Below are 57,671 nucleotides of genomic sequence, written 5' to 3'. Positions count from 1 at the left end.
CTCTTCCTCATATGTGGTCTGCGGTGCGTCAAGATTGTTGAACCCGCCCGGAGAGTTGCCTTCTGCATACTGTCCGTAAATCATCGCGTCATTGTCGATGCGGTAATCGACCGTCAAGCGCGGTGCCGTGAATTCGAAGGAAGCCTCACGCACATCCGTGCTGCCCACCACCTGGTTCGGATTCTTGATGAAGGCCGGAAGACCCGCAACGACGGATGGATCGACATATTGCGACAGGACGTATTGCTGCCCCATCGACTTGATGTCGTCCTCCGCCTGACGGATTTCGAGCCCGACCGTGAGTTGGTCATTCACGTCATACTCAACTCCGCCGAAGAAGGCGACGTTGTCGATTTCGGTAATGTCGCTGAGGGAGTCAGGACCGAACTCCGTGAACTCGATGAATTCGGCCAGCGGCTTGCGTTGCTCGCGCGACGTATAGGCCCCGATACGCCAGCGGAACGCGTCCGTACTGGGCGACGACAGGCGGACCTCATTGGTAAAGGCCGTGCGCTGTGAGGCGCCCGTATCATTGAACGGAGAAACCGTGTCGCAATTGGTGATGAAGAAGACGCAGGCCGGCCCGATGAAGAAGGCCTCATCGCCATTATAGGTCTGGTCCGTACCGGTCCGTTCGTAGATTTCGGTGACACCCGCCTGATAGGTCAGGGAGTATCCGGACCCCATGATGTCCCAATCGGCAGACAGGAACCCGCGATCCGATTCGCGATAGAGCCCCGGATGCAGCAGATTGTCCGTATTCAGCTCGATCTCGCTCGGCATGGAAACGGTGCCGCAATAATACCCGCGGGTGTCCAGATAACAATTGTTGTCGGCCGAATCCGTCAGGGCGATGGCGAAGTGCGTGTCTTCGTCTTCCGCCGTGATATACCGCGCGCTGATGCTCAGATCTTCGAACGGATCGAAGAAGACCGCGCCGCCAAAGGTGCTGGTTTCACGGCCGTTGAGGTCACCGCCAAGAGCGTTCTCATAGTCACCGTCAAACGTCGAGATCTTTGCGTTCGCGCTGAATGCCAGCATGTCGTTGACGCGGACATTCACAAAGCCCGCCCCCTGCGCATAGCCGTGTTCTCCGAACTCTCCGGAAATCTGGCCGGAGACCGGCTCGTCTCCCGGCTTGCGGGTGACATAGTTGATCGCGCCCGACAGCGTGCCCCGTCCGAACACGGCGCTTTGCGGGCCCTTGATGATCTCGACCCGCTCAAAACTGGTCAGGTCCAGTGAGCTGGAATCCCCGAAGAACGGAACACCATCCACGAAGATGCCGACCTTGCCTTCGGAGATCAGGATGTTCGATGTGCCCCGAATGACCGGGCGATCCCCATCACGCCCGAACGCCTGCTGTTGCTGAAAGCCAGGCACGAAGTCGGACAGTTCCGCAATATTGGTAATGGCCTGTTCGCTGATCGCGTCGGCACCGATCGCGGAAACGGAAATCGGGATGTCCTGAATGGACTCCTCGGTTTTTCTGGCCGTGACCGTAATCACGTTCTGGCGCGACTCCGCTTCCACCTCGCCATCATCCTGTGCGCTTGCCGGCGCGGACATGAATGTGAAAGCCATGGCTGCCGTACCAGCCAGGAGAAATGTTTTGGACATGGATGGTTCCCCCATTTTCGTCTCCGAGACCATACCTTTTATTTGGTATATCAATATATCTTGCTAATCATTGTGGGCATGGCAAGCGCTTTTTCGGGGATTGTCGAAAGTTTACACCACGAATCGTGTCTTTCCAGGCACACCTTGCACGGTTTGGAGGCACCCGAACACAAGAGGCCGGACCCATTGGCCCGGCCTCGCGTCATTGAAAGGTGCCGAGAGCGACTATCTCGCCGGAAGGTCGATTTCGCCTTCACGAACACCCTTGTAATACCCCCAGCTCGTCATGTTCGAACGCGGATCGCCAGAAGGCGGAGGGCTCGCATATTCCGGATAATGTGCTGCAATCTCTGACTTCATTGTGTCGGACAGCTCATCATAACTGCCAAGCTTGCGACCAGCGGTGTGCATGTACATCACACCTTCCCGGCCATTCATCTCCATCCATGGCAGCCAGTCCGACACGCGTGACCAGCCGACCGTGATCTTGGCGGTGGTCGTCGCAGGATCCAGCAGATCCTCCGTACGGCCGAAGAAATTGAACATTTCGGTAGCGTGATAGGTGCCTCCGATTTCCGGCTGGTAATCGCCGCCGAGCGGGTTCGGGTACCAGAGCGGGAACGTGTTGCGCATCCACCAACTGCCGCCGCCGATCTCGCCGGACCAGGTGGCCGGCTTCCCGTCGCGCCCCGTCTCGAACATCTTGAAGTTCACCGGGTCATTCGCAACATGCATCACGTTTACGGTCTGCCCGGTCCATGGATTGTCCCAGGTTTTCAGCACTTCACCTGTTGTCTTGTCCTTGTAGAGCAGGATCTCGCGCGACACGAGATGAAAGCCTTCCCCAGCCGATTCGTCCGAAATGGTCGAACAGGCACGGATGTTCATGCCCTCGACATCGAACAGATGCACATCCTTCTCTCCCTGCTTCCGGGAATAGGCCTTGCCGTGCCACCAATAGACAGCTGGCGCGTCGTCCACTGTGGAACACTGCACCTTCCGCATGAGGGTGATCGTGTCGGATGCATCGGACGGGTCGAGTTGCGCCACCTGGGCCTGACTTACGGTCGCGCAGGCAGCGGACACCCCCAATGCGGCGAACAAGGCGGAAAAGCGGAACAGTGATTTCATGAGACTCCCCATTTGATATACCATATCAGAATACACAGCTGCGCCCTGCCGCCAAGCCTGAAATTTTCCCGCACACACATTCGTGCCCGGTGATGGCGCTCACACGATCCACGTTCTTGCTTAATCTGCTTACGGACTTGATTGCAGTTACCCCACCCCTCGGGTCAGGACATTGCCTCGAATATGGCGTAGGCTGCCTGTTCGGCGGATTCCATCGCCCCCTCCATGCCGGTGTGCAGGCGTGAGACATGTTCGCCTGCGAAATGCAGTCGGCCTGCCGGGCGGCCCATGGCTTGTGCCCAGGCTCCGATTTGCCCGGGTGCCCAATGCATGTAGGCGCCGCCCGACAAGGGCTGGGCTTCATCCCATCGCACCACCTTGCGGGCGGTCGCCTTCACACCGCGCAGGGTCTTGAGCGTTTGCTCGGCCAGCGCCATCCATTCTGCATCGCTCGCTTCCGGCCGACACCCAGCCCCATTGATCCAGCAGGACAGCCCGATCGTTTCACCCGCCGCGCTGCGCACGGGAAACACCCGCTCGATCGGTGAATCGGTCCACATCATTTCGGGAAGCCCGTCTGAAAACGGCGCATCCAGCGTCAGATGAACCTGATGGATGCGGGTATAGGGAAGCGTTCCGATGGCTGCGTTCTGAACGGAATTCAGCGGCGCTTTCAGGTCCAGCCTGGCCAGGACCGGAAAGGGCAAGGCGCAGATCACATAGGGCGCACTCAGAGTGTGAGTACCCGAGCGAATGTGGACACGATTGGCCTGCACATCGATGCCGGTCACCGGCATCCCCAGCTTCACTGTCCCGTCCGGCAGGCTGGCCGTCATTGCCTCCGGCAAGCGCTGCGCCCCGCCCTCGATCTCCCCCGGCGGGCCGGTCATTCCATCCTGATTGAACAGGACCAGGGTCCTGTAAAGATTGAGCATCGAATAGGATTGTAGGTCATTGGCATTCAGCGCGATCTCACACAATCTCCGTGAGGACGGATCGAATCCGGCCTGTGCAAGAAAGGCATCGGCAGAGATGTCGTGCTCCGGTCCCGCTTCGCGCCATGCATACTGGTCTTCCAACGGGTTTGCGCGCGCCGCCGCCATGAACAGGGCCATGTCCGGTGTGAAAGCCCTGAATGCCTCCGGAAATGGATTGTCCGCATGCGCGGCCCATTCGCGGGCATCAAATACGGCCCCGTTCAGAGCGATCGTCTTGTCGCGGGACATGGGTGTGGTCGGCGGATTGATGGCAATGCCCAGATCCCGCGCTGTGCTTCGGATACGTGCATAGGACTGGCCAACCTGTTGCCCGCCGGCTTCGGGCGCGCCCGGAAGCTCGTCCAGCGTCCACATCCGCCCGCCGACGCGCCGCGAGGCTTCGAGCACCCTCACCTTGATCCCGTCTGCGGCAAGCATGCGCGCGGCATGCAGACCTGCCAGACCTGCGCCCAATATGATCACATCCGCATCTGCAGGCTCCTGAATGGCCGGTGCGCAGGCTGCCGCCGTCGCTGACGCGCCCAGCGCCAGCACCCGGCGCCTGTTCCACAGCAGTGTCATGATCTTCTCCTCACCCGCCAAACGATATATCTTTTAGGCGAGTGAAAGGCGGCCTGCCAAGTGCGCAAAACGACCACAGGCCGTTGGATGGCAAGGCCACGGTCTATTCTGAATGTATACGGAACTCAGACACGACGACGCCGTCGGACAGCAACAGACGGCTCGCCTCCCCTCACCTGAACCGGGGAGGCACAAGACAAGCCTTACCGGCATTCTTGCAGCACCCCCGGTGACTGGAGATCCTTATGTTGAGAAATGCAATCCTGTTCGGCCTGGCGTTTGCCGCGGCCTCATACGCCTGGAGCCAACAGGCCCCTTCCGAAGCCGCCTGTCAGGCTGGCGACGCAGAAGCCTGCTTCTACACCGGCGCAGAATACGCCCAGGGGCAAGGCGTGACGGCCGATCAAAGGCGCGCTGTCGACTTCTTTCTAAGATCCTGCGATCTCGGCGTGCCCGATGGATGCTCCACAAGTGGCATCCTGATCAGTACAGGCGAAGGAAATCTCGAACAGGACATCCTGCGCGGCGTCGGATACATGGAGCGCGCTTGCGGGATGGGCCATGTGGACGGGTGCAGTCGCGCCATCGGTCACCGTATCAGTGAGGCCTCCCCGGCCTTCAATCTGACCCAGGCCGTGGAGATTGCGAAAGTCGGCTGCAAAGCCGGAGTGGAAAACCCCTGCTACTGGGGACTCGACTGGTCGTGGGACGGCAAGAAAGGGCAATACAAGGACCTGATCGACATGCCGACCGCCGGCTGGTTTGCGGAACAGGCCTGCAACCAGTTTCATGACGAAATGGGATGTGACATCGCTGCGCGCATCTATGCCAACCCCGACGCAGATACATTCGATGCGGAAAAGGGCCTGACCTATTCCATGATCAGGTGCGATGAACAGAAAAGTGGTGCGGACTGCCGCAATGTTGGCGGTGTCTATCTCAATATCGGAGAACACGAACTTGGCACAATGTACATGCGTCGGGCGTGCGACTTCGGGCATGCGGGCGGATGCGAAGCCGCCACCGAATGGGAAACCTATTTCCGGGAAAAGGCCGAACATGACGCGCGGATGGCGGCATTGCGGGAACAGGTAGAAGTGCCCCTGTCCCAGGGACGCTACCAGGAGGCTGTGAGTGCGGCAATCAACTCCACCGGATCGCTCGACCTCGCCGAAAGGGCCATTCTGGCCACGCGTGCAGCTGGCCGGATGGGCGATCTGTCGACCAATGACCTCTACGCCGCGGCACTCTGGTTCCCGTCCGGACCAGTCCGGTCAGCCGCCAATGCGGAACTTGCTGCACGGGGCACAGGCCTTGAAGGCACGTTCGGAACCGGCACGAATGCTCCCGGAATGGCAAATGCACGCTGGCAGCAAATGTACGGTACAAGTGCGCCGAGCTACAGCAGCTCTTCAACCACCTTCACCCCATCCAGGACTCCGAGCGCCTCCGAGATTTCAGCGGCAACGCGGGAAAAGTACCGTTGGGCGCACTGCACGATGAGCGGCAGCAACCGGAGCGCGACCGTTTGCCAGTAGCCGGGGCAGATTTCCAGCGCTACAGCGTTGAAGGTCAATCATTGGGGGACCGGACGACGATGACAGGGCGCGCGCCACGCATGGCACTGGGCGGCGGACGGCTGAAGATGCCGCCGCTCATGCGCATCATTGTCCTGTCAGTCCTGGGTGTCGCGCTGTTTCTCGGCATGGTGGCCGTGTCCCTGCAGCCGGCGACCGGCTGGACAGCCGATCTGTCCGCGTGGCGGCATCCGCTTCGGATCGATCCCGGAATCTGGACCTCTCTCCTCACAGGCATTCTGGCCTATCTGATGTCGGTCTGGGTCTGGGCGCTGAAACCGTCCAGTCTGGCCGGCACCCTGTTTGCCGTCAGCGGGCTAATGACGCTTCTGTTCTGCTTCTCCTCCTTTCCTGGATCCATCGCCCTGCCGATGAACGATGCGGCAGTCTCCCGGTTCTGGATCGTCAACATGCTCGGCGCATCGGGATTTGGCATTGTGATGACCTGCCTGTTCCTCATCTATCCGCGAGGCTTGCCGCACTGGAAACTGTTGGCCGCCGTCACGATCATTGGATTCGGAACCTGGACACTGCTGCGCACCTTCGGTCCGTTCCGGGATTTTGCAGAAGTCCAGCGGATCACAACAGTGGAAATGTTTTCCATCATTGCCTCTGTCGCCTGGCAGGTACACGCGTCCCGGTCCGACCCCAGACAATCCGCGATAGCCCGTTGGCTCGGTGCCTCCGTCCTGATCGGGGCTGGCGCCTTCATTGGTTCCGTAGCCCTGCCGCTCACCTTCGGCTTCCCGCCCCTCATCCGCGAAAACTATGCCTTCTCCTTCTTTCTGATCATCTATGCGGGACTGGCTGCGGGCCTGTTGCGCTATCGCCTGTTCGACCTTGGAGCATGGGCCTATCGGCTGGTTTTCTATGCCCTGGCGATCGTGCTGCTGATCGGCATTGATCTCGCGCTGATATCCCTGCTCTCCTTTGGCCGGTCCGAAGCCTTCGGGCTTTCCTTGCTGCTCGTCGGCTTTGCCTACCTGCCTTTGCGCGAAAGCCTCTGGCAACGCTTCACTCGTGGGTCGCATCAGCCGGCACAGGCGCTCTTTCAAGGCGTGGCCGACGCGGCATTCCAGCCGACTGCCGTCGAACGACGCCAAGCGTGGACGGAGCTCCTCAAACGCTATTTCCAGCCGCTCGACATGGCGCCCGGTTCTGCTGGCATCAGCGCCCCTCGCATCGCCAATGAAGGCCTGACCCTGTACATTCCGTCCATTCCGGATTCCCCCAGCCTCAAACTGGAATATGGACGTCAGGGTCGTGCCCTGTTCAGTTCCAATGATGTTGAAACGGTCCGCCATCTGGTCAGCCTTTCGATACAATTGACGGAAAGCCGGGCTGCTTATGATCGGGGGGTGTCGGAAGAACGCCTGCGCATCGCTCGTGACCTGCATGACAATATCGGGGCACAGCTGTTGCGCGCCCTGCATTCGACAGCGCCGGACAAGAAGGATTCCGTCATTCGCGACACGGTGGCCGATCTGCGCGACGTCATCAATCACTCGCATGACGGCGCGCTCGATCTGGACGAGATGCTGGCTGATCTTCGCGCTGAAACCGCCGAGCGTCTGGAACCACACCGGATCGGACTATCCTGGAGCCTACAGGCGGACGCGGGGCTGACCCTGACACCGGCCAGCATCCATGCGCTCCGGTCCGTCGTGCGCGAAGCGGCGAGCAACACGATCAAGCATGCCAACGCGTCCGTGTTCATCGTTTCCATCATGGTCTCGGAGGGAGACCTTCAGGTCCAGATCACCGATGACGGCGAAGGGTTCGCTACCGCGGAAGTTCACCGCGGAAAGGGGCTGGCCAACATGAAGGCCCGTATCGAGAGCGTCGGCGGAACATTCCTGATCAGCACGGAAGGCGCCGGCCCCAAATTGGCCGCGACCCTGGCGCTCGACGGGGTCCGCACATGAAGTCCGTCCTTGTTCTGGAAGACATTGCCGAAACACGCGCCTGGCTTGCGGATGCCGCGCAGGCCGCGTTTCCAGGCTGCGCGATTTCCGAAGCCTCCCGGATTTCCGAAGCGGCGAGAATGATATCCCGGCACAGCTTTGATCTGGCCATTATCGATCTGGGACTGCCGGATGGAAACGGAACCGACATTATTGCGGCCTTGTCCTCAAAGCGTCCGGACACGGTCATTATCGTCGCCACCGTGATGGGAGATGATTCCTCGGTTGTCGGCGCACTTGCATGCGGAGCCCACGGGTATCTCCTGAAGGATTCACCCCGTGACTCCTTTGTCCGGCAGCTGGCCTTGATCCAGCAAGGCTTCCCGGCGCTCTCGCCGGCCATAGCCAGGCGCATCGTTGAACATTTCAGGAAGACTGCCATTGCCGAAAATGAAGGCGAGGATCTGACCCCACGTGAGCGCGACGTACTCGGCTTGATCGGCCGAGGCCTGAGAAATTCCGAGGCCGCCCGCGCCCTGGGACTCAGTGAGAACACCATCGCCAGCCACATCAAGTCCGTCTACGCAAAGCTCGGTATATCAACACGCGCCGAAGCCGCACTGATTGCTTCCCGGCTGGGGCTCACCTGAACCGGGGAGGCACGCACCGCCGAGACGCGGTACATGATCGCCACGGCTCATGCAGGCTTCCAGGGGGACGCACGGCAAGCCTTGGGCGCAGGAGCGAGTGTCGTATTCCTGCGCCCTCATTTCGCCCCTGGATGTCATGCCAAGAGTTCAAGCAAGCATCCATGGAACAAGGGGCCGCCATCTTCGGCCTCCCGACAGGCCATATCGGATTCTCCCGCCAAGCCGGGCCACCCTGAAACCGGGTCCCGTCCGCAAGAACATCAGCTGATCCCGGACACCCCTTTCAGGGCATCAGGATGCGCGTCAAAGGCGACCGCATTTACAGAAAGCGCTTTACAGTTGCAAATGGAGACGCAATATTCGCACGATCTTTTTGATGCGTGCCGGGGGGCCGACGCATGTGGACTACACCGTCTTTCAAGGAAAACATTGGAGGGCTGACGGTCATTCAGGCTGTCTATGCGTTTGCCATGGCCCTGGGGCTTCGGGAGGTATTCCTGGGCTCGCGGACATTCATGACCAATGTCGCTTTCAGTCCGGATGGATTTTCCCTTGAACGGGTGCTTCTTCTGTCCGCATTGTTGCTGAACATGATGCTGCTCGGCTTGCGCTTTTTCTGGGTCCCGCGGAATCTGAGAGGCCTGATCTTTGCCGCAGTCAAGGCGCGGGGACATCAGGGCGGCAGGCTCAGCGCCGATGAAAAAGGCAAACAACGCAAGATTCCCCTGAAGGACATTACGGTCGCGCTTCATCTCATCGTGATATTCCTGCATGGATCGGTCTTCTATTTCCTCTGTGTCGAGTTCGAATTCATTGCCTTCGCGGCGTCATCAACAGCCCCTTTCGATGCCGGTGCCCTGTCGGGGTATGTCGTCATCCATGTTGCCTTGCTCCTGCTGAATTCCGGATGGATCGCCTCCATTCAGAGGCAGGAAGCCAGAATGCGGAACGAGGCGTCGCCCGCCAAGAACGCGTCGGCGGCGGCCGGCAGTGTCTGGTGGCGCAATAATCTCCTGTGCGGCCTGCTCGCCATCGCGCCACTTGCGCTTTTGTCGACCTGCGGCAATTCCGGCGTTGCCTGCCTTGTCGGAACCGGACCCGGCGAAGTGGAGATTTCCGGGCTCACGCCATTTGCGCCGGACCATGTGTATGCGAGTGTCGTGTCCGTGTTTCACCTGTTTGGCGTGGACGACGCCTTCCTGGCCACGGGCCTGATCTCCGTGTCATTGGCGTTTCTGCTGGCAAACAGCCTGTTCGACCTGTTCAAGACGGGCAGCACCTATCTCCTTCTCGAAGAGATAGAGTGGGCCGAGCCGAAGGATGGTGGGGGACCCGGACCCACCGGACCTGTCACCGGCGAGGGCCCTCAGTGAAAGTCCTGTACGATGTTTCGACCTTTCTGATCGGGTCTGTCTGGGCATTATGCGCGGCCGCGCTCATGGTGCTCGGTTTTTTCAGAAGCATCAGTCTGGAAGGCGGCGAGGGTTCCAGGCAGCTTCATATCGTGGGCGGGCTCGTCCCTCTGCATCTCGATGGGACGGGAGGTGGACGCGAGGCCGAAATCGTCGCCGCCGCGTTTGAAGCGGCGGATATGGACCTGGAACTAGTCTTCCATACCGTGCCGTTTGGACGTCATTGGGCCCAGTTCGAACGAGACAGCCGGTTCGGAGCCGTGCTTATGGTGCCCGGCGATCTTGATCTGGGAGGGTATCGCTCACCGGAGTACACCCTCTACCAGAACGGGATCATTTTCCGGTCAGACAGTTTTCCAGATGGACTCGGCGCTGATCCCTTGTCCGGATTGACGGACAAGCGGGTCGTCAGCTTTCCCGGCGCCAGAGATATCATCCCTGGCCTCGACAAGGATCATTCCAGGTTCGAATTATACGCCGAACGCCCCTATCAATTCAGTCATGCCGCCATGCTGGAATCCGGGTTCGTCGATGCGGTCATCGCTGACGAGCTTGTCACGGCTCATTATCTGAAGCGGGTTGCCGGTCATGGCGCACTGTCGGACGCCTCTGACTATGTATTCGCGCCGGCATTCTGCCCAACAGCTTACCGGATCGTCTTTCGCGACGAGGCGCTCCGGCGAGCCTTTGCCAGAGGCCTCGCCATGATCCGGGAGAATGGTGAGCATGAGCGCATTACGGGCCGATATCAGGAAAATGGAGTCAGGCGCGACTCAGCCAGCGGCACCATGCAGGAGGAATGTCAGACATGGGACGATTGAGGATAAATTACGGACTCATCCTGTTGTCGCTCATCGCATCTGCAAGCGTGCTCCTCCTCAAGGGTCAGTTTGTTGCCGCCAACGGCCTTGTCCGGATTGCCGCCCTGCTTTTCGGAATCCTGGCAACGGCGTTTGTATGGAGCGTCAATCTCGACCCCGACGAAGCGGATTTTGATCGTCAGCTTGGGCACCTGAAGGCCCAGAGACTCATCATCCTGCTATTCCTGGTCGCAGGCGTGGTGCTTTCCTGCCAGTGGCTGCTCTATTTTGACCGGTTTGAAAACCCACGCCTGCTGAACCCGGTCTTCAACATTCTGAACACCGCCCTGTGCGGGGCGGCCGTCCTCGTTTTTCTGATCAGCGGCATCAAATCCCTCTTTTCGGGACGGGGCGGGAAGATGTCTTCGGAAAGCCCGCCAGCCGAGCCTGCTGACGAACAGGATCAGCCGGAAAACTCGCAAACCGCGACGAGCTGAGGCTGGGCGACGGAGAGGCACCCTCGGCGCAGCCCCCGGGTTTCCAGAGTGAGATCGATGGAGTCGGCCTGCTCTGTCAGGGCGTCTGCCACATGATCGATTTTATCGCCCATCTCCCCTTCCAGACCGATCAGTGTGGTAACAAATGCCGCAGCAATCAGGTCTCCGAAATCATCGGCGTAAATACGTGTGGGCTGTTGCTCAAGGGACAATAGCGTCAACCCGGTCGATTGCGCTGTGGCGTGGTTTTCAAGGCTCTTCACATAGTCTGCGACCGGGTCCTGCAGGCTCTTGCCTCCCCCGGAGGACGCTTTCAGATAGCTATCCACCATCGCGCCCGTGAAACAGGCACGTTCATCGGCCACCACAATCAGGACCAATGCCCCGGGAGCGAGCCATCCGGCGAGTTTGGCGCGGAGTGTCCCGGGATCGCTCAGGAAATACAGGGAATGAAGAATCAGGCAGACCGTATGCTGGCGCCCGGCCGCCACGGAATCGAGTCGGTCGAAGGGCATTTTGAGCCGGTCCGACGAGGCGATCGCGTAGCGTGACACAACGGCCTCCTCATAGGAATCCAGATAGGGGTCGCTGACATCTGAATAGGTGATGTGGGTGATGCGGTCTGCCAGGCCCGGGCAAGCCTCCAGCAGGAAGCCGGTCGATGTGCCGTCTCCACATCCAATGTCCAGAACACTCATCATGTCCTGGGTGGCAAGAACCCTGGCAAGATGCGGAACAAACTGATCCCTCTGATCGGTGCCCTTCAGAAAGGGGGCGCGCAAGGCCGCGTGCCGGTTCCCGCCAAGCTGGCGGAAGAGATTGGGTTTGGTCAGGCGAGAGAACGCAAGCTGATACAGCTGGGTTGGGTCATTTCCGGCAAATTCAAGCTTCAGCAGGTCTGCGCAGGCCGCAATATCGTCCCGGATCCTCTCATCCGGAATCAATCTGTTGCTCATGGCTTGCTCCTGATCAGGCTTGCGAGACCTGGTGACATCCTGCCGGGGTCCTTTTTGAGGGTATAGGGGCACAGTCTTGCGTTTCTGAACAGGGTGCGTCTGCCCGCACCTGGCCGTATGGCGAAAGGGTCGGGAATGCCCGGTTGCCAAGGCGGTTGCCTCCCCTCACAACGAGGCCGGACAGCGCTACGGATGGGACGGTCAGAGTCCGTTGCCTGATCTGACGGCACCTCTGGAAGCTTTCGAAACGCAACGAGGGAAATGAAATCATTCCCACTCAATGATGAAAAAGCATAAATAACTATTTAAAAACAGTCTCTTGCAGAAATCTGTGAATAAACATACCGTCATTTCACAGATTTTTTCCGTGGCTGGATTTTCAATAGTGAACACCGGGTCAGCAAATGAAGTTGACAAGATTCTGATGCACGCTGCAATCAATTCACTATCGAAAACGCCGAGGGTCGCGATTCAGCATGTTTCATTCAAGCCTCCGGCGTGACGAGCGCAGAGGCTCAGTGTCAAATCATCTAGTTTAGCGTTCCGTTCATTCCGACTATGAAGTTCACGCCTACGAAGCCAGCAAGTTGCAAACTGAAAAGTTAACCGCTCAGAGGATTCTCCGGGTTATGATCGAACAGCCTTTACATCAGCCGCAGTTACAAGATGTGATCGAACTAGCTGAAGTATTGGGACGGAATCGAGCGAGACAGGAAACGAGGGAAGTAGCGAAATCGCGAGAGCCGCTTCCCACCCCGCCGACCATTCCCCTTGGTCAGGGGCGCGACAGGGATGCGGGCTTCCGTGCCCTCGCTGATACCAAGGTACACAAGCTGCTTCTGGACTGGCGCATAGATCATGAGCTGCTGACGCTCGCCAATCGGTCGTCACTGGAAGACCATATCGTGAAGCGGATTTTGACCTGACAGGGTGGTTTGCTTACCGGCCGGTGCGCGGCTTGCAACGACGACTGATGCGCGGCGTTGGTCACGCGTACGGCATCTATTGCTAGCCCATCGGTCGGGTCTTTTCGTGACGTTCCACGAAGTCCAGGATGGTGGAAAAGCGCAGCCGGTCATATGGCATCATGATCAATCGATCGCGGTCCTTATCCAATTGGGAGACCCTTTTCAGCATGGCTGAAAGGCCCGGCAGGGCTTCGTTAAGCTCGCCAACCAGCGAAGCGCCATAGGAGAACAGATAGGTGTCAATGACAGAAAGGCGCAAACGGCCCTGGCCTGCCGGGTAGACACGCTGAAAGTCCTTAACTTGAGTTGCAATCATCCTCGGCACAGGCCTGAGATCCGCCTGCGGTAGCGGACCCGTCAGTTCCAGGAGCATGAGAACTGTAAAATAATTGCCGCGCAACGCTATGCGTGTTGCAGCTCTGACAAACTCGTCTTGGCACGCCTCGCTCTCATCAAGGGCCTTGCTGATCGCGACGAGCAATCGCCTGCAGCTGCTGACGAAGCTGATCTCCTTTTTCTTGTTCTTCTTGCCATAATGACGCGCTGTCGCCAGATGCGTGTACAGCATCTCGGACACTTCAATGGCGACGCTCTCGGAGGCGAAACGCAATCCTGTCAGCGGCACATGGGCCGAATTCGGATCGCCGTCCCCATCCTGCATTTCAAGTGTCTGCGCCTCGACCGCCCTTTGCAGGTTCCTTCGCGCAGCCTCGAGATCGGCGGCATTGTTAGAAGTCAGACGCGATCCAACGGCTGCAAGATAATATGCCTCCCGCCCGGTCACGCGCCCGAAGGTCGGATCGAAGAAACCTGTCCCGCTGGAGCGGCGTTCCAGATTGCGCGCAATCTTCGCGGCGCGCAGCGCCACGAGGGTAGCGACAGGCCAACGGTCGGCATGTGCGAAGAGAAGCGCATAGCACATGGCCCGAATATACACGGTGGGATCGTTTCCCTCCGTCGAGCGCGAGAGCTCCGCCAGAAATTCCAGGATTTTCTCGCGGTTGCGAACAATCCCCTGCTCTTCGGACAGAAGCTCTATATAGGCTGGCGCATTTCCCATGCCGCGAAACACGATCGGAGGAACCGCCCGGCGGGGCGCGGAGGCTGTATCCGCAGCCAGATCGACCAGCTGAAATCCGGACTGGACCGCAAGGAGGAAAAAATTATTCCAGCTTTCTTCTGTCCGCAGATGGATGTGTTCATCCAGCTCATCGAGCAGTTCCTCCTGAGAAGCCTCAAGATCGCCAAACCGTTCGATCATGCGATCGACGGCAAGCCGGCTCGAGGTTCCGTGCGAGAGATTGACCTGCTCGAGAAAGGCAATCCATGCAGCCATGAGTTCAGTGTGAAGACGCGGCTTTCCTGAAACCAGTTTCAGGGCGAGCGCCCCAAATCCTCCATCCTCCCCGGAATGCCGGTCGATTGCACGGCGGAAGGACACGACGTCAGTATGACCATTGCCTGTGGAGTGGGCGAGAAATGTATCGAGCCAGTCCGTGGGCGCCGCGCCTGACCCTGTCAGATCCGACTTGCCATCTGCATCCGAGTCCAGGATGAGATCCGGTTCCGAGAGCAGGTATTTGGGATTCCGAAGATAGAGGTCGGAAAATGTCAGTTCGCGCACGTCGCTGCGCGCATATTTATATGGCCGGTAACGCCGTCCGGCATCGATGATTTGCGTATTCTTGGTCAGCAGAACGATCTTGGTATCATGTGGCCGAAGCAGCCTGTTGATCCGGTCAAGCGCCGAAAGGGCCCGCTTGTCCTGGTCGAGATATCTCCTGGGAAGAAAGGAATTCAGTTTTCCTTCCCACCAGTCCGCCGATCCTTCCCAGTCCGTTTCAATGACGTCGTTGCACAAGAAAATGTGTTCTCCGGAGCTCGCCCGGGTAAATTCGGAGAATTCAGGCAGGGCGGCAGCAACGGTCAGCCCCAGAAGACGCTTGTGAGCCAGAAGCCGACTGAACTCCAAAAACTTGTCATGCGGATCATTCAGACTGTAGAGCACACCTCTGATCCGGTCGCGCCACTTGCTCGCTACAGCGAGGCGTTCCTCAGGCCCGGAGGCCTTTGACAGCGCGGCCAGATAGGACTCGATCACTTTCCGGGCTGTCCGGCTGCGGTTTCCCTGGGCATCAAAGCCGCGCGAGACATTGTCGAATACGCCTTTTGCTTCCTCGGCATGACCAGGCAACAGAAGAAGGGGCCGGTCCGGTGACAGCTTGGACAGGACATATTGCTTCACAACCGCGCCGAACTCGGCCTCCGTATCGCTGTCATGCGCTGTATCTTTCGGGCCAGTGAAAATCCGGAAGGATGGTCGGTCCTGCACGGACTGCCGGCGGGACCGCAGGACGCTGAAATATTCGTAAAGCAAATTGGAATCGAGCGCGTAGATGATCCGGCCCCGCCTTGTTTCCTCAGGCGCCTGCTTGGTCCCGGTGCCCATGCCCCCGGTGAACACCCGGTCATGTTGGCGCAGGTAGAGCATGTAACGCAGGTCGACGGCTTCCTGAATATCCATTTCAAGTCGCTGGGCGGCTTCGAGGCGGTCATCAGGTCGGGCCGGTTCATCCATGCGTCAGACCCCGAAATACGCCGTGGATATTTCTGAGGCGCGCTCCCGGATTGCGTCCGTATCACCTGACCGGACCAGCTTCTCCATCTTCTCCAGGTCCTGCTTCAAACCAGCCGCGGGCCTTCCGGAGGAGATCGCCTCGGGCACGATTCGTTCTTCCTCCGCGCGCTGATTAAATACATCGATCCGCCCCGACCCTAGCAGCTCCCATTCCGGTAACCGGTCCCGCAGCACGGGCCAGAGCGGCGCAGCAAAACTGAGGGACCCGATCCCGCAGACCACGATGCCGATCGGAACACCGTTTCGCGTGGTGACCAATGCGCCGGATTCACCTTTACGGGTGACCGCCTCCCCGTCGATCGCGGTGAGTTCCAGCGCGTCAACAAAGAGCGTCATCTCTCCGGTGTACGGACATGGCATTCTGAACCTGGCATGGGTCGAGGACAGGGTTGCCTGCCGCGCCTCATCGATCCCGACATGCACCTCGACGTGGTCGCCCAGATACCGGGCTGGCAGAAACGCACCGGAGTCTCCCATATGGGTCGCCGGGCGCCATGGTTGGTGGCCGGCGAGCTTGATACCACTCCTGACCGGAAGGATTGCAAGCATCTCCGTTGCGGCTCGCACCTCGCCGTGCATCTCTTCCGGAAACCGGTTGGGCGATCTGGCGGCAATGATCCTGCCCCCGGCGCGCAGTTCGCCCTGCGTATGGCCGATCTGCGCCGCTGTCACGAGCACCAGATCGTGAACACTGACGTCAAACACAAGCAGACCGGCCCGGCCTTCGAAATCCCCTTCGCTGGAGCCCTTTACGATCCCTGCTGGGTGGAGAAATACATCATCGACTTCGGTATCATTCATCGAACTAACGGCCAGAATGGCCCTCCCGGCTTGTTTGCGAGGGAACCTTTAGAGGCTCGCCGCGCACAGCAGTTCCGACAAAACTTTTAGGCAGATTCTTGCGTGTGCGCCGGAATTTTTCTCCGTCATAATTCTCGCCATCGATCATCAACTGGTAAATCGCCACTTTTCTCACACTCTCTTCGCCATATTCGGTTGTGATCCGGTCTTCATGGAAGCCGTTCGATACATCCACGCCATGTTCCTGGCTAAAATAGGTCCGTGCCATGTCGATATGCCAGTCGGACCAGAGCGTCGGCTTCGCCGGCGAGGGATACCCGCATGCCTCTGCATAGAAATTGGCCTGCGCGAAGGAGAGATAATCATAGTCTGCGTAAAGCGCCTGCCGCCTGAGGATCAGATCGCGCCAGGTGGACCGGTCCGCAAACAGCTCGCCAATCGGAGAGTCATAACCGTGCCGGCTGACATAGAGGCAATCTCTGAGTTTCAGCGAGTTTTTGGCAGGCGGCGCGGGGTCGAGCGGAGCCTTCGCTGAAATCGAGTGAATGACATTCAGGCTCAGATGCTTCGCCTGGACGATGGACGGGTCCTCACCCTCGAACTCAAAGGTCCGAACCGGTCCATTCCGGATCGTCGGCTCACCGTCATACTTGTGGTACTCGACAAAACCATTCACCACGGCAATGGCCAGCAACAGCTTGTGATAGGGTGAGACATGGTACTCGATGGGCGTGTCTTTCAGGCCCAGCAAGGTGACCTTCCCGACTTCGGTCCGCGTCTTCAGGATCTTGTTGATACTGATTTTACCGAGCCGGTCGCTCTGTGCCAGAGCGACATATTCCCCCCAGATCTTTTTTGAAATCTGGTTCGCACAGTCATTGGTATCGTGTGGAAAATTCTCATGCAGAATGGCGTCCGCCACCTGCTTTCGGGCGGTACTCTCAATCCTCAGTATTTCAGCCTCGACATCCTTGCTGTTGAGAATGGGACCGGTGTTCGCCTCGACGCTGCCCGCCCTGAAGTTCCGGAACAGAAGCCTCAGAACCTCGATGATGCCGCCATCCCCGGTACCCCCGACAACATAGTTCTTGAATGGCGGCGAATCGAGCTTGCGGATCGGCGCAATCACATCATCCTTCAAATTCCAGTAGCTCTTGGTTCCGGAACCCTCCGCGCTCAACTCCTTGCCAAATCCGGTTGCAACAAAAACACAATCAAACAGGCGCTGTTGCGGCGGCGACTTGCTGTCCGGCACCAGCTCCGTTTCCCACTTGTCTCCGCGATCATGAATCCGGGCGACTTCGCATTGGGTGAAGACGCCCTTTATTTCGCTTGCGAAATGTTCGCTCAGTTTGTGCCATTCACTCCTGATCTCGCCGACCACCGTATTGCAGGGTGCCTGCCACCAATTGAAAAAGGGAAGAAAAGTCGTGGCTTCCAGCGCTTCCTGCGGCCAGAAATTGATCGATGGATGAATGTCCCGGTGCGAGGCGTCCGAGAACTGGCTGAGTTCTTCGCCTTCCTTCTCCAGGATCCAGACATGGGCCTTATGCGCTGCACAGGAGATGGCGGTCGTAAGGCCGGCAAGACCGGCGCCAATCACGGCCACGTCCATGCCCTCGAGCCCATGGGCCCTGCCGGAGCGCTGATAGTCTTCATTGACGGACCAGACGAGATTCAGTGCGCGCCTTTGCTGGGATCCGAAGCTGACCCGACTGGCAAACGGGCCGACGACGTAAAGACCGTTTTCATACGGCACGCGGCTTGCCGAAAATGCGGCACTTCCGATCGACCGTTTCCCGATACTCATATTTGCGCCATCCGCCCCCGCGTCACTGCGTCTACCCTAGCGCGAAGCGCGTGATCGACAACCAAAATCTTTCAAAATTATGACGGCACCCCTTCCGCGGCGACGTCCAGCCTGTCAGCAGATTGCCCGGCTACGGACAGCGAAACCTTTTGCAGACCTTGACTGCATTATGACAACGACCAGCTGCATTGAGGGTCACCGGAACCCCCTTCATCCCTCCCCTGAACAGGGAGCCTGACAGACACCCTGCGCCAACATTTTCCCAGTCGGCCTAATTCAGAATCAGCCAGCTAGCCGGATCCTTTTGCAAGGTGCGGCCGGGATGCTACCTTTCAGGCTGGCGCCCGAATTATCGCATTACCCGGCAATTTCGGCCGTGAGCAGGTCAGCGCCATGACCACGCCAGATGCATACACAGAGCACGGTCCAGAACCGCAGGGTCTCGCTATCAAATTTTTGCAGGGCTGAGCAGCCCATCCGTGGCTCCGCAATCACAAGGCAGGCAATTCTGATCGTCCTCGTCGCGAGCGCGTCAATGGCAGTGAGCGTGTGGCTGAGCGACCCAAAATTAGGATGGCGTACCATGTCCGTTTTCAAACGACTTCACGCCCGATTTCATGCCTTTAACTACTGCTGACAAAAAACCAGCTCTTGTCATTGTTGCTGTGGATAATGGGAACAAGCCCTCCAAATCGGGACCGCAGGCCTTATTATACCAGGGCCTTATTATACCAGGATTGCACTAATTCCGTATGCTGTTCAGGTAATGTGCAGAAATACTTTTGATTGATCCGTATGGCATTGCCAGACAAATGGGAATGCGCTTTCGCGCATGAGGTATTTCAAGTCCCTCAGCCCTGATGGGCTTCACCCCGTGGCCACCCACTCCTGACTATTGCAGAAGATGAGATACAAGCCAATGGCGGTCGGTGCGCAGGACTTCGGCGCTGAAGCGGCGTCGACAGGCCGTAGGAACTGTTCCCAAGCCTGCAACAGGCCGACACATGTCAGCCCAACAAAAACTGCTCAATTTCAGTTCTACAAATCCGGTTTCGCTGATTGGTTGAGCGAATGGGCAAACGCTTTTATTCTGGAACTCATGAAACAGGGGGCCGCGCTGTGAATCGAAATGTCATCCGATTTGATCCGCGGGACCACAAGCGCAATCGGCGAAGTCCGCCGCCGCCCGGGAAGAAGGTACGACAATTGCGCTTTCGCGGCCTGCTCCCCGCCCTGTCAATTCTCCTGATCTCGTTCGCCTTGGGACTTGGCATCTATTGGACGCCCAGAAGCTCGTCTGTCACCATTGCCACATCAGGCTTACGCCTTTCCGGGGTCGCCTCGGTGGTGGACGGCGACACAATTGATATCCGTGACCGGCGCATTCGCCTCAGCGGGTTCGATGCGCCGGAACGCGGGCGGCGTTGCGGCAAAACCAACGTCTATCAGAAGGCCTCGCTGTATCTTTCCGACTATATTCAGCGGCAGACCGTGACGTGCGATGTAACGGGCAAGAATGGCGACCGCCTCGTTGCCACTTGTTATGTACGCGGCAAGGACCTTGGTGAAATCATGGTGGCCAGCGGCTGGGCTCGCGACTGGCCACGATACAGCCAGCGCACCTATGCCGATGAAGAAGCAAATGCCCGCCGGTCCAAGGCCCGCCTCTGGGGACTTTCCTGTCCGGACGACCTCTGGGGCAATCGCAACTACAACTGAGCGGCCCTGAAGCTGCTCCGGCTCCACCAGAAAAGCATCGGGGCCGCGATGCCCCTTCCCGTCTGCCGCCATCGCCTGGCGGGTCACTATGTCAGCCGCCGCCCCGCCCCAAGGCACGGGCTGCGCCCACTTCGGCCTTGGCCCGGCCCGACGCCCGCCATGGCCGTGCCCCAGCGATGGCTGGCTCCGGAAAAGCACGGGAGGCGTTACGAGGGCGATACCTCAAATCATCAAACGATTTCGTGCGGCAAAATTTCTAGGGCAAATTGGATTTCTTTGTTGACCATTTACTATATTTGTACTATCTATTGGGCAATCAAAATTACTTAGATACCCAAGGATTACAGATATGCACACTTTGGCAGACGAATTTTTTGATCGAATCTCTGAGTTTGAAGGCGCCTATGAGTGGGAGGAACACGATGACGGAAAGTCGATCCTCGCCCTGATTGGCGAGCTCATTGAACACATGACCACGCGCCATCATGCCAATATCAGCATGGCGGCACTGACCAAAATCATGAGTTATAGCGATCTCATCGAATGGGACTGGTCAATGCTTTCCAAGGTCCATATCTCCGCCGACTGGCGCGCGGAGCTGGAAGAGGCGATGTCGTATTCGATCTTCGATGGCCCCTACTTGTTTGATCATCTGCACGATCTCCACGCCTTTGCCTATTACGGAATTCTTCCTGGCTGGAGATCCAATCTTTCACTTGATGCGACCGCCCCTGTAGCGGCCGAACTTCAAAGCCGCTATGCCGCCCAACACGACGTCGCAAAATGGGTTGAATCTGCTTGCGCCAAAATCGACGAGGTCGAGCGGCTCTTACCTGCAAGCAGGCTCAAACATGGGTTGTTTGAAAACTGCGCGCGGGTAAGAACCGCCGCCAGGGCTCGGCTTGCTTATGACAAAGGCGAGCCACTCAGTGTCGCTGAACTCGCCGCCCTCTCCGGCGTGTCGATGAAGCGGCTGCAAAATGCGATCTATGCCAAAACCGATGAAGCTCCGCTGGTTGGAAAGAAGGGCAAGATCGCAGCCGAGAATGCCCGCCCCTGGCTGGAAGCAAGGGACTACAAGCCCTCTCTCTGGCAAGCCGTGGAGAAATTGCAACCTCTGAAACCTGACTGGGGCGAAGATGTTCCCTATGGTTCAGACACGCCTGAAGTCGCGCTCGCCGATTACGTCTTTGTGCCGGTTGCCAATGACGGGTCAGAATTCCTTCCTGACGTCTGCTGGCGCAAGGGTAAAGGCGAAAGCGACGCCGGATATACGATCGGTACAAAAGGCGCTGAACAGAGAATCTCAGACTACCGCGCTGCATTGGACCTCCTGGCACGGATGGATACACCGCGCTGGCGCCGGCCGAATGCCGATAGCGGGAACTGGGGCATTGTCACCGGACATAGCTGGCGTCGGGTTGCCCTTGAGAGCCTTCAATTTCCGAACCCAGAGACGGAGGATGTGTAATGACGCGCACCGATATTCTTTCGTCCTGCCGGGTATCCCGGCACGCAAAGATACGCCAGTCACAAAGAGGCGTGCCCGACGTAGCACTGGAGCTTCTCGTCAAATTCGGGTCCAGCGAATCGAGCTTTGACGGAACAGAACGGCTCTATTTTTCAGAGCGGGATTGGAAGCGCGTTAAGAAACATTTCGGGCCATGGATGCCGAACAAATCCGGAAAGCTACGCGATCTCTATCTCATCCTTGCCGGTGACGGCACGATCGTGACTGTCGCGCACAAACATTAACCTGCTCAACACAACAACCACAATTATTTGAGTATACTATGCCTTCACATTCTTTTCCCGATCTCGACCGATTTCGCTCTGCTCTCATGAGCCCCGACACCCCTCGCGTCAGAGATGCACGCTTACAAATTGCTGCAGATGCAAAATTGTCAGTGTTCTACGCGCCGTTTGAACATATCAATCACAATGCGCGGCTGATCCTGGTTGGTATCACGCCCGGCCCGACCCAAATGGCGAATGCACTACAAGCGATCCGCGCGGTCAAAGCTTCCGGAAAATCCGACGCTGAGGCCATGGCGGAGGCAAAGGCGTTTGCCTCCTTCAGTGGCGAGCCGATGCGGTCGAATCTGATCGCCCAGCTAAATCATTGGGGCGTTCATGACTGGCTCGGCCTCCCAGACAGCGCCAGCCTCTTCGGCGACGCAAGCAACCTTGTGCACTACACATCCCTGCTGCGCAATCCCGTCTTCGTCGGCACGACCGGATATAATGGCTCGCCGGATATGATGCGCCACCCCATTCTGCAGGCTCAGATCCTCGAGAATTTCGTTCCCGAGATGCAGCTGCTCGACAAGGCCTTGATGCTGGGTCTTGGACCGAAGGTCCATGCCGTTCTCGATCGCCTTGCAAGTATGGGAAAAATTCCGCGTGATCGATACATCAACGGACTCCTTCATCCATCCGGTCAGAATTCCTATCGCATCCGCTATCTGGTCGGAGATCAGCGCTCAAATTCACCACACATGACAAATGCAGCTCCATACAATGCTGGACGGCGCAAATTCCAGCAGCAGAAGGCCTTATCCGGCGCTGATGCTGGGTAGGTGGACAAATTTTACTCTTGCTGCGGTTGTTTGCAAACCGCAACACGCCAGAGTCATTCCCAAGAACAGCAAGATCACAAACAAGGTGGAGAGCCGCGCAACTGGTCTGCCCCTCAGAGATGAGCCGCCCAATTTATTAGCCCGGCGGTATCTCGGTAGCGGCATGAACGCTGCTACGTGGAAACTGCCGGACCAAACATTCTTGCGGACTACCTCAACAGGGCAAATCACGGGTGAGGCCAAAGTTCAGTGCCCGGCACAGCATCTTGATTATTTCGTAACGAAAAACCGAAAACGCCATAAGCGCACCGGGATCAAATCATTGCCCCGACTCGGAGACATGAATCTCGCTCAAGAACACCCCCAGACTTCGATCATCCGTCGACGATCCATCCATGTCTTTTGGACTTGGGGATATTTGCCGTCGGAACGCAATTAGGACCAGCGGCTCCTCACCTTCATTGACTGAAAATGGGCCGACCTTGAACACATTCATGGCGTCAGAGTCGACCTCACACACAATCGCGCGCGACTCTTCACCAACACTCGCTGATACATCCAAACGCTGGCCATTATTGAGCGCCGCGCCCAGAACTCTGGCGTGCAGGATCAACTCAATGGAACGTGCATACTGAACGCCGCTTAAAACAAAACAGACTTGTCCAACTGGTCCATCACTCCAAACGCCAGCACGTTCACATTTGTGCCAACTGTCGTACAGCAAATGTTGGTTACCATCAGCAGTCGTGAAACTGACCTTGTCCTCAACCAAACCTTTGGATACCGGACTGCACCTCAAAGTCTCCAGACGCAGAATATCGATATTGTCATCAATGTCTGGAGACTTCATTGCTTGAAAATTTATCATTAGCTCACGCTGCGGATCTGTCTGATCAAGCGCATTCACAGAGAAGAACATACTAACCTCCTGTGGGCCAACACGCCGAATTGAAGTTGCCGCAACTTCAACGCCGGCCACATGCAACGACAACTGCCGCGAGTAACTGAGGCTGTTCTCGATCGCCAAATCCAACCGATACAGTCCGTTCATCTCATGGGGCAACGAGAAATTCAGGCGTGCCTCACCGGTTCCGGCAACAACGAAGGAATCCTCTGCCTTACTCCACCTACCCGAAAGAGCGGAGCGCCCCTCTTTCCCCAGCCCGAACTGAACCAGTCTATTTTCAGTCAAGCTTGGGCATTGCTCGCTCAGAGCGAGCGCAGGACGCACATGATCCAGTATTTCCAAAGCCAGTGCTTCCCAGGTCAGATCCAACGCAATTTCTCGCACATTTGTCTTTCGATCCTTCAGCGCCCTCCGCACGATTCGCTCGACATCGCCCTGAGTAGCGCTCATCTCCACCCTGAATTCAGCCAAGGGGCCAACCAGGATGTCATCCGCAAATCCGGTTCGAGTTGCCACGGGAATCACGTTGCACATCATGGCCTCAACAACTGGAATTGGGCCGCCTTCGAGTTCCGATAGGGATACGTATACGTCCATTTTCGCATAGTGCACCGGATATTCTTCGTACGGAGCTTCTATGTACTCGAAATTGGGGAGTGCGCAAAGTCGATCAAATCCAGACCAATTTGTCCAAAGCAACCCCTGATTCTCGACATCGTTCGGTCCCGGCGCCACAAGAATGAACTTTACGTCGGACATTCGCTCTATCACCGAGAGCATTAGATCGGGCTGCTTTCTACTGTAAAACGCACTTACGAACCCGACTGTTTTTCCACGCCTCTCGTGTGGCAAGAACAGATCAGGGTCTGCAGCGCCCAGAACCGTGCTGACACGCTCAGGATCGACACCAAAAGACTTCAGAGCACGCTCAAGCGACGAATTGGTGGTGAATGCGTGATCAATCCGATTGAGAGCAAAAGTCAGTTCACTCAGAGAAATCCCCTTGTTGGAATCGAAATGGGTGAACCAAACGAACAACCCACCCGAGAACAGTTCGGGGTGATTTTGCATTGCAAAGAACATCAGTGAGAAATGCGAAAAGAAATATCCCCGAGCTTTCGGAGGAGGCATGGTCAGAGTGTTATTTCTTTCTGAGTACAGAATATAGCAATGCAATCCACTGTATTTGGCAATCACGCGGCATATCTTGTCCAGAATCCAGCCCTTGCTATTTGCATTCACGACAAAAACAATGTCGTAGGCAGCACGACGAGGGTCCTCAACAGTGCGCGCCGAGTAATTCTTGTGTATACGGTCAGTGTAAGCACTCATATTCGCAAGCCTCCAGCCGCACTAAAAGAATTGATCAAGCTCAAATGCCTTGAAAATGGATTTCTGCCTGACTTCCCAAGAGTAGTTCGTTGCCAGGCTGATATTGTGCTGGGACTTGGCTCTGATCTCAGCGTTTCGGTCCAATGCCGAACTCAACGCATTCAGAAAATCGCCATACTCGTCTGGTTTGTACCAAACGACCCCCAACTCACTCTGCTTGAACCTTTCCAGCACTGGAGTTTCCGCGGCCACTACGGGCACGCCACTGGCCAGGTACTCAAAGAATTTCAAAGGCGATGATATACTTGCACGATGTCCAGGCGCCCTCGTCATCAATAGTACATCAGCTGCACGCTGTAGAGCGATCGCCTCATCCTGTGGAAGGTAACCGAAAAATGTGATGTTATTGATGTGTCGTGCGTTCGCCAAGTTGACCCAGGAGTCGATATCAGCACGAGTCCCACCAGCCAACCCAAATTGAGTGGCAGGCATTCTCTCAGCGGCCTCCAGGATAGATTGAATACCACGCTCTCTCTGAAGACCTCCCGTGTAAACTGCAACTGAGCTTCGCCCCCCGCTGAGAAGATACTCGCGAAATGAGTCCGAACGAGTCGAAGGGGGGGCGAACGCGCGCTGATTGACCCCACTATCGAGAACCAGGATTTTTTTCTTGTCGACACCTAAGAATTCGAGCCGATGCGCAACCGTTTCCGTGATTGCGACTGTTCCCCGTCAGCGACCATGAGACAGATCGGCCAAATTGCTTAAGGAGGATTTCTGGCACATCGTAGCCCGCCAAGGGAGCGAAGATGAGACAGAAATCCGGGCCGGAAGGATCGGCCGAAAAACATGTGAAAGAGATACGCCGTAAGACCCGGCGCAAATTCTCTGCCGAAGAGAAGATCCGCATTGTTCTGGAAGGCCTGCGCGGAGAATATTCGATTGCCGAACTGTGTCGGCGTGAGGGGATCGCCCAGGGCCTTTATTACACCTGGTCGAAGGAATTCCTCGAAGCGGGAAAGAGGCGGCTCTCCGGCGATACCGAGCGCCAGGCGACGTCCGGTGAGGTGAGCGGCTTGAAGCGCGAGATGCGGGATCTGAAGGAAGTCGTGGCCGACCTGACGCTGGAAAACCGCATTCTGAAAAAAAGCGTGATCGGGGATGGGGAGGATACCGAATGAGATACCCTGCCTCTGAGAAGCTGGAGATCATCCGGCTGGTCGAACAATCACACCAGCCGGTGAAGAAGACACTGGAACAGATCGGCGTGTCACGTCCGACCTTCTATCGCTGGTATGACCTTTACCGGCGGTTCGGTGAAGCCGGGCTTGAGGATCGGCGCAGCGGCTCCGGCCGGGTCTGGAACCGCATCCCGAACGAGGTGCGTCAGCAGGTACTGGAAATGGCCCTGGATCAACCGGAACTATCTCCCCGGGAATTGGCGGTGACGTTCACCGATGAGAAGCACTACTTCGTCTCCGAGGCCAGTGTTTACAGGCTTTTGAGGGCGCACAACCTGATCACGAGCCCGGCTTTCATCGTGATGAAAGCGGCTGATGAGTTCAGGGAGAAGACCACCGGGCCGAACCAGCTCTGGCAGACCGACTTCACCTATCTGAAAGTGATCGGCTGGGGATGGTTCTATCTCTCCACCGTGCTTGACGACTTCTCCCGCTACATCATTGCCTGGAAGCTCTGTACCGGCATGGCGACGAGCGATGTGCAGGATACGCTGAACCTGGCGCTTGAGGCTTCCGGACTCGATGAAGTAAACGTGATCCATCGCCCAAGACTACTCTCAGACAACGGACCTTCCTACATCTCTGGCGATCTGGCTGAGTATCTTGCCGACAAGGGAATGAAGCATACGCGCGGCGCGCCGTATCATCCCCAGACCCAGGGCAAGATCGAGCGCTGGCATCAGACCCTGAAAAACCGCATCCTGCTGGAAAACTACTTCCTGCCGGGAGACCTCGAAGCGCAGATCGACGCGTTCGTTGGCTACTACAACCACCAGCGCTATCACGAGAGCCTGAACAATCTCACTCCGGCAGATGTCTATACGGGCCGCGGCCAGACCATTCTGCTGGAACGTGAGAAAATCAAAAGGAGGACCATGAAACTACGGCGCTTGCAGCACGCCCAATCCGCTGCTTAACTCAACCCAGATGCGCCAGACCCTCCTTAAGTCAGGCAGCCTGAAGTCTCAAATACCTGACGACGGACAGCCCCGCCATGAAAGCTCCGTTCCAAATCGTCCTTCAATCTGCGGAAGGATGGAACGCAGGTGATTGTATCGCCCTGATGCCCCCTCTCCTGAGATTGAGAGTGTGACATGCAGCATGTTGCTGCCAGTATTTGTTCGAAGCTCGAGGCGAACGCCACCTTTTTGAGAAAGCAAGAGCGTGTCTGTCCTGCTCGGCGTCACATCAACCTCTCCCATAGCGCCCAGAAAGCCACCCCAGAATTCTGCCCAGTCGAACTCAGGACGCATGATAGCTGTAATGATCGAGCGAATGTCAGCTGCGCTTTTCACCTTCGTGTTCACCAGAGTTACAGGCTCAAATCTATTCTTGCGATCCAAGCCAGAATGCCGCCCTGTATTGTTAGTACCCGGTTGTTTCTTGTAGGGCTTAAGTTGTGGCACCAGCCCTGCTGATTGGATCGCACTTTCAAATTGCGCCTCACACCAACAAGTTAAGCCTGTTTTGCCGGAGATTTCGATTGCCAATAGTGCTCCATTATTACCGCCCAAGCGAATAAAGATAATCTTCTTGTCCTGTCCGCTGAGTGGATCGGGAACAATGCCAGCAGTGCCCTTCAAAATTTCAACAAGTTCCATTCTAAGCGGGTTGGAGAACTCCTGTTCGTTCTGAGCCACTCGCTCTTCAATTTGATCCCAACTCAATGCTTCATCTACTCCCAATCGATTCTGAAAATTGATCTTAGAATATGCAATACCAGTGTTCACATGCCGGCTAATAGAAGTTCACAGAAAAAGTTGACTTGCTCCATCTGCTCGAGATTGCTCACACTTGTGTTCGCCAATCCAGGATGGGCAACAACGATCGCCAGCGCCTGTGCCCGAGAAATAGCGACGTTCAACCGATTTTTGGAAAACAGGAATTCTATTCCCCGCGGACTTTCAGATGCATCTGAAGCGCACATAGAAAGAATGACGATCGGCGCTTCCTGGCCTTGGAATTTGTCGACGCTGCCCACCCTAGCCCGTGGCCCAAGCGCGGCCTTCAGTTTGTTGACCTGGTAGTTGTAGGGCGCGACGAACAAGATGTCATCGAGCGTGACCTTGCGAAGCTCGCCACTTTCATCTGGCCACAGCTCCGTGTCCAGCAGCTCGTCAACGATCTTGGCAATCTCGGCGATCTCCTCATCACTCGCCTGGCTGTTACCATCATGCTCAACACCTACAAAGCAAATGCCAGATCGCTTCGGAACACGAGCCCCATTGGTCTGAACCACATGCTGGCTAGTGCTGGCATCAGATCCCAAGCGAGCGTCATAGACCTGTTCAGAAATAACCCGGCAGACATCGGGGTGCATTCTATAAGTCTTTGGAAGGAAAACGCCCAAATCAGCCGGGATGGTTGCTTTGCCTTGTAGAAGATAATCCAAGATCGAAAGGCCACTCTGTCCTGGGTGAGAACCTTGGATAGGTTGGGCCAGCTGCATCTGGTCGCCCATGAGAACAATATTCTTTGTAGCCGCGCTCATACCGATCAAATTGGCGATTGAAACCTGGCCGGCTTCATCGACGAACAGATAATCAAATTCATCCTCAACACCCGCATTGGCAAACGCCCAGGCCGTCCCACCGAAGCACAGAGCATTGGAAACCGAGAGGTCTTTGACGCTTGGAATATGAGCAACATCCCCTCGCTCAAAGATGGGATCTGTATCGTCACGCTGCGCTTTCACAAGTCGGGCTTTAATTCCATCCGCCTGAACCTGATCAGCAACGCCTGCCAACAGGTTGTTGATCGCCTTGTGGCTGTTTGACGCTATGCCGACCTTCAGCCCCTTGGTCAGAAGATCCGCAATGATGTGCTTCGCTGTGTATGTTTTCCCGGCGCCTGGCGGCCCTTGGATACAAAGGTAGCTGTTCTCAAGATTATCCACCGCGTCAATGACTTCATCCAGTAGCGGCCTCTCACCTTTCAGAATGGGGCCTTCAGGGTTACCAGAAATACGAGGTCGGCTGCGCTTCAGGAAATCGACGATGGCACAAGACTTCATGCCAGAAGCCATGATGTCTTCAACAACATGCTGAATGGCTTCCGGAATGGGCTTTGGCGAAACAAACTCATCCGGCAGCAAGTTCATGCGCTCCGGCAGATCTTTTTTAGATCCAAAGGCGATCACACCCGTTTCCGGGTCGTATTCCTTTACGGTCAGTTTGAGGTCGTCATGGTCAAAAACATAAAAATTCTTCGCTGAACCTTTGTACGGCTGATCAACATCGAACCTGTATTCATGGACCGGGTTGCCGCGCTTCGGTTTGAAAGCTGGCTTGCCTGTTCGTTGCACTCCTGCAAGGCAATCCATGTCTTCGTAGAGTTCTGCTTCTGACCACCCCTGGCGATCAAAATACCGCCACCAGACTGGTTTGGCCTCTCTCCGGTGAAATTCCAAAGACCAGGCGAGGAGTTCAATCACATCTGCTTCGGACTTGTCCGGCCACTGCTCTGCTCTTGTCAGCAACTCGTCGCGAAGGCGGGCAACATCCTCGACACCTTGAGGCGGCTCGATGACATCCTCTTCCCCTCCACCAATATATGCAATATCTTTTTTGGCCTGCAGTTCCCGCAGCCAATCGGTCAGCTCTTGCGTGCTATCGCAATCATCAATGTTGTAATCCCTGATCGATCGCAGGACTTCTGATTCCTGCCAGGTCATCCCGTCGGGGTTTTCGCGCCAAGCCTCGTAGACAATGATACTATCAGACCCACTTGCCACCTCTGTGGAGCGCTTACCCCTATAGATATGCTCGACATTCTTGATGGAGTATTTGGGCTCACCTATTAGTAGGCCGTGACGAACGATGGTATACAGATCAACGAAGACCTTGTTCCGCAATAGAGCATCTACTTTGTCTTCGCATACGCCATGTTGCCCCATCAGGCGCCGAATGGCGGAGACCTCATAGCTCGCATAGTGGTAGATGTGCATTGATGGGTCTTTGAGCCATCGCTCATAAACCCAGTCGATAAACTCGATGAAGGCGCGCTTCTCTTCCGCTTTGTCATGCGCCCAAAAATCTTTGAACGCGCGCGAACCATCCGCTTCAAAATAGGTGTTACCCCAGAGATATTCGAGACCGCCTTCAAGCCCAGGAAATCCCTCAATGTCGAAGAATACATCGGAAGGACTTGCAGGAGGTAGCAAGGCAAGACCTCGCGCCAGGCCGACCGGGTGTGGCAAGACCTCAAAGTCAGGCTTTGCTTTGTCACGGGAAGATATTTGTAGCCGAGCCTGAGCCTTGGCCCGGCCCAACACATCCGCATTCATTCCCGGAATGTCTGTTAGTTCGGATTCCGCAAGTGCAGACTTCGTCTCGATGCCGGCTGCTTCTAGCGCCAAAATCTGGCTTCGGCGCAAATTGGCGACCCCGGACAGATGGTCCCTTTCTTCCAACAATCGCGCCGCCAACTCACTCCAATCTCCATGAGAATTGCTCAACGCAGGATCTGGCGTGGGCGCGTCGGTATCCGCGTGAAAATCAAGAAACGCCGCTTTCAGGGAGCGATAGTAAGCAAAATAATTGACGACCCGTAGCCGCTTGATGTCTCCCGTACCCAGGACGACGGCGACATGGTCAGGCCGACGTCCCTGAAGGGCTTCGAGCATTTCCGCGTAACAGCAAAGCTGGATCGCGAAATAAGGCTTGAGCTTTCGAGAGAGCTTGGTGTCCCAAACCTCATAGTGAAATTCACCCAGGCTCGAAGCGCCATCCACACGCACCAGAAAATCTGCCTTGCCCGCAAAGCCATCGCATCGCAGGTACGCTTGGGTGATCACCTCTTGACCGGAGCGCATCGCATCAAGCGTCAAAGCATGCATCTGGTCCGGATCGCCATCCTCGATCGCCACGAGGTCTTTGCCCTCTTCCTGAAGCGAACGAACAAAAGCGTCTTCGTGATCAAACCCCTTCTTCCGCAAATGCATCAACAAAGGATCTTCCGGATCCATCAACTCTGACAAAGTTGGGTCAAACAGTCTTTTTCGATCCATTGCGGACGCAAAAGGAGATTCCATGAAGGTGATCAAATCTGAGGGCGAAAACAGGATCTCTTGATCAATACGTCTCAATCCTACGGCCCTCCACGCAACACCCTGCTAATTCAGGACTTACTGGCCTACCGATGTTCATCTCAATGTCCAATGGCAAATATATTTCTTTTGGAAATTGAAGTTGGACCTCGGCATTGACCTCCAAATTCGCTCGCTGAGACACGCCGGACCGAAGCCTTCCGGCAAATGTTTCAGCTGCTATTCAAAAATTTGGCCGCGAAAGCGTATATAGGTATCGGCATAAGTCGGGGCATCTTCTTCAAAGGAGCACCCGATGCCTGAGCGATTTCCGCGGTGGAAAGAAGCCGCCAACTACGTCCAAGAAAGCTGTGGAATCCCCTGCTCACCGAATTGGCTTGCGAAACTCGCTTCAGTGGGAGGCGGTCCGTTGTTTCGTAAAGCTGGCAGATTTCCGCTTTATTCCAGGACCGACTTGGACGCGTGGGCGAACGCTCGCATGTGGCTCAAACAATCGTTCACTTCGGTCCGACTCCAGAATCCGACTGATTCCATGAATCACCTTCAGAGGCCACGCTGGCGGGGACATAAAATGAATAAAGCAATTATCTGACACCCTCTCCGCCTATGGTTTGGTTGTTGGGGGGCGGTTTCGGAAATTGCCACCCGCTCCGCAAACCATCTCGCCCACGGCGTTCATACCGCCTTGCTGTGGGGAGATAACGGTATGAGCGCCGCTACGTGGAAACCGCCGGACTAACAATTCCAATGGACCACCTCAGTGGGGCAGACCGACTCCAAGATTTGGAATGTGATCGGGGACACGTCATCGACTCATGATCCGTACTCCGTTGTCATGTCTGATCGCTGCCGTGCTCGGTCATATCTCTCGGGACATCGCATAGCGTTTCAGTCGCCGCTTTCGCCACTGCCGGCGAAGCAAGGGACGGATGTCTTTTCCCAGATGGGGCCGTACCTCCCCCTTTCCTGTGACTGTGCTTCTCGAACCGTGACTCTGTCTCATCTGGTGCTCCATTGATTGCGCCGGACCCTTCCGGCCTCTTGTAAATCGATCCGAGCGCCACATAATTCAAAACGTATTTTTCTTTCTTTTCGATAGCTGGAGGCTATTGCCAATGCGGCCAACCCTGAGACAGATGCAATACCTCGTCGCTATAGCCGAGACAGGCAAGTTCGGAGACGCCGCAAAACGGGCAAATGTCAGCCAGCCCTCCTTGTCGGCCCAGATCGCCGATATGGAAAATCAGCTGGGGACGATCCTTGTGGAACGAGGCCGGCACGGCGCGTTTCTGACTCCCCTCGGAGAGGAAGCCGTCAAAAGAGCCCGCCGTGTGCTGCGGGACGTCGAAGACATGAAAGCGTTTCTGCAGTCCGGCGGCGCCTCTCTTGCTGGCCGCATCCGCCTGGGGGTCCTTCCGACCGTCGGACCATATCTCCTGCCCGCGGTGACACGCCAACTCCACGTCGAATACCCGGATTTGAGGCTCTCGGTCCGTGAAGAGCGCACCATCGATCTGGAGGCTCACCTGCATGATGGACGGCTGGATACCGTCATTTCTTCCGTTGAAGACCATTCAGACGCGGATCATATGCCGCTTTTCGAGGAATCCCTCTGGATTTGTGCCGCGCCCGACGACCCGCTCGCCCAATCGGCTGGCGATGTGCGATTGGCAGATTTGTCAGGTCGCGCCCTTCTGACACTTGGATATGGCCACCGCCTCAATCTGACCATTCAATCCATCGCCGAGGCGTCGGGGGCACATGTCAGCGCGGAATATGAAGGCACCAGCCTCGACGCCATTCGCCAGATGGCCGAAATGGGTGCAGGTGTCGCGGTGTTTCCCAGCCTGTACGCCATGACCGAAGCCCGCCGCGACCCGGACCTCGTCGTGCGCCGTATTGATGACCCGCTTGCCCGGCGGGAAATCTCGCTCATCTGGCGACAATCCTCGCCACTGGCAGACCGCCTGCCCCGGCTGGCAGAAGAGTTCAAGAAGGCAGCGTCCACGATTCTCCTCGGTCGGAGAAAGTAAGCATTCGATAGCTTAATCCTATCTTCTTCAGTTTATTTTTCGATTTCACTAAAGAAACATTCCTCCCACATGGATTGAAAGATCACCATACAGGGAGCTTTCAATGTTTCATCACCTCAACCGGCCTGCGGCCAGGATTGCCGATGCACAATCGCCCCGACCGCATGACGTGCCCCAAGGCCGGAAGGGTCCTGGCGCACAGGCTCGCATGACTTTCTTCTTGGAACCTCGGTCTGCGGATGAATTTGTACTGGTGGCCAAATGGCACCGATCCGTGGAGGCGCTGGTGTTCTATGTCGATGCGCTCATTGGATGGGCCCCCATCGAGGTGACGGACATGCCGGTCGAGTTCACCGATGAACACGCCGCGAAATGGCAGCTATGCCGGTTTCGCTATTCCGGCCCCCTGAAAGATCGCGATCGGTTGATCGACAATGCAAAATGCCTCCTCAGCCAGCTCACGGACTGGATCGAACCGGAAATCCTCCTGTCCTGTACGGCTCCGGTCGCTTCAGGACAGGCCGCCTGACCAGATTACGAGCCAGGCCGATCCCAGCCGATTGGTCCTGAACTGCCTCCCCCTCCCTGCCTCCAGGATTTCTGAAAGGACCTGCACGCCCATGAACTGGATTTTCGAACTCTTCGATCATTTGTCCGACCTTTCACAGTCAGACAGCGATTCGCGCACGACACGCCGCGCCCGTCACCACGAGACGCCATTCCCGCCTCCATCCCGGCCGGACACAGCGTCGCTCCATAATCCAGAACCAGCGCGCCGGCCACGCAAGCGGGCGCGGAACATCGATTTTGATCTCTAGGACCCGGAAGACCCAGATGCCCCTGATCGTATCGCGTATACAGACCTTTCTTCGCCTCGAATCCTCGGCGGGAATATTGCTCATGCTCGCTGCGCTTCTTGCGCTGATCGCAAGCAATTCGCTGCTGCAGAACGCCTATCTCACCCTGTTCTCGACACCTGTCGAAGTGAAAATCGGCGCGCTCGAAATTGCCAAGCCCCTGATCCTCTGGGTGAATGATGGTTTGATGGCCATCTTCTTTTTCCTGATCGGCCTGGAGATCAAGCGGGAAATCCTGCAGGGAGAACTTTCCAGTCCCGACAAGGCGACCTTGCCCATAATGGCGGCGATCGGGGGCATGGCCGGTCCGGCGCTTGTATTTGTTGCCATCAATGCCTCCTCGCCCGGCACGCTCAATGGATGGGCCATCCCGGCAGCGACCGATATCGCCTTTGCGCTCGGTGTCCTCCTCCTGCTTGGAAGCAGGGTCCCCGCCTCGCTGAAAGTGTTCCTGCTTGCCATAGCCATCATTGACGACCTCGGAGCGATCACGATCATCGCCCTGTTCTACACTGCGGATCTTTCCTTGACGGCACTATCCCTCGCAGCGCTCGGCATCGGAGGACTGATCGCGCTCAACCGGATGGGGGTAAAGGCGGTCACACCCTATGTCCTGATTGGCCTCTTTGTCTGGGTATGCGTCCTGAAATCCGGAGTGCATGCGACGCTCGCGGGTGTGGTGACCGCGCTTGCCATACCGATACGCGGTCATCGCGCACAATCGCAATCGCCATTGCACAGAATTGAACACGGGCTGCATCCATGGGTCGCGTTCGGAATCCTGCCGCTGTTTGCCTTCGCGAATGCCGGGGTCTCGCTGACCGGTGTATCCTTTACAGACCTGCTTGCACCCCTTCCGCTTGGCATCGCCGCGGGCCTCGTTCTCGGCAAGCAATTGGGCGTGTTCGGTGCGACGTTTCTTGCGGTCAAAGCCGGACTTGCCAATCGGCCCACGGGCGCAAGCTGGGCCCACATATATGGCGTAGCCTGTCTGACAGGTATCGGATTTACAATGAGCCTGTTCATCGGAACCCTCGCCTTTGGCGATGCAGCCTTGCTCGACCAGGTACGTCTCGGGGTACTCAGCGGGTCTCTGGTCTCCGCCCTGCTCGGCGTTGCCATTTTGATGGCCGCACCAAACTTCGAACGGCGGGGCGCCATCCGCCCCGTCAATCAGACGATGACCCGTGACCTGGGGTAATCATGGTGCTCCGCTGGCCTGCATCGCCAGCGGAGCACTTTTCTGCATTAATCGAGGCGCCGTGGTGCAGGACAGAGCGCCTCTCCCACCGGGGCTCTGCCCAAAACGTCTCGCGCTCAACAGAAACCAGGTCGCTCAACATCCACAACCATCATGAAGCGCCTGCACATGCTGGTATGCTCAATCGGCGGAGAGCGATGAAACACTCCCTCAAGCGCCTCTGAACGCTCTCCCAGAAACATGCCGACTTCGAAAGGCAGCATTTCCTGAATCTCGGGCTCCGATGCAGTGTCATCCACATGGATCCATTGGCTACCGCGCCCCATATAGGTCGTAATCAGACGAATATCTGTCTGATCCTTGTGGAATTTCCGGCAGGCGTCATCGGTGACGTATTCCAGTCGCACGGTGTAGTCGGGGCCTGAGGCAGAACTTGCGTCAACAATCGCCAACGCGTCGGAATACACGAAGTCGCAAATGCGCTGATCCCAGTCCTGCGCCGTGAGGAAGCTTTGCATCTGAGACAGGACGTCCGCTCCAGCGCCATCCACGCGAAACTCCATGAACCCCGAAAAATCCTGTTCGAGAAACACCGCGTCGAGACCCGGCGGGACCGGTCGCCGCCACAAAGCGAGCTCTACCTGTTCAGAAAAGCCTATATCCACCAGCCTGCGCAATCCGACAGCCCGGACCACCTTGTTTGTTGACGGCTTCATTTGTGTCCGCTGTGGTTCACGAAATTCAATGCCCGCACCTTGTGTCATGACGAGACCGTCCAGACTGGAAATGGGTCCTTCAGGTCTGCGCGCCTCGTAACGATTCCGGCCGAATCAATGGCAGCCTCGGTGAGGCATCCGTCGAGCCGCATCCTCAGGGCCGCCTCATCCATACCGATTCCAATGAAGACGATTTCCTGGCGCCGGTCGCCAAACTCCGGAGCCCAGACTGTCGGAAGATAGGATTGAAATGCCGCCGATTCAGGCCAGCGCTCTTTTGGAACGGCCGCCCACCAGGTGCCAACCCCGCTATGTCGGACCAGAGATCCGGCCTGACTGACTTCGCCCAACCATTCGGGACGGGTAGCGACCCAGAAAAACCCCTTCGCCCGCACGACATTTGGCCAGGCTTCATTGAAAAACGCGTACAGCTTTTCGGGGTCGAATGGCTGACGGGCGCGATACACGAAGCTCTCGATACCATATTCCTCGGATTCCGGGACATGTTCCTCAAACCCGTACAATTCCTTTGCCCAGAGCGGATGGTTGTGAGCCTTCTCGAAATCGAAACGCGCCGTCCCCATGACCTTGTCCAATGGCACCTGACCAAAGGAGGATTCGATGATCTCCGCATCCGGATTGAGAGAGCGGACAAGCTTTCTCACGAGTTCGAGATCGTCTGGCGCGACAATATCTGTCTTGTTCAAAATAATAACATCCGCAAACTCGATCTGGTCGACCAATAGCTGAACCAGGGGACGCTCATCCCCCTCACCCAGGCTCTCCCCGCGATCGGCCAGGAAATCCGAACTGCTGTAATCCTTGAGCAGGTGCGCTGCATCCACGACGGTGACCATGGTGTCGATCTTGGCCACATCTCCGAGCGAGAACCCGTGCTCATCCCGAAAGTCGAACGTCGCAGCCACCGGCAGAGGCTCGGATATGCCCGTTGATTCGATCAGCAGGTAATCGAACCGCCCTTCCCGCGCCAGCGCCGTCACTTCCTTGAGCAAATCATCGCGCAGCGTACAGCAAATACAACCATTGCTCATTTCGACGAGCGCTTCGTCGGTCCGCGAAAGATTGGCTCCCCCGTCGCGTACCAGCGCGGCATCAATGTTTACCTCGCTCATATCATTCACAATCACGGCAACCCGGCAGCCTTCGCGATTGGTCAGCACATGATTGAGCAGCGTTGTCTTGCCAGCGCCCAGAAAGCCGGAGAGCACGGTTACAGGGAGTGAGTCAGTCATCGTCGTTCTTTGTTTCTGAAGGATTGGAGATTTGAGGCGTCACGCCCCCACGGATTACGCGTCAGGCCTGGCCAGGTCTTTGCGGTGCTGCCCCCAGCGCCAGAGATGCGCAGCAGCCAGCAGGCATGCGCCAACAAGGGTGAGAGGCGTTTCGAGAGAATGGACCGCGTCCACAAAGGCGGCGGTCACCAGTAGAGCCAATCCTGATATCGCAAGCCCGGCAAAAAGCGCCGGACCTCGTCGCGGCATACCCCGTACGAGAGCGGCCCCTGTCACCGGCAAGGCCATCACGACAAACACTTTGTGAACCCATTCCGCCTCCGCCCAGGCGCCCAGCAATGGAAGAAACGCCGCAAGAACCGGCAATGCCAGACAATGCACAACGCAAAGACCGGAAAGCGAAAGTGCGGTCGCATCGATGGCTGCAGCAACCGGCCGGCCCATCAACCCAGCCGCCGTTTGCATGAAACTGTTTGGTTCCGGATATTGAAAGACATGGCACAACCTTAATTTACGTTATTACATAACATATGGTAGGTGTAGTTGAGTTGATCCTAAATGGCCAGTCCGAATGTCTGACAGTTCTCACATTTCGAAACCAGGAAGCCCCCCGCTTTCGAGAGCGGATCTCTTGCGGCACGCAGAACAAACCATCGGGAAATCAGGCCGCGCGTTCACGCGGATCAGGCGACATGTCTACGAATTGTTGCTGGACGCCGAGATGCCGCTCGGCGCATATGACATAATGGAGAAGCTGGAAGGTGTTGGCTGCGCCCAACCTGCAACGGCATACAGGGCCCTGTATTTTCTGGAGAATCTTGGACTGATCCGAAAGATCAAAACCGTATCGAAATATGTCCCGATTGCCCGCCCTCACCCGGAAGCCTCGATCGCATTCGTGGTCTGCAAGGAGTGCGGCGCTGCCGAACAGGTGACGCTCGACCTGGACAATCAACGCCTTTTGGCGCGCGCACAAGCCTGCGGCTTCCAGACACTGGATTTGATGATCGAGTTTACGGGCTATTGCTCTGACCATCAGACCTCTGAGTTTTCCTGATTCGAATATCCCTTCATCACAGGAGTTTTCCTTGAAACCATCCGCGCTTTTATCCGCCTTGATCGCCTCTGGTATCATTGGCCTTCCACTGGCCCAGGCAGAAACCCGTGCGCCTCATGTGCATGGTGCAGCAGATCTTGCCATCATCATGGACGGCGATCAGATATCCGCTCATCTGACGAGCGCGATGTACAATATCACCGGATTTGAACACGCACCTGAAACCATTGCCCAACAGGACGTCCTTGAATCCGCCATCGCCACGCTGGACACTCCCGACAAAATCTTCGAATTCACCTCGTCTGCTGCCTGCCGGTCGACCTCAGTACATCATTCGCTGCAGCCCGAAGCCGGGCCGGATACATCCCCGCATGAGCATCACGGCAAGGAAGAATCGCAACACAGAGATCTCGTTGCTGAATATGCGTTCACCTGCGAACATCCTTCCCGGCTGAAAGCTGTCACGGTGCACATGTTTGCCTCCTTCAAGAACCTTGAACGGATCAACGCGATCGTCTTCATTGGCGACGAGCAGATTGCACCAGAAGTAACGCCGCACGCTCCGACAATTTCACTCCCCTCACCCAGATGATGCGCCCGTTCATGAAAGCCCTGACCGCGTTGCTAAGCCTTACCCTTGCGGGGTGTGGATCACCGTCCGACCCGGCCGGCTCAGATGCGGGCCGTCCTCCGCCGCCAGCCATGCCTGAGGATGCAGAAAGTGTGGACTTCGAGGCCCACGACACCGCGCCGGGTGCCTCTCACGAAACCTCCGGCCGGCGCTCATCTGCCTGGGGCGTCGATGCAGATGATCCCATGCCCATTCAATGGGAAGACCTTATGCCTGAGGGCGCTGAAGAGGAACTGATCCGTCAGCAGGACGAATTTTTCGAGATGCTGGAACAACGCTATGCGGCCAGCGCCACATCCCTCCGGGACGCCCAACCGCTGGACCAGATCGATGAGGGATCAGCAATGGATTACATGCCCCAGTTTGGAAATTTCGATACGGTCGAGGATTTGGAGGGTATGTCAGTCCGGATTCCCGGCTATGTGGTTCCGTTTGATTTCGACCTCGACCGTCGGCAAACCGAATTCCTGTTTGTTCCTTACATGGGAGCATGCATTCACACACCGCCACCACCCCCCAACCAGATTATCTTCGTCCGCGCAGACCCGGGTGAGCAAATCCCCGACATCTGGGCGCCTTATTGGGTAGAGGGCATCCTGAAAGGCGAACCAATCGAAAACGATGTGGGCGACGCTGCCTACTCTCTGACGCTCGAACGAATGGAACCCTATCTGTGAGGCGGCTGTGACACAGCGTGCGCAAACCTTGCAACAAATGTCTGAGCGCGGCCGAAATCGAGAACAGGACACAGGTCTTCATATAGTCGAGAGTGCCTTCCAGAATGCTGGTCTTCGAACGAGTGACGCAGCGAGTAAATCACATGATCTTCTGTCGGCAGGAGCCCGCATTGTTTGACAGCTTTCATCAGACTGGCTGGGACAAGCGTATTGCGGTCACAATAATGCTCAATGCCGGTCGGTCGGAGCTTCATGACTGGAAGCGCGACACCGCCCTGCGGGATTTTCCACTCTGAATCAATCGTCTAGAGTTCGCGGCGTTCATGCAACCTCACAATGAGGAGGTGGCAGCATGAACGCTGCTGCCTCGAAACCGCCGGACCAATAAATCTGGTGGATCACCATTGAGGGACAGGCCAGCTTTTCCAAGCCATTTGGGACCGATTGCCATCAGGCCAACCGCCCGGCCTTCGATACGCGCGAAGGCGGTCACAATGCCGACACAGAAATCCCGGCGCAGTTCAATGACGGATCCATCAGGCGCTGGTCTCTTGCCCATGTCTCCGCCCCACAACTGAAGCCGGAACTGCCTCAAACAATGGACTACATTCCACGAAGCAAACCAACCTTTTCCCCATGCAAAGAATAAGAAGAAGACTAGAATCTTGAACTCCGGGTAATTGCCGTGCCTTGAACCCAGTGCCGGGATCCAGGCGCCATCTCCCGGCTCCATGTCTGCTTCACGCGTTGCGCTGAAACGAAGTTGATCGACGGCCGCAGTATTACCCCAAAGAAGCGAGCAGGCTCGGCAACCTGCCTGCTCGCTGCGGCTTGGGACCTAATCAAACTGGACGGCGAAGTCACCATAGATCGGATCGTAATACACGCCGCCAGCTTCGTAATCTGCATTCCAGACCTTCTGACCCGTGTCATCGATCCGGTACACGTATGGAGACAGGAGCAGCCTCTCCTGGTGCCAACGACCATCCTCACCAGAGGGGATCTGCGTACCTGATCCGTACAGCATCAATCCTTCATCCGAGCGAATCTCGTGGGCCGGGCTGGTCTCCCGGTATTCGTGACTCACATTCATCAGCTTGTGGCCAAGTTCATGCGCAATTGTCAGCTTGTTGATCACATCATGCTTGGTCAGCGTGATAACCCCGCGTAGCCTGGTCGGAATAGTATCCGCATACGTATACGACGGAAAGGACAGTCCCGACGTGTTGACTATTTTGGGAGCCCAGTTTCGTCCGCCGTCCAGATCCTCGTAATACGGCATATAGACGTTCTGAAGTCCAACGAGATAGACTGTGCGGCTGTTGTTCGCCTCGGTTTCAATGATGGATTCGAATGCCTCTGTCGCTGCGTCGGTCATCTCTGCAGGGTGAATTTCACTCTGTACGTAGAGATTGCCATAACCGCCTGACGGCAAATCCGACTCCCATTTGGACGCCGTGATCGCCAAATGCCGAGGGTCTACTTCTCCTGTCTTTACAAAGAGGAGATTGAGCTGGACCCCTGTTGGAGCGAAGACTTTCTTCGCGTTCAGGAATTCTGCGATGAGCCCGTCCAGCGGCAAAATGTCCGCCGCGGCGGGGTGCAGGTTCGACGGATAGTACAATCCGACATCCACCGTCGGCTTGCCCGCTACGAGATCCTGATTGATGGCAGCGACGTCTACCGATCCGACATGGCTCCATTGCACCTTATCTGTCACAGCGCTGGTCTCGAACGATTGCGCGCGAGCATCTGTTGTTGCGCATCCTCCCAGGCTTAACGCGAGCAAGGATGCAGCGAGGAACGTTCCTTTCATGGATGTTCTCCTTTGTTGGCGTGTGTTGGGCAGGATTACTTCTGGGCCTTGGAGGCCTCGAGCACCGAACCGAAATCCGGGTTCTTCGACTTGGCAAACTGGATTGCCGGATGATCAGATTCCAGCTGGTGATAGTAGAAAGGTTCTCCGTCCTTCATCTGCTCATCCAGGGTCGCGGCCATCTCTCCAATCCCTTCGACAAAGGATTCGTAGTTGTCGCCATCCCGCTTCTTCTTGAAGATCAGGATCTCGGCACCTTCGGCAAATGGCGCTTCCCAACCCGTCGGCATGTTGGAGCCGAAGTGGAAGAGCGACCCCGCTTCCATCACTTTCCGCTTACCCTCGCTGCAGAGAACCCAGCGGCCTCCCAACGTGTAGATGATGCTCTCGGTCGGGTGCGGATGCTCGGACAGGAACATGCCAGGCTCGAGGCGAAGCGAATATGCCCGCAGCTCTTCCCCGAACAGGAGCGGACCGAAATAACCTTCATGCGTGAAGGTGGCACTGCCGCTGTTCATGGCCTCATCGACACTCTCGATGATTTCGACATTGTTGGCCAGCTGAACATATTCCGGGGAATTCGGTGTCGCTGCAACCGTCATGGCCGGCTTCACATCACCCGGCATGTAATGAGACCCGTCCGGCGCATGCGAATGACCATGCGCCTCGTCACTCGTCTGGGCATTGGTTTGCTGGGAACAGGCTGCGAGTGAAATGGCGCAGAGGGCGGGAACAATAACTCGAATATTCATGGGTATTCTCCTTTGGTGGCGTGTATTGAGTAGGATTATTTCCGGGCCTTGGAGGCCTCGAGCACCGAACCGAAATCCGGGTTTTTCGACTTGGCAAACTGGATTGCCGGATGATCAGATTCCAGCTGGTGATAGTAGAAAGGTTCTCCGTCCTTCATCTGCTCATCCAGGGTCGCGGCCATCTCTCCAATCCCTTCGACAAAGGATTCGTAGTTGTCGCCATCCCGCTTCTTCTTGAAGATCAGGATCTCGGCACCTTCGGCAAATGGCGCTTCCCAACCCGTCGGCATGTTGGAGCCGAAGTGGAAGAGCGACCCCGCTTCCATCACTTTCCGCTTACCCTCGCTGCAGAGAACCCAGCGGCCTCCCAACGTGTAGATGATGCTCTCGGTCGGGTGCGGATGCTCGGACAGGAACATGCCAGGCTCGAGGCGAAGCGAATATGCCCGCAACTCTTCCCCGAACAGGAGCGGACCGAAATAACCTTCATGCGTGAAGGTGGCACTGCCGCTGTTCATGGCCTCATCGACACTCTCGATGATTTCGACATTGTTGGCCAGCTGAACATATTCCGGGGAATTCGGTGTCGCTGCAACCGTCATGGCCGGCTTCACATCACCCGGCATGTAATGAGACCCGTCCGGCGCATGCGAATGACCATGCGCCTCGTCACTCGTCTGGGCGGAGCCCTTTGGTTCTGGGGCATCAGCAGGATTTGCAGCTGCGGGCTGCCCCATGGATCCCATCTCAAGATGAGCGTGAATGTGGTCATCACGACTGATGGGATAGTCTTCGCGCATAGTTGTATGGAACAATCCATGGGTTTGCATCAGGAACAATCCAAACCCCGCAAACATCAGACCCGCATTCACGAATTTGCTCGCCGAGCCAAAATGCCTGTTACGGCGCAACACGTTCAACACAAGCCACATCACAGCCAAAGCAGCTATCTGGCCGAATTCCACACCTACATTGAAGGAAAGTATGTGCATCAGCAGGCCTGAATCTTCACGAATGGGAAGCTGCTGCAGACGCGTCGACAGGCCAAAGCCGTGGATGAGTCCGAACACGAGAACCATCAGAAGGAGATTGGGAGATTTGGCACCAAAGACCTTCGGGAAGCCATCGAGGTTTTCAAACCCCTTGTAGATAACGGTCAGTGCAATGATGGCATCAATAAAGAAATAGTTGGCAGTGATTCCCAGATAGGTCGCCGTGATCAGCGTGATCGTGTGGCCGATCGTGAAGGCCGTGACAAACCGAAGAATTGAAGAAAAGCTGGTCAGGAAAAACATGACCCCGAACAGGAACAGGAGGTGGTCATAACCTGTAATCATGTGCTCAGCGCCAAGAATGAGGTATTGAAGGTCACCTCCTTCCAGCATCCGGCGACGGGCTTCCTCAGATATACCATGTGCGTGCGCAATGGGCGTCATCAACAATGCCCCCGCCAGAATGGCAAGAACTGCCCTGGATCGCTTCAGCAACATCTAAAACTCCAATACTTGAATTCGAAAGATTTCAATAAAAGCGAACTGCCGGCCGGTCAGGAGTGAAGCAGCCTGACAAGCCGGCAGCCGCCTGAGCGCCTAGTCCAGGACCAGCGTTGCGCGGGCGTAGAAATACCGTCCGAGCAATGAGTAGGTCATGGTGTCGGTGTTCCCGTCAGACCAAGAACTTACGTAGGGGGCTTTCTTGTCGAAGAGATTGTCTACACCTGCGCTCAATTTTAATTTCTCAGTCAGCTGATAGCTACCCTGCACGTTATGATACACGACGGCATCGATGTCGGTCCCGATGCTTCCCGGTGTCCCATAATAGTCTGTAGCCGCTCCGATGAGTTGTGCATTGTATACACCGCTCCACGGTCCGGAATTGGCAGACCACGATCCGGTGGCGCGCCATTCCGGATAACCGCCTTCGCAACATCCCACTCCGCCATCATAGACGAACGGCGTATCCCCATCGAAGGCCGTGACTTCATACTTGAAGAGGTTCGTCGCTTGCAGTTTCACTGAGTGACTGATGTCCTGGGTGGTGAAGTCGTAAGTCGCACTGATATCTACCCCTTGCATGACTTCGTTCCCCGTGTTGGCACTCTGCGCAGACAGGAAATCGATGTCACCGGTCAAGGCATTCCGGGTGTGATGCTGCGTTCCGCAGAACGGGTGCGACAAACCAACGGAATTGTAGCAATAGGCAAGCTTCGTGGAGCCAGACGTTTGACGAATGGCGTCCTGAATATCGATATCGAAATAATCGACCGTGAAGGACAGGCCCGGAACGAACCGAGGCTGATAGACCGCGCCAATGGTGAATGTCGTGGCATTCTCCGGCTCCAGGTCCGGATTTCCGCCCTGATTGGTCAGGATTGACGAACTGAATTGAGTATAGGTGACCGGCACGCCAGCTGCCTGACAATTCTGGTAGATTACACTCGAAGGATCCAGCGCAGCCCAATTCGAACACGGGTCACTTGTCGGGATCTGCCCTTCACTGACCCCGGAGAACAATTCCGTGACGCTTGGAACCCGGAAAGCGGTCGAATAGGTGCCGCGCAATTTGAAGTCTGGCACAATCTGCCAATTGAGCCCGACCTTGTAATTCTCATCAGACCCGAAGAGATCATAGTCGGAATAGCGCAGCGCAAGATCAAGATCCACCGATTGGGCCAAGGGCGCGTCGGCAATGAGCGGGACGTGTACTTCAGTATAGAGCTCCTGGGCCTCGATCGACCCTTTGACAGGGTCCTGAGCGTTGCCAAGTGCATAACCGGCCACGAGGAGCGCATCGGGGTCAAGCCAACCTTCATCCTCCCGGTATTCGAACCCGGCGGCAAACCCGACCGGACCAGCCGGCAATTCAAACAGGCTGCCCGCAATGTTCCCCGTAAAGCTGATCTGCTCGTTTCCGCCCGTACTGGCCTGGTTCATCAGGATGTAGTCGCCGACCTCAGATGTGATATCGCCCTCGCCGAGCAAATCGGCGCACGGAATTCCATTCATCCCGCAGATTGATGGATCAAGCGTTTCGGAAAGCCGTAGCGTATTGATATTGTTCTTGAGCGAGTCCGTGGCGGTATTGCGCCCCCAATTCAAGGACACATCATATGCCCAGTCCTGCCAGAGATCGCCCTCGATCCCTGCAACAAGCCTCCAGGTCGATACGTCCTGCGCAAATTGGCGAGATCCGAACTCTGCCGTCCGACGGCGCAACAGGATAATATCTTCACCGGTCGGATTGGTCGGGTGGGACGCATCAAAGGAAATATTGCTGAGCGTCGCCGGAGACCCGGGCTGGTTGGACGTTCGCCAATTGAACAACGCTTCGCTGAAGAACCGCATGGAGTCGGAAATCTCATACTTTCCGATCGCTGCGAAACTGACCCGCTCCACGGGATTGGATGCATTGAAGAAAGGATTGTAGTTGAACCCGTGCGCCAGAATGTCGAATGGCTCGTAGGCATCGCCCCCCACAAAATTGATCTGGTCTCCGTTTGGCAACACAGCGCGTCCGCCTGCAGTGCTTGAACTGCCGGAACACTCGAGCGTATTGTCCCCATCTCGATCAACAAGCGGACACGGGGCACGGACATCAAGGGGGGCAGCCTGATTGTTCTGATAGCTGGCATTGAACATCATGCTGGCACGGTCATTTGTGAGACCCCAGGTCAGGTCAACCAGATATTCTTCCGCATCTCCCTCATCGGAGATACCAAATTTCGTATCTAGTTTGAAGCCGTCGAATTCGTCCTTGGTGATCAGGTTCACAACTCCGGACACTGCATCCGCACCGTATACGGCAGATGCACCATCCTTGAGCACTTCGACCCGCTCCAGGAGGGAAACCGGGATCATGTTCAGGTCGACGGAACTGTTCGCTCCCGATCCACCGGCAACGACACGACGTCCATTCAAGAGAACGAGAGTCCGGTTTGCGCCGAGCCCCCTGAGATTCACCTGGGCTGTGCCCCATCCGCCTGACACCCAATACGCCGCATTCGCATTGCCTGCAAAGCCCGCTGAGAAGGATTGAGTCTGCAGCAATTCTTCGACATTGGTAATTCCTGTCGCGTAAATGTCCTGGTCATCGAGAACAGCAAGTGGACCCACGCTCGACAGATCAGACCTCTGGATACGACTTCCCGTCACGACAACTTTTTCCTGCGTCGCAACATCTTCCGTCGTCGCATCCACCCGGAGCGCAGGGTCGTCTTCGACCGATTGCGCAAGGGCCGTACCGTTCGCCAGAAGCGATACGCTGACCCCGATTGCGGTTGTCGCCAGAAGCTGCCGCGCCAACACCCCCACTTTTTCAACGCCACGCTTTTCCATTTCACCACTCCTATGATTGGTTCCATTGTTTCCCGACCAACTTGGGAACAATGGCATTCGCTTCATGTCCGGACCCGCAACGCCCCAGCCCCATGACCGGGAGAAATCAGACCCCCTCGCACAAAAAACCCATTATAGATCGGTTTTTTGCTCAAAAATTGAGCGCACTCGCGCCCACACACCGCATCATCTCGCAACAGATTCACTGCGTACGGATAATCGAACTAGATACATCTGGCACTCCCCTCGAGATTCGTTCTGGATCTGGCCTTCCGAGGCTCTCTGTTATCGGGAAGCATCTTCAAACACTCCCCGCTCCAGCAACAACTCCTGTACCGTCGAGACTGTCTGACACATCCGTCAGGTACACGTTCATGTTATTGTCAAAAAAGAGGCCGTCAACATTTTTTTCGCCCCCATTATACGATTATGCGCATACATAATAATTTTTGGGCGCTCCATGCATGTTTTCATCAAGGACCAACTTCCAATCGCCTCGGCTGAGCTCCGCAGCGGCGCGACTCATTTGAAAATTATTCTGACCCAAGGTGAATCCACACTCAGTGACGAACAAAATTTAGCGCCTGCTCCAGCAGATGGTGGACCGGTTCAGCCAGGATGAAGGCCATGATCGCAGCATAGCACATCACGCGTTCGGTCATGATCGTGACCCCACTCTTTGAAGGTTCGGGAGAGCATAGCAACCAGCCAACACGACGCTCGAGCGACTGGCCAAGTACCGAAAACACCAAATCAGAACGGGTTGGCTCCGAAACTTCTTGCTGGATCAGACGGAGCCTGCCCAATTGGACCAAAGTGTCGGCAACGGCCAGACGGTCCCCGCATTGGCGCGCAGCATACCGATCGCATTCATGCTCTACGGACAACAGGAACTCGTCGATCATTCCCTTTCGCGCTGTGGAGTTAAAAGGCCGCGTCAACACCTGCAGGAAAACCAGCAAGATGCCGTCAGCACGGCGGGCATGTCCGCGCTCATGATTCATGACGATGCTGACCTGCTCAGGGCTCAAACTTCTTATCAGGCCGTCGGTAAGGAATATGCGCCTGCGCAGGATTCCGACACAAAAGGCTGACAGCGCGGGCGATCTGAGCACATGGGCATCCAGATCGGCGTGATAGGTGCTGCACAGTTCAAGCTCCCGAAATAGCCGGGAATGCAGATGGAGCCGACGGGCGAACAGGGCAAGCAAGGGAACCAGAACAACAGCTCCAGCCACACCTCCCCCTACAATGGCTGATCGGGCAATGGGCACCGGAGCATGAGGCAAGCAGAAGCGCATGCCCTGATCAAAGTGGCAATGGGTCGGTACCGTGTTGAAACCTGCCGCAGATGGAACGGCACAACACGCGATGAACATAGCCACACCGACAACCGCCGGAATGGCGGCATACCCGAATATTGCGCGCCGGTATTGAGTCGGGCTCAGGGTAACCTGATGTCGATGAAATACGGACCAGAACAGGCTCAGCCCGGCCGCTACCACAACGGTCACACTGATGGCTGCCACAAGGGCGATGCCAAGATCGGTCAGATATCCTGCCTCAGTCATCGCCCGCGTCCAGTCCGCCTCCGCCAGCCTCTTCGCGCTTTTCCCGGATGAGACGCTCCAATGTATCCAGCGCTTCACTGTCTGCATCAGCGGCATGATCGAGGAAGGCCAGAAGGTAACTGCTCTTGGATTCCGGCGAGAGACTGCGCAGGACGTCGTCCATCACACGGCCGATGATCTGGGACCGGCTGACCTCCGCGCGGTACACATAGGCATGGCTGACTTTGTCGCGCGACAACAGCCCCTTCTTGAAAAGGCGCTCCATGGCAGACTGAACCGTGTTATGGGTCTGGCCATCATCCCCACCCAAGGCGAGATGGACAGCCTTGACGTCGGCGGGTCCTCGGCGCCAGAGATATTTCATGATCGCAATTTCGAGAGGTCCCAGAGCAATCTTGCGGGTGCGCACCGACATCGGGACTTCCTTATGGTTTCGGGTCGAAAAGTGTAGCGTATTTTCCGCGTCCACCCCTGTCAACGAACCGGGATCCCTATACGGCTCGCGAGGACGCTTGCCCAAGCCTCATATCCGATTTCGGACGCTGATGGCCCGCGATCTGCCCGCCTCTGATGGCATTTTGCCCGGTATTTGTTCAAAGCCGGGAATACAGCTGATACCCTTCGCGGTAATAGAGCTTCATTGTCGTGATGTATTCTCCCGCCAATGACGTGGTTCGATCGATCACGAACAAGGCCGCCCCCTCCTCACATTCCAGGGTGCTGGCGATATCCCGGTTGGCAGCCACAGCTGAAAAGGAGACGTCCCCGCTTGAAAACGGAACAGTCTGAACCAGCCACTCATTTGCACTTATTTCTTCCAGAGGCGCACTCCGAATCGCCGGCACGGCCTGAAGATTGACCCAGCGCGCCTCAAACGCAAATGGCCTGCCATCCGCAAGATGTACTGTGTCAAGTTGCAGGGCCTTGACGCCATTTGACAGACCCAGGCGCGTCCGGATGGCCGCGGGCGGAACGCGTTCAGCTTTCCGGAGAACCTGGTGGCGATAATGCCCTCCCAGCGTCTCTATCTGTTCCCGAATGACAGGAATGTCGAATTTGGCCTGCCGAACAGGCATGTTTGAGACGCGGGTACCGCCCTTGCGCTTGCGGACGACAAGACCGTCCTGAGCCAGCCCTTGAAGCGCCCGGTTTATTGTCGTGCGGGCACATCCATACTCGTCAGCCAGATCCGCCTCTCCGGGAATAAGCTCACCCAACCCCCATTCCCCCTTCTGGATCCGTTCCAGAATGGATTCCCTGATCGCCTGATGCGATATCGTCGTCATAAAGTTCCCCTCAGTCGTTTGCTCAGCCCGGCATAGGCAGTCACGATCTGGTCCCTTTGCACATGCTGTCCACCCTGAACCATGTGCCGGCCAGCCGACCAAACATCGGTGATGATATCATCCGCCCCAGCAAATATCCACGCATCAAGCATCGCATCGCCTACAAGACCGGCCAGTTCAAGCGACTTCCCGTCGAGCGCCAGCATGTCGGCATATGCTCCAACCGCGATCTTGCCGGAGCTCCGGCCCAGCGCACGAGCCGACCCTGCAACCGCGTGTTCGTACAGGAAACGGCCATTGGAGCGCACGTCCCCATTTGTCAGAAGCGTCCGCCGCCGATCCCTCAGACGCTGTGTCACTTCCAGCAGTCTCAATTCCTCTGTGAGGCCTATCCGCACATTCGAATCTGACCCGATTCCGAACATTCCGCCTTCGGATACAAAATCGACACAGTTAAAAATACCGTCTCCCAGATTAGCCTCCGTAACAGGGCACACTCCGGCAACGGCACCCGAGCGCGCAAGGCGACGGGTCTCATCTTGCGTCATTTGCGTTGCATGGATCATGCACCATCGCTGACCGACCTCCATCTGCGTCAGAAGCCAATCGACCGGTCGTCGCCCCAGGAAAGCGATGATTTCCTCGACTTCGGCAACCTGTTCAGCAGCATGAATATGAATTGGCCCGTGCGGCAATCCCGCAACCACCTCGCTGAAGGCCTGCGGAGGAACCGCCCGGAGACTGTGCGGCGCCACACCCAGAACAGTATCAGATGGCATCTCGCGCATCCGCTCCCGGAACCGCGACTGGATAAGGCTGAACTGATCCAGGTCACATCCGAACCGTTCCTGACCGCCAGTCAGCTGGCGTCCGTCACAGCCGCCCTGCATGTATAGGACCGGCAAATGGGTATACCCGATCCCGGTCAATTCAGCCGCGTTGGCGTGACGCAGGGAGGTTTCGGCGATATCGTCATATGCGCTGCCTCCCACCGCATGATGCAGATAGTGGAATTCGGCTTGAGCCGCATATCCGGCTTCGAGCATCTCCATTTGCACCTGAGCAGCAATAATCTCGATGTCCTCGGGCGTCAGGATCTCGAGAAACTTGTACATCAGTTTTCGCCATGACCAGAAATCGTCATGCGCATTCGGGCCACGACGCTCAGCCAGTCCCGCCATGGCTCTCTGAAAACTGTGGCTGTGTACATTACCAGGCGCCGGAAGAAGGACGCTTACAGACTGGTCGAATTTTGCGTCACATGGCTCAATGGCCGAAATACGCCCCGACGGGTCCAGAGTGATTGCGACATGTTCGCGCCAGCCATCGGAAGTCAAAACCTGATCAGCAGATATTTTCATGGTCATCCCGTGTTGCCGACTCTGTTTTTATGTGCGTACATATAATTATAATGTTCACATAACACAAGAATGACGAAACACGTGCAATACCTTACTGACTGCATGATTGCCACCATGGCACACGGGCAGCCCGATTATGGCCTGATACCGAATGGCACCATTCTCGTGAAGGAAGGCCGCATCACCTGGGCAGGCCCCACAGACGCCTGCCCGGTCGACCTGGACGCGTTGACAGGGCGGTCGCTGGAGGGACGCCTCGTATCGCCTGCGCTGATCGATTGCCATACGCACATCGTGTTTGGAGGACATCGTGCGCAGGAATTCGAGCAACGCCAGAAGGGTGCCTCGTATGAGGAAATTTCCCGAAGCGGCGGCGGCATTCAGTCCACTGTAAGGGCCACCTGCTCCTCCAGCTTTGAGAGCCTTGTCGATAGCGCGCTTGCTCGACTCGACAGTCTTTTGAAGGAAGGCGTCGCCGTGGTGGAAGTAAAATCGGGTTACGGACTCTCGATTGAAGACGAGATACGCATGCTCAGAGTAGCCCGCCATCTTGAGGCCGTACGACCGGTGAGGATTCACACCACCTGGCTTGCGGCTCATGCCGTTCCTTCCTCCTACACCGACCGACCTGACGCCTATATTGATGACATCGTCATTCCGGGCCTTATCCAAGCCCACGCCGCAGGCCTTGTGGACTCGGTTGACGGCTTCTGCGAACGCATCGCGTTCAGCAGCGATCAAATCGAACGTGTGTTCGAAGTCGCCCGGTCCCTTGATCTGCCGGTCAGACTGCACGCAGAGCAATTGTCCAATTCCGGGGGAGCGCAACTGGCCGCAAAATATTCGGCACTGTCGGCTGATCACCTGGAACATCTGACCGATGCCGATGCCGCATCCTTGGCAAAGGCGGGCACAGTCGCCGTGCTGCTTCCCGGCGCGTATCACATGCTCCGGGAGACTGTTTGTCCCCCCGTAGAAACGCTGCGCGCCCACGGGGTCGACATGGCCGTCGCAACCGACTGCAATCCCGGCACGTCACCCCTCTGCTCGATCCTGACCGCCATGAATATGGCCTGTATAGACTTTTCCCTCACACCCGAGGAGGCGCTGGCAGGAACAACCCGTAATGCCGCCCGGGCTCTCGGCCTGTCCGGGCAGTATGGAGAAATTGTGGAAGGTGCAGTCGCAGATCTGGCGGTATGGAATGTAAGCCATCCAGCCGAACTGCCCTATTGGATCGGGAACGGTCTGCTCTCTGAACGTATCACCTGTCAGGATTGATTTCATGCTGGAACTCGTACCAGGTCGGGTGTCACTTTCCGACCTAGAATCCATCTATCGCAACGCGGCACCCTATCGCTTCTCGGACCTGGCCTACACCGCCATCGCGACGGGGTGTTCAACGCTGGCGGACCGCATTGATGCCGGCGATGTGATTTACGGTGTGAATACCGGGTTCGGCAAACTCGCTTCTGTCCGCATACCACCGGACAAGCTGGCATTGCTGCAGAGAAACCTTGTCTACTCGCATGCCGCCGGAACAGGCCCTGTCCTTCCCGAACGCATTGTTCGCTTGATGATCGCGTTGAAAGGCATCTCCTTGGGACGCGGGGCCTCCGGGGTACGGCCGATTCTTGTTGAAACCCTCTCCAGATTGGCAGAAGCGGACATTCTTCCAGTCATACCTTCACAGGGGTCGGTTGGCGCATCCGGCGATCTGGCGCCACTGGCACATCTGGCCGCTCCGCTCATCGGAGAAGGCGATGTCGTCTATCGCGGAACACGCATGCCGGCCGCGCAAGCCCTCCAAAGGGCCGGCATCGAGCCGATAGAACTCCAGGCGAAGGAAGGACTTGCCCTGTTGAATGGCACGCAGGCGTCAACGGCGCTTGCCCTGGCCGGGCTGTTCGACGCCTGGCATCTGGCCATCGCTTCGCTTACCACGACTGCCCTTTCCGTGGATGCCGCGATGGGATCAAGCGCACCGTTTCACGACGAGATACACCAGCTGAGGGGACACCGGGGCCAGATCGACAGCGCACGCAGATTGCGCGAATTGCTGGCAGGATCGGAAATTCGGCGCAGTCATGTAACGGGGGATGAGCGCGTTCAGGACCCATATTGCCTGCGGTGCGCACCGCAGGTAATCGGCGCGTGTATTGACCAGATCAAATACGCAGCCCGAACGCTCGAAACCGAAGCCAATGCCGCAACCGATAATCCCCTGGTCTTGTCCGACGGAGAGATCGTGTCTGGCGGAAACTTTCATGCAGAGCCCGTGGCTCTCGCTGCCGATCAGATCGCCATAGCGATATCCGAGATCGGGGCGATTTCGCAGCGACGCATCGCAATGCTGGTCGACCCCGCGCTCAATTTCGGTTTGCCCGCCTTCCTGGCACCGAACCCCGGGCTGACCTCCGGCCTGATGATCGCTGAAGTGACCTCTGCCGCACTTATGAGTGAAAACAAATCCCTCTCCAACCCCAGAAGTGTTGACTCAACTCCGACATCGGCGAACCAGGAAGACCATGTTTCGATGGCGTGCCACGCTGCGCGGCGGCTCACCGAAATGACGGAAAATCTGGGGGGTATTCTCGCGATTGAGACTATGTGCGCTGTTCAGGGAATTGAGCTTCGTGCGCCACTTGCGACCAGTGCTGCTTTGTCGCGCGTGATTGGCAGAGTACGAGACCAAATCTCTCCTTATAGAGACGATCGTATCATCAGCTCTGATATCGCCACAATGAAATCACTCGTCCAGACAGGGGCGCTACTCTGCGAGGCGCAAGCTGAAACCACGCGTATGGAACTCGGGTCATGAACGCAGTGACCGTAACAGAAGGGACTGGGCGGGTCATTCTCGCCCTGCCGCACGCCGGTACCGCGATGCCGCCCGCCATGCGCGAGAACCTGACCTTGTTGGGACGGCAAATGCCGGATACCGACTGGCATGTCGATAGATTGTATGAGGGCCTGTTACCGTCTGCCACCATTGTTCGCGCGAATTTCAGCCGGTACGTGATCGACCCAAATCGCCCGCCTGATGGGGTCAGCCTTTATCCTGGACAAAATTCAACCGAGCTTGTTCCGAACACCACATTCGACGGCACTCCAATTTGGAACTCAGTTCCCGGGTCGAAAGACATTTCCCATCGACTTCAAACATATCATGCACCCTATCACAGGGCCTTGCATGACCAGATCGAACGGGTTCGACACATTCATGGCGGCGCAGTGGTGTATGACTGCCATTCCATAAGATCCGAAGTTCCCTTTCTGTTTGAGGGGCGACTTCCAGACCTGAATATCGGCGATAATAGAGGCACCAGCTGCTCGCCGGAGTTGACCGAGGCGGTGGCGGCCGAGTGCCAAAAAGCACCGCACTACACCCATGTCGTGAATGGCCGGTTCAGAGGTGGTTGGACCACGCGACATTACGGAAATCCGGATGCGGGAGTTCACGCAATACAGATGGAATTGTCGCAACGCTGCTATCTGGATTCTGAAAGCCCCCCATTTGACTATTCGGAGCCACGCGCCGAAGCGCTCCGAACAGTCTTGAAATCCATCCTGCGCGCCGTCGAAGAAACGGCGAAATCCATCCTCTAACGGAGCCCTCAATGAATGCAATCTTGCCAAACCACCGCGACGTGAAAAGCCCCACGGGTCGAGATCTCACTTGCAAGTCCTGGACAATAGAAGCGCCGTTCAGAATGATACAGAATAATCTTGATCGCGAAGTGGCCGAGAACCCTGACGACCTCGTCGTATACGGAGGCATCGGGCGTGCGGCTCGTAGCTGGAACGATTTTGAACAAATCCTGTCGGCTCTGAAAACACTCGATGAAGACGAAACCCTGCTCGTCCAGTCCGGTCGCCCCGTGGGCGTGTTCCGCACTCACACTGATGCTCCGCGTGTCCTTTTGGCGAATTCCAATCTGGTTCCCAAATGGGCCAATTGGGACCATTTCAACGATCTCGATCGCAAAGGCCTGATGATGTACGGACAGATGACGGCCGGATCCTGGATCTATATCGGCACTCAGGGCATCGTTCAGGGAACGTATGAAACTTTTGTCGAGGCGGGACGCCAACACTATAATGGAAATCTCCAAGGCCGATGGATCCTGACTGGCGGCCTCGGTGGCATGGGAGGTGCTCAACCGCTTGCGGCCGTCATGGCTGGCGCCTGTTGCCTTGCAGTCGAATGCGATCCGGATCGCATCGATTTTCGTCTGCGCACCCGTTACCTCGACGCCAAGACAGACAATCTGGACGAAGCACTCGAAATGATTGAGGCCTGGACTCAGGCTGGAGAAGCGAAATCAGTTGGTCTGTGCGGCAATGCAGCCGACATATTTCCGGAACTGGTTCGAAGAGGCGTGCGGCCAGACCTGGTAACCGACCAGACGTCGGCACACGATCCAGTCAATGGATACCTGCCCTCCGGATGGTCCCTGTCGGAATGGAAGCAGAAACAATCCTCACACCCCAAAGATGTGGCAAGCGCGGCCTGCGCCTCCATGAAAATTCAGGTCAAGGCGATGCTGGATTTCTGGAATATGGGCGTCCCGACCCTCGATTATGGAAACAATATCCGCCAGGTTGCCTACGATGAGGGTCTGACGAATGCGTTCGACTTTCCGGGATTTGTGCCAGCTTATATCCGTCCTTTGTTCTGCCGTGGCGTCGGACCTTTCCGATGGGTTGCCTTGTCCGGCGATCCCGAAGACATCTACAAGACAGATCAGAAAGTGAAGGAATTGCTGCCGGATGATCATCACCTCCACAGGTGGCTGGATATGGCCCGGGACCGCATTTCCTTTCAGGGGCTTCCGGCCAGAATCTGCTGGGTGGGACTCGGCGACCGTCATCGTCTCGGACTTGCCTTCAACGAAATGGTCGCCAAGGGTGAACTCAAAGCGCCCGTCGTGATCGGCAGGGATCATCTGGACAGTGGTTCGGTCGCAAGCCCGAACCGGGAAACCGAAGCCATGAAGGATGGTTCGGACGCGGTCTCTGACTGGCCCCTGCTGAACGCCCTGCTGAATACGGCATCAGGTGCCACCTGGGTCAGCCTCCATCATGGTGGTGGAGTCGGCATGGGATACTCGCAACATGCGGGTATGGTGATTGTTGCCGATGGGACCGACGATGCCGCGCGCCGATTGGAGAAAGTGTTGTGGAACGATCCGGCGACAGGCGTCATGCGCCACGCAGATGCTGGATATGACGAAGCGATCGCCTGCGCGCGAGAAAAAGGACTTGTTCTGCCAGGCCTGTTGGACAAGTAGGTCCGGCAGCAACTGGCAGGTCGCCCGTGGAGTGGACCTCCACGGGCTGTCCGGGCCGGGATCGCGCCCGATCAGGGGAAACGCCGAATTTCGGAATACTGTCCCTTGGTACGAAGCGTCATGGTGACCGTCTGTTCGCTCCGGTTACGCCAGAACCATCCGTGCGATCCATCGAAGGCTGCCACAAGCTCGCCTTCATGCCGGACTTCTGCCCGTCCGTTGCGATAGGTAATCGACTGGCCCTTCGTGCCATCTCCATGCAGCGCCGAATTCAGATGGCCGACATCGGACACCCATTCAAAGGTCGCCACCCCACCTTCCATCATGATCAGCTTGATTTCCGTTGACTCCCCCGGTTTCAGCACTGCAACGGTTTCGTCTGCCCATACCGCAGTCTCGGCCTGAACTTCGGCCTGATCGACGCGCTCGACCGAGGATGGATCGGCGCCGATAGCGCTGGATTGTTCCGCTGGAGATTCTACCATGGTTTCTGCGCCGGACTGATCGGACATCAACGCATCCTGCTCAGCTTCCTGAGCGAGTTGCTGCTTGATCTCGCCCATGTTCGTGAGCCCCAATACACCTCCTATCCGTGTAGGATCCACGCCGTACTCGGCAGGCAACACGACCGTCACCAGCAATCCTCCAGCAATGCACAGGGCAATAAGCGTGGATCGCATCAATTGGGCAGAGCTGGGAAGGTCTTCCCGCTTTGGCAAATCAGAATTGTACATTGAACGTGATCCTTATTGAGATGCAGTGAGAACATAGCCGGTCAACTGGTAACCGATCAGAACGAAGCCAGCCGTCATCATCGCGACATTGGCCGTATAGGCATGTTTGAGAAAACTGGAAGTTCGACGCCAATAGCCCATGACGATCAGAATCGTGCCGAGCGCAAGAAGCTGCCCGACCTCGACTCCGACATTGAATGCCAGAAGATTTATCAGCAATCCGTCAGGCGAAATTTCATAGTCCAGGATCTTCGACGACAGACCGAAACCATGACAGAATCCAAACACCAGAGTTGCCAGTTTCGTATTGGGTTGAAACCCGAACCATCTCTGATACGCACCCAGATTATCAAGCGCCTTATAGACAATCGACAGACCAATGATGGCGTCGATGATAAAGGAGTTTATTCCAAAATTGAAATAGACACCGGCCAGCATGGTCGTCGAATGCCCGAGGGCAAAAAGACTCACATAAATGCCGATGTGTTTCATTCTGTAGAGGAAGAATATTACTCCAAGTAAAAACAGAATATGGTCATATCCTGTGATCATGTGCTTGGCCCCGAGGTAAAGGAAGGAAACGAGGTGCACGCCTGTAATTTCCTGAATGTATCCCCGATCACCTTCCGCTACGGCATGCGCATCAGCAATCCCCGCAAACCAGGTTGCCAGGATTACCGACACCAGGCCCGCGAGAATGGGACGTCCCATTTGATTTATACGCGTTTGCGTCATTCAACGTTGTTCCTCTCTATATCTTTGAGTGTTTTTCGTACGCAGTCCGGACATCCGGGCTGCACAGTTGAGCCTTGCTTTCTCGATTGGGGGGCGACAAGGGCCCGCATCGTTTCGCGATTACAGCCGCCTTGTCACTTAGGTTGATCGGGGCGAAATCGGGAATTGCATATCCCGTGGCGAAACAGAGAGCGAAAAGCGCCCAGAAACATGTG

The 57,671-nt window shown here is 56.6% G+C and carries 48 protein-coding genes (1 of these 48 only partly in view); 23 read left to right on the top strand and 25 right to left on the bottom strand.

What is annotated here, in order from left to right:
* The 3 genes from HF955_RS14870 to HF955_RS14860 all read right to left on the bottom strand — a co-directional run.
* A protein-coding gene (locus HF955_RS14870; protein WP_291076164.1) for a TonB-dependent receptor crosses the window boundary here: on the bottom strand, positions 1-1,620 show its 5' portion. Its footprint begins 720 nt before the window's first position; only the first 1,620 of its 2,340 coding nucleotides appear in the window; its start codon is at positions 1,618-1,620; its stop codon lies off the left edge, out of view.
* 225 nt (positions 1,621-1,845) lie between these two features.
* Positions 1,846-2,751: a DUF1838 family protein gene (locus HF955_RS14865; protein WP_291076162.1), complete on the bottom strand. Its 906-nt coding sequence runs from the start codon at positions 2,749-2,751 to the stop codon at positions 1,846-1,848.
* Positions 2,752-2,915: 164 nt separating this feature from the next.
* Positions 2,916-4,310 (bottom strand): NAD(P)/FAD-dependent oxidoreductase, encoded by a 1,395-nt coding sequence (locus tag HF955_RS14860; protein WP_291076160.1) that lies wholly within the window; start codon positions 4,308-4,310, stop codon positions 2,916-2,918.
* Positions 4,311-4,555: 245 nt separating this feature from the next.
* On the opposite strand from HF955_RS14860, the gene HF955_RS14855 reads away from it, so the two are divergent.
* The 6 genes from HF955_RS14855 to HF955_RS14830 all read left to right on the top strand — a co-directional run bounded on the left by HF955_RS14855 (position 4,556) and on the right by HF955_RS14830 (position 11,150).
* The gene (locus tag HF955_RS14855) at positions 4,556-5,848 is read left to right on the top strand and encodes a tetratricopeptide repeat protein (protein ID WP_291076158.1); all 1,293 of its coding nucleotides are present in this window, start codon (positions 4,556-4,558) and stop codon (positions 5,846-5,848) included.
* Entirely contained in the window at positions 5,794-7,812 is a 2,019-nt protein-coding gene (locus HF955_RS14850) for an ATP-binding protein (RefSeq protein WP_291076157.1), read from the top strand. Before HF955_RS14855 ends, HF955_RS14850 begins: the two co-directional genes overlap by 55 nt.
* Positions 7,809-8,441, top strand: a complete 633-nt coding sequence (locus tag HF955_RS14845) for a response regulator transcription factor (protein WP_291076156.1) — start codon at positions 7,809-7,811, stop codon at positions 8,439-8,441. Before HF955_RS14850 ends, HF955_RS14845 begins: the two co-directional genes overlap by 4 nt.
* 398 nt (positions 8,442-8,839) lie before the next feature.
* Entirely contained in the window at positions 8,840-9,814 is a 975-nt protein-coding gene (locus HF955_RS14840; protein ID WP_291076154.1) for a hypothetical protein, read from the top strand.
* Positions 9,815-9,945: 131 nt separating this feature from the next.
* On the top strand, positions 9,946-10,674 hold the full coding sequence (locus HF955_RS14835) for an ABC transporter substrate-binding protein (RefSeq protein WP_291076153.1): 729 nt from the start codon (positions 9,946-9,948) through the stop codon (positions 10,672-10,674).
* Complete coding sequence (locus tag HF955_RS14830) at positions 10,662-11,150, top strand: hypothetical protein (RefSeq protein ID WP_291076151.1); 489 nt, start codon at positions 10,662-10,664, stop codon at positions 11,148-11,150. The genes HF955_RS14835 and HF955_RS14830 overlap by 13 nt, the downstream gene beginning before the upstream one ends.
* On the opposite strand, the gene HF955_RS14825 is transcribed toward HF955_RS14830, so the two are convergent.
* Positions 11,117-12,106 carry a hypothetical protein gene (locus HF955_RS14825; protein WP_291076150.1) on the bottom strand — a complete coding sequence of 330 codons (990 nt, stop codon included), beginning with the start codon at positions 12,104-12,106 and terminating at the stop codon, positions 11,117-11,119. The two genes, HF955_RS14830 and HF955_RS14825, sit on opposite strands and share 34 nt — an antisense overlap.
* A 629-nt stretch (positions 12,107-12,735) precedes the next feature.
* Here HF955_RS14825 and HF955_RS14820 point away from each other — a divergent pair.
* On the top strand, positions 12,736-13,032 hold the full coding sequence (locus HF955_RS14820) for a hypothetical protein (RefSeq protein ID WP_291076148.1): 297 nt from the start codon (positions 12,736-12,738) through the stop codon (positions 13,030-13,032).
* Positions 13,033-13,114: 82 nt separating this feature from the next.
* Here the strand turns inward: HF955_RS14820 and HF955_RS14815 are convergent, their stop codons facing one another.
* The 3 genes from HF955_RS14815 to HF955_RS14805 are packed head-to-tail and all read right to left on the bottom strand — an operon-like array spanning position 13,115 to position 18,323.
* On the bottom strand, positions 13,115-15,652 hold the full coding sequence (locus tag HF955_RS14815) for a hypothetical protein (RefSeq protein WP_291076146.1): 2,538 nt from the start codon (positions 15,650-15,652) through the stop codon (positions 13,115-13,117).
* 3 nt (positions 15,653-15,655) lie between these two features.
* Positions 15,656-16,513, bottom strand: a complete 858-nt coding sequence (locus HF955_RS14810) for a hypothetical protein (RefSeq protein WP_291076145.1) — start codon at positions 16,511-16,513, stop codon at positions 15,656-15,658.
* 4 nt (positions 16,514-16,517) lie between these two features.
* Positions 16,518-18,323 (bottom strand): FAD-binding protein, encoded by a 1,806-nt coding sequence (locus tag HF955_RS14805; protein WP_291076143.1) that lies wholly within the window; start codon positions 18,321-18,323, stop codon positions 16,518-16,520.
* 1,206 nt (positions 18,324-19,529) lie between these two features.
* Here HF955_RS14805 and HF955_RS14800 point away from each other — a divergent pair.
* The 4 genes from HF955_RS14800 to HF955_RS14785 all read left to right on the top strand — a co-directional run bounded on the left by HF955_RS14800 (position 19,530) and on the right by HF955_RS14785 (position 22,621).
* Complete coding sequence (locus HF955_RS14800) at positions 19,530-20,042, top strand: thermonuclease family protein (protein WP_291076141.1); 513 nt, start codon at positions 19,530-19,532, stop codon at positions 20,040-20,042.
* A gap of 358 nt (positions 20,043-20,400) precedes the next feature.
* Positions 20,401-21,513 (top strand): hypothetical protein, encoded by a 1,113-nt coding sequence (locus HF955_RS14795; protein WP_291076139.1) that lies wholly within the window; start codon positions 20,401-20,403, stop codon positions 21,511-21,513.
* 71 nt (positions 21,514-21,584) lie between these two features.
* Positions 21,585-21,797 (top strand): hypothetical protein, encoded by a 213-nt coding sequence (locus HF955_RS14790; RefSeq protein ID WP_291076137.1) that lies wholly within the window; start codon positions 21,585-21,587, stop codon positions 21,795-21,797.
* A gap of 86 nt (positions 21,798-21,883) precedes the next feature.
* A complete protein-coding gene (locus HF955_RS14785) occupies positions 21,884-22,621 on the top strand; it encodes a hypothetical protein (RefSeq protein WP_291076135.1) in 738 nt (245 codons plus the stop codon).
* Between the two features lie 319 nt (positions 22,622-22,940).
* On the opposite strand, the gene HF955_RS14780 is transcribed toward HF955_RS14785, so the two are convergent.
* Positions 22,941-24,860 carry a glycosyltransferase gene (locus HF955_RS14780; protein WP_291076133.1) on the bottom strand — a complete coding sequence of 640 codons (1,920 nt, stop codon included), beginning with the start codon at positions 24,858-24,860 and terminating at the stop codon, positions 22,941-22,943.
* Positions 24,861-24,881: 21 nt separating this feature from the next.
* Complete coding sequence (locus HF955_RS14775) at positions 24,882-25,520, bottom strand: glycosyltransferase (protein ID WP_291079311.1); 639 nt, start codon at positions 25,518-25,520, stop codon at positions 24,882-24,884.
* A gap of 149 nt (positions 25,521-25,669) precedes the next feature.
* On the opposite strand from HF955_RS14775, the gene HF955_RS14770 reads away from it, so the two are divergent.
* Positions 25,670-27,018, top strand: a protein-coding gene (locus HF955_RS14770; RefSeq protein WP_095380815.1) for an IS3 family transposase whose coding sequence is annotated in 2 segments (ribosomal slippage) — positions 25,670-26,003 and positions 26,003-27,018 — 1,350 coding nt in all. Because the reading frame shifts where the segments join, the coding sequence is not laid out codon by codon here.
* 48 nt (positions 27,019-27,066) lie between these two features.
* Here HF955_RS14770 and HF955_RS14765 read toward each other — a convergent pair.
* Positions 27,067-27,831, bottom strand: coding sequence for a hypothetical protein (locus tag HF955_RS14765; protein ID WP_291076132.1), 765 nt, complete (start codon positions 27,829-27,831; stop codon positions 27,067-27,069).
* Positions 27,828-31,187, bottom strand: a complete 3,360-nt coding sequence (locus HF955_RS14760; RefSeq protein ID WP_291076130.1) for a TM0106 family RecB-like putative nuclease — start codon at positions 31,185-31,187, stop codon at positions 27,828-27,830. Before HF955_RS14760 ends, HF955_RS14765 begins: the two co-directional genes overlap by 4 nt.
* Before the next feature lie 1,076 nt (positions 31,188-32,263).
* On the opposite strand from HF955_RS14760, the gene HF955_RS14755 reads away from it, so the two are divergent.
* From HF955_RS14755 to nhaA, 3 genes are all read left to right on the top strand, one after another.
* On the top strand, positions 32,264-33,181 hold the full coding sequence (locus HF955_RS14755) for a hydrogen peroxide-inducible genes activator (protein WP_291076128.1): 918 nt from the start codon (positions 32,264-32,266) through the stop codon (positions 33,179-33,181).
* Positions 33,182-33,389: 208 nt separating this feature from the next.
* Positions 33,390-33,710: a hypothetical protein gene (locus HF955_RS14750; RefSeq protein ID WP_291076127.1), complete on the top strand. Its 321-nt coding sequence runs from the start codon at positions 33,390-33,392 to the stop codon at positions 33,708-33,710.
* Between the two features lie 305 nt (positions 33,711-34,015).
* On the top strand, positions 34,016-35,239 hold the full coding sequence (gene nhaA / locus HF955_RS14745; RefSeq protein WP_291076126.1) for a Na+/H+ antiporter NhaA: 1,224 nt from the start codon (positions 34,016-34,018) through the stop codon (positions 35,237-35,239).
* A 116-nt stretch (positions 35,240-35,355) separates the two neighbouring features.
* Here nhaA and HF955_RS14740 read toward each other — a convergent pair whose 3' ends face one another.
* The 3 genes from HF955_RS14740 to HF955_RS14730 are packed head-to-tail and all read right to left on the bottom strand — an operon-like array spanning position 35,356 to position 37,652.
* Positions 35,356-36,003: a DUF1826 domain-containing protein gene (locus HF955_RS14740; protein ID WP_291076124.1), complete on the bottom strand. Its 648-nt coding sequence runs from the start codon at positions 36,001-36,003 to the stop codon at positions 35,356-35,358.
* Positions 36,000-37,208 carry a zinc metallochaperone GTPase ZigA gene (gene zigA, locus HF955_RS14735; protein ID WP_291076123.1) on the bottom strand — a complete coding sequence of 403 codons (1,209 nt, stop codon included), beginning with the start codon at positions 37,206-37,208 and terminating at the stop codon, positions 36,000-36,002. The genes HF955_RS14740 and zigA overlap by 4 nt, the downstream gene beginning before the upstream one ends.
* Before the next feature lie 54 nt (positions 37,209-37,262).
* Positions 37,263-37,652: a MerC domain-containing protein gene (locus HF955_RS14730; RefSeq protein ID WP_367279801.1), complete on the bottom strand. Its 390-nt coding sequence runs from the start codon at positions 37,650-37,652 to the stop codon at positions 37,263-37,265.
* 187 nt (positions 37,653-37,839) lie between these two features.
* On the opposite strand from HF955_RS14730, the gene HF955_RS14725 reads away from it, so the two are divergent.
* The 4 genes from HF955_RS14725 to HF955_RS14710 all read left to right on the top strand — a co-directional run bounded on the left by HF955_RS14725 (position 37,840) and on the right by HF955_RS14710 (position 39,869).
* Positions 37,840-38,265, top strand: a complete 426-nt coding sequence (locus tag HF955_RS14725; RefSeq protein ID WP_291076119.1) for a Fur family transcriptional regulator — start codon at positions 37,840-37,842, stop codon at positions 38,263-38,265.
* A 31-nt stretch (positions 38,266-38,296) separates the two neighbouring features.
* Positions 38,297-38,857: a DUF2796 domain-containing protein gene (locus tag HF955_RS14720; protein WP_291076117.1), complete on the top strand. Its 561-nt coding sequence runs from the start codon at positions 38,297-38,299 to the stop codon at positions 38,855-38,857.
* An 11-nt stretch (positions 38,858-38,868) separates the two neighbouring features.
* Positions 38,869-39,573: a DUF3299 domain-containing protein gene (locus tag HF955_RS14715; RefSeq protein WP_291076116.1), complete on the top strand. Its 705-nt coding sequence runs from the start codon at positions 38,869-38,871 to the stop codon at positions 39,571-39,573.
* A gap of 104 nt (positions 39,574-39,677) precedes the next feature.
* The gene (locus tag HF955_RS14710) at positions 39,678-39,869 is read left to right on the top strand and encodes a hypothetical protein (protein ID WP_291076115.1); all 192 of its coding nucleotides are present in this window, start codon (positions 39,678-39,680) and stop codon (positions 39,867-39,869) included.
* A 35-nt stretch (positions 39,870-39,904) separates the two neighbouring features.
* On the opposite strand, the gene HF955_RS14705 is transcribed toward HF955_RS14710, so the two are convergent.
* The 9 genes from HF955_RS14705 to HF955_RS14665 form a co-directional block, all read right to left on the bottom strand.
* Positions 39,905-40,306, bottom strand: a complete 402-nt coding sequence (locus HF955_RS14705) for a hypothetical protein (protein WP_291076113.1) — start codon at positions 40,304-40,306, stop codon at positions 39,905-39,907.
* A 105-nt stretch (positions 40,307-40,411) separates the two neighbouring features.
* A complete protein-coding gene (locus HF955_RS14700; RefSeq protein ID WP_291076112.1) occupies positions 40,412-41,389 on the bottom strand; it encodes a hypothetical protein in 978 nt (325 codons plus the stop codon).
* 35 nt (positions 41,390-41,424) lie between these two features.
* Complete coding sequence (locus HF955_RS14695) at positions 41,425-42,141, bottom strand: cupin domain-containing protein (protein ID WP_291076110.1); 717 nt, start codon at positions 42,139-42,141, stop codon at positions 41,425-41,427.
* A 35-nt stretch (positions 42,142-42,176) separates the two neighbouring features.
* Complete coding sequence (locus HF955_RS14690) at positions 42,177-43,631, bottom strand: HupE/UreJ family protein (protein WP_291076108.1); 1,455 nt, start codon at positions 43,629-43,631, stop codon at positions 42,177-42,179.
* 99 nt (positions 43,632-43,730) lie between these two features.
* Positions 43,731-46,475 (bottom strand): TonB-dependent receptor, encoded by a 2,745-nt coding sequence (locus HF955_RS14685; protein WP_291076106.1) that lies wholly within the window; start codon positions 46,473-46,475, stop codon positions 43,731-43,733.
* A 560-nt stretch (positions 46,476-47,035) separates the two neighbouring features.
* Complete coding sequence (locus HF955_RS14680; RefSeq protein WP_291076104.1) at positions 47,036-48,046, bottom strand: M56 family metallopeptidase; 1,011 nt, start codon at positions 48,044-48,046, stop codon at positions 47,036-47,038.
* Entirely contained in the window at positions 48,039-48,461 is a 423-nt protein-coding gene (locus HF955_RS14675; RefSeq protein ID WP_291076102.1) for a BlaI/MecI/CopY family transcriptional regulator, read from the bottom strand. Before HF955_RS14675 ends, HF955_RS14680 begins: the two co-directional genes overlap by 8 nt.
* A gap of 178 nt (positions 48,462-48,639) precedes the next feature.
* Complete coding sequence (locus tag HF955_RS14670) at positions 48,640-49,332, bottom strand: UTRA domain-containing protein (RefSeq protein WP_291076100.1); 693 nt, start codon at positions 49,330-49,332, stop codon at positions 48,640-48,642.
* On the bottom strand, positions 49,329-50,693 hold the full coding sequence (locus HF955_RS14665; RefSeq protein WP_291076099.1) for a formimidoylglutamate deiminase: 1,365 nt from the start codon (positions 50,691-50,693) through the stop codon (positions 49,329-49,331). Before HF955_RS14665 ends, HF955_RS14670 begins: the two co-directional genes overlap by 4 nt.
* Before the next feature lie 69 nt (positions 50,694-50,762).
* On the opposite strand from HF955_RS14665, the gene hutI reads away from it, so the two are divergent.
* The 4 genes from hutI to hutU are packed head-to-tail and all read left to right on the top strand — an operon-like array spanning position 50,763 to position 55,987.
* Positions 50,763-51,974: an imidazolonepropionase gene (hutI, locus tag HF955_RS14660; RefSeq protein WP_291076097.1), complete on the top strand. Its 1,212-nt coding sequence runs from the start codon at positions 50,763-50,765 to the stop codon at positions 51,972-51,974.
* A gap of 4 nt (positions 51,975-51,978) precedes the next feature.
* The gene (gene hutH, locus HF955_RS14655; RefSeq protein ID WP_291076095.1) at positions 51,979-53,514 is read left to right on the top strand and encodes a histidine ammonia-lyase; all 1,536 of its coding nucleotides are present in this window, start codon (positions 51,979-51,981) and stop codon (positions 53,512-53,514) included.
* On the top strand, positions 53,511-54,302 hold the full coding sequence (gene hutG / locus HF955_RS14650) for an N-formylglutamate deformylase (RefSeq protein WP_291076093.1): 792 nt from the start codon (positions 53,511-53,513) through the stop codon (positions 54,300-54,302). The genes hutH and hutG overlap by 4 nt, the downstream gene beginning before the upstream one ends.
* A gap of 11 nt (positions 54,303-54,313) precedes the next feature.
* On the top strand, positions 54,314-55,987 hold the full coding sequence (gene hutU / locus HF955_RS14645) for a urocanate hydratase (RefSeq protein WP_291076091.1): 1,674 nt from the start codon (positions 54,314-54,316) through the stop codon (positions 55,985-55,987).
* A gap of 71 nt (positions 55,988-56,058) precedes the next feature.
* On the opposite strand, the gene HF955_RS14640 is transcribed toward hutU, so the two are convergent.
* Positions 56,059-56,667, bottom strand: a complete 609-nt coding sequence (locus tag HF955_RS14640) for a transmembrane anchor protein (RefSeq protein WP_291076089.1) — start codon at positions 56,665-56,667, stop codon at positions 56,059-56,061.
* Between the two features lie 66 nt (positions 56,668-56,733).
* Positions 56,734-57,432 carry a HupE/UreJ family protein gene (locus HF955_RS14635; protein WP_367279800.1) on the bottom strand — a complete coding sequence of 233 codons (699 nt, stop codon included), beginning with the start codon at positions 57,430-57,432 and terminating at the stop codon, positions 56,734-56,736.
* Between the last annotated feature and the right edge of the window lie 239 nt (positions 57,433-57,671).

The organism is Hyphomonas sp., assembly GCF_017792385.1.
Lineage (GTDB): Bacteria > Pseudomonadota > Alphaproteobacteria > Caulobacterales > Hyphomonadaceae > Hyphomonas.
Note: the sequence above shows the minus strand (reverse complement) of the source record. Positions and strands in the feature narration are given on the sequence as shown.

Coding starts and splice junctions, on each gene's coding strand:
- hutH (WP_291076095.1), top strand. CDS start 51,979: ATGCTGGAACTCGTACCAGGTCGGGTGTCACTTTCCGACCTAGAATCC.
- HF955_RS14825 (WP_291076150.1), bottom strand. CDS start 12,106: ATGAGCAACAGATTGATTCCGGATGAGAGGATCCGGGACGATATTGCG.
- zigA (WP_291076123.1), bottom strand. CDS start 37,208: ATGACTGACTCACTCCCTGTAACCGTGCTCTCCGGCTTTCTGGGCGCT.
- HF955_RS14865 (WP_291076162.1), bottom strand. CDS start 2,751: ATGAAATCACTGTTCCGCTTTTCCGCCTTGTTCGCCGCATTGGGGGTG.
- hutG (WP_291076093.1), top strand. CDS start 53,511: ATGAACGCAGTGACCGTAACAGAAGGGACTGGGCGGGTCATTCTCGCC.
- HF955_RS14670 (WP_291076100.1), bottom strand. CDS start 49,332: ATGACGACGATATCGCATCAGGCGATCAGGGAATCCATTCTGGAACGG.
- HF955_RS14755 (WP_291076128.1), top strand. CDS start 32,264: ATGCGGCCAACCCTGAGACAGATGCAATACCTCGTCGCTATAGCCGAG.
- HF955_RS14700 (WP_291076112.1), bottom strand. CDS start 41,389: ATGAAAGGAACGTTCCTCGCTGCATCCTTGCTCGCGTTAAGCCTGGGA.
- HF955_RS14665 (WP_291076099.1), bottom strand. CDS start 50,693: ATGAAAATATCTGCTGATCAGGTTTTGACTTCCGATGGCTGGCGCGAA.
- HF955_RS14695 (WP_291076110.1), bottom strand. CDS start 42,141: ATGAATATTCGAGTTATTGTTCCCGCCCTCTGCGCCATTTCACTCGCA.
- HF955_RS14690 (WP_291076108.1), bottom strand. CDS start 43,631: ATGTTGCTGAAGCGATCCAGGGCAGTTCTTGCCATTCTGGCGGGGGCA.
- hutI (WP_291076097.1), top strand. CDS start 50,763: ATGACGAAACACGTGCAATACCTTACTGACTGCATGATTGCCACCATG.
- HF955_RS14740 (WP_291076124.1), bottom strand. CDS start 36,003: ATGACACAAGGTGCGGGCATTGAATTTCGTGAACCACAGCGGACACAA.
- HF955_RS14860 (WP_291076160.1), bottom strand. CDS start 4,310: ATGACACTGCTGTGGAACAGGCGCCGGGTGCTGGCGCTGGGCGCGTCA.
- HF955_RS14845 (WP_291076156.1), top strand. CDS start 7,809: ATGAAGTCCGTCCTTGTTCTGGAAGACATTGCCGAAACACGCGCCTGG.
- HF955_RS14675 (WP_291076102.1), bottom strand. CDS start 48,461: ATGTCGGTGCGCACCCGCAAGATTGCTCTGGGACCTCTCGAAATTGCG.
- HF955_RS14680 (WP_291076104.1), bottom strand. CDS start 48,046: ATGACTGAGGCAGGATATCTGACCGATCTTGGCATCGCCCTTGTGGCA.
- HF955_RS14710 (WP_291076115.1), top strand. CDS start 39,678: ATGCTGGTCTTCGAACGAGTGACGCAGCGAGTAAATCACATGATCTTC.
- nhaA (WP_291076126.1), top strand. CDS start 34,016: ATGCCCCTGATCGTATCGCGTATACAGACCTTTCTTCGCCTCGAATCC.
- HF955_RS14855 (WP_291076158.1), top strand. CDS start 4,556: ATGTTGAGAAATGCAATCCTGTTCGGCCTGGCGTTTGCCGCGGCCTCA.
- HF955_RS14715 (WP_291076116.1), top strand. CDS start 38,869: ATGAAAGCCCTGACCGCGTTGCTAAGCCTTACCCTTGCGGGGTGTGGA.
- HF955_RS14635 (WP_367279800.1), bottom strand. CDS start 57,432: ATGGGACGTCCCATTCTCGCGGGCCTGGTGTCGGTAATCCTGGCAACC.
- HF955_RS14840 (WP_291076154.1), top strand. CDS start 8,840: ATGTGGACTACACCGTCTTTCAAGGAAAACATTGGAGGGCTGACGGTC.
- HF955_RS14640 (WP_291076089.1), bottom strand. CDS start 56,667: ATGCGATCCACGCTTATTGCCCTGTGCATTGCTGGAGGATTGCTGGTG.
- HF955_RS14810 (WP_291076145.1), bottom strand. CDS start 16,513: ATGAATGATACCGAAGTCGATGATGTATTTCTCCACCCAGCAGGGATC.
- HF955_RS14830 (WP_291076151.1), top strand. CDS start 10,662: ATGGGACGATTGAGGATAAATTACGGACTCATCCTGTTGTCGCTCATC.
- hutU (WP_291076091.1), top strand. CDS start 54,314: ATGAATGCAATCTTGCCAAACCACCGCGACGTGAAAAGCCCCACGGGT.
- HF955_RS14780 (WP_291076133.1), bottom strand. CDS start 24,860: ATGAGTGCTTACACTGACCGTATACACAAGAATTACTCGGCGCGCACT.
- HF955_RS14750 (WP_291076127.1), top strand. CDS start 33,390: ATGACTTTCTTCTTGGAACCTCGGTCTGCGGATGAATTTGTACTGGTG.
- HF955_RS14805 (WP_291076143.1), bottom strand. CDS start 18,323: ATGAGTATCGGGAAACGGTCGATCGGAAGTGCCGCATTTTCGGCAAGC.
- HF955_RS14730 (WP_367279801.1), bottom strand. CDS start 37,652: ATGGGCCGGCCGGTTGCTGCAGCCATCGATGCGACCGCACTTTCGCTT.
- HF955_RS14820 (WP_291076148.1), top strand. CDS start 12,736: ATGATCGAACAGCCTTTACATCAGCCGCAGTTACAAGATGTGATCGAA.
- HF955_RS14785 (WP_291076135.1), top strand. CDS start 21,884: ATGAGCCCCGACACCCCTCGCGTCAGAGATGCACGCTTACAAATTGCT.
- HF955_RS14815 (WP_291076146.1), bottom strand. CDS start 15,652: ATGGATGAACCGGCCCGACCTGATGACCGCCTCGAAGCCGCCCAGCGA.
- HF955_RS14685 (WP_291076106.1), bottom strand. CDS start 46,475: ATGGAAAAGCGTGGCGTTGAAAAAGTGGGGGTGTTGGCGCGGCAGCTT.
- HF955_RS14705 (WP_291076113.1), bottom strand. CDS start 40,306: ATGGAGCCGGGAGATGGCGCCTGGATCCCGGCACTGGGTTCAAGGCAC.